Annotated in this window: 53 protein-coding genes (2 of these 53 running past the window's edge); 26 read left to right on the forward strand and 27 right to left on the reverse strand. The window is 72.2% G+C overall.

What is annotated here, in order from left to right; translation table 11 throughout:
* From Acy02nite_RS08215 to Acy02nite_RS08240, 6 genes are all read left to right on the forward strand, one after another.
* A protein-coding gene (locus Acy02nite_RS08215; protein ID WP_203739220.1) for a carbohydrate ABC transporter permease crosses the window boundary here: on the forward strand, positions 1-546 show its 3' portion. 381 nt of this gene lie to the left of the window's left edge; only the last 546 of its 927 coding nucleotides appear in the window; its start codon lies off the left edge, out of view; it ends in the stop codon at positions 544-546.
* The gene (locus tag Acy02nite_RS08220) at positions 543-1,409 is read left to right on the forward strand and encodes a carbohydrate ABC transporter permease (protein ID WP_203739221.1); all 867 of its coding nucleotides are present in this window, start codon (positions 543-545) and stop codon (positions 1,407-1,409) included. Before Acy02nite_RS08215 ends, Acy02nite_RS08220 begins: the two co-directional genes overlap by 4 nt.
* Positions 1,406-2,662, forward strand: coding sequence for a family 4 glycosyl hydrolase (locus Acy02nite_RS08225; RefSeq protein ID WP_203739222.1), 1,257 nt, complete (start codon positions 1,406-1,408; stop codon positions 2,660-2,662). Before Acy02nite_RS08220 ends, Acy02nite_RS08225 begins: the two co-directional genes overlap by 4 nt.
* Complete coding sequence (locus tag Acy02nite_RS08230) at positions 2,659-3,705, forward strand: N-acetylglucosamine kinase (protein WP_203739223.1); 1,047 nt, start codon at positions 2,659-2,661, stop codon at positions 3,703-3,705. Before Acy02nite_RS08225 ends, Acy02nite_RS08230 begins: the two co-directional genes overlap by 4 nt.
* A gap of 290 nt (positions 3,706-3,995) precedes the next feature.
* Positions 3,996-5,438: an ATPase domain-containing protein gene (locus Acy02nite_RS08235; protein ID WP_264653359.1), complete on the forward strand. Its 1,443-nt coding sequence runs from the start codon at positions 3,996-3,998 to the stop codon at positions 5,436-5,438.
* 66 nt (positions 5,439-5,504) lie between these two features.
* Positions 5,505-6,578: a sensor histidine kinase gene (locus Acy02nite_RS08240; RefSeq protein WP_203739225.1), complete on the forward strand. Its 1,074-nt coding sequence runs from the start codon at positions 5,505-5,507 to the stop codon at positions 6,576-6,578.
* A gap of 105 nt (positions 6,579-6,683) precedes the next feature.
* Here Acy02nite_RS08240 and Acy02nite_RS08245 read toward each other — a convergent pair whose 3' ends face one another.
* The 3 genes from Acy02nite_RS08245 to Acy02nite_RS08255 all read right to left on the reverse strand — a co-directional run bounded on the left by Acy02nite_RS08245 (position 6,684) and on the right by Acy02nite_RS08255 (position 10,369).
* Positions 6,684-8,078 (reverse strand): polysaccharide deacetylase family protein, encoded by a 1,395-nt coding sequence (locus Acy02nite_RS08245; RefSeq protein WP_203739226.1) that lies wholly within the window; start codon positions 8,076-8,078, stop codon positions 6,684-6,686.
* A 132-nt stretch (positions 8,079-8,210) separates the two neighbouring features.
* On the reverse strand, positions 8,211-9,407 hold the full coding sequence (locus Acy02nite_RS08250) for a mannosyltransferase family protein (protein WP_203739227.1): 1,197 nt from the start codon (positions 9,405-9,407) through the stop codon (positions 8,211-8,213).
* Positions 9,395-10,369 (reverse strand): glycosyltransferase family 2 protein, encoded by a 975-nt coding sequence (locus tag Acy02nite_RS08255; RefSeq protein ID WP_203739228.1) that lies wholly within the window; start codon positions 10,367-10,369, stop codon positions 9,395-9,397. The genes Acy02nite_RS08250 and Acy02nite_RS08255 overlap by 13 nt, the downstream gene beginning before the upstream one ends.
* A 184-nt stretch (positions 10,370-10,553) precedes the next feature.
* Between Acy02nite_RS08255 and Acy02nite_RS47155 the strand changes: the two genes are divergently transcribed.
* Positions 10,554-10,682: a hypothetical protein gene (locus tag Acy02nite_RS47155; RefSeq protein ID WP_264653352.1), complete on the forward strand. Its 129-nt coding sequence runs from the start codon at positions 10,554-10,556 to the stop codon at positions 10,680-10,682.
* A gap of 21 nt (positions 10,683-10,703) precedes the next feature.
* Here Acy02nite_RS47155 and Acy02nite_RS08260 read toward each other — a convergent pair whose 3' ends face one another.
* Positions 10,704-12,452 (reverse strand): thiamine pyrophosphate-dependent enzyme, encoded by a 1,749-nt coding sequence (locus Acy02nite_RS08260; RefSeq protein ID WP_203739229.1) that lies wholly within the window; start codon positions 12,450-12,452, stop codon positions 10,704-10,706.
* A gap of 63 nt (positions 12,453-12,515) precedes the next feature.
* Complete coding sequence (locus Acy02nite_RS08265) at positions 12,516-12,638, reverse strand: ribosomal protein bL36 (protein WP_203739230.1); 123 nt, start codon at positions 12,636-12,638, stop codon at positions 12,516-12,518.
* Positions 12,639-12,895: 257 nt separating this feature from the next.
* Between Acy02nite_RS08265 and Acy02nite_RS08270 the strand changes: the two genes are divergently transcribed.
* Both Acy02nite_RS08270 and Acy02nite_RS08275 read left to right on the forward strand, forming a co-directional pair.
* Positions 12,896-15,421 (forward strand): helix-turn-helix transcriptional regulator, encoded by a 2,526-nt coding sequence (locus Acy02nite_RS08270; protein ID WP_203739231.1) that lies wholly within the window; start codon positions 12,896-12,898, stop codon positions 15,419-15,421.
* A 4-nt stretch (positions 15,422-15,425) separates the two neighbouring features.
* The gene (locus Acy02nite_RS08275; RefSeq protein ID WP_203739232.1) at positions 15,426-17,993 is read left to right on the forward strand and encodes a helix-turn-helix transcriptional regulator; all 2,568 of its coding nucleotides are present in this window, start codon (positions 15,426-15,428) and stop codon (positions 17,991-17,993) included.
* Between the two features lie 360 nt (positions 17,994-18,353).
* Here Acy02nite_RS08275 and Acy02nite_RS08280 read toward each other — a convergent pair whose 3' ends face one another.
* The 3 genes from Acy02nite_RS08280 to Acy02nite_RS08290 form a co-directional block, all read right to left on the reverse strand.
* Positions 18,354-19,193, reverse strand: coding sequence for an alpha/beta fold hydrolase (locus tag Acy02nite_RS08280; protein ID WP_203739233.1), 840 nt, complete (start codon positions 19,191-19,193; stop codon positions 18,354-18,356).
* A 54-nt stretch (positions 19,194-19,247) separates the two neighbouring features.
* On the reverse strand, positions 19,248-20,069 hold the full coding sequence (locus Acy02nite_RS08285) for an alpha/beta fold hydrolase (protein WP_203739234.1): 822 nt from the start codon (positions 20,067-20,069) through the stop codon (positions 19,248-19,250).
* Between the two features lie 99 nt (positions 20,070-20,168).
* Positions 20,169-20,369 carry a hypothetical protein gene (locus Acy02nite_RS08290; protein ID WP_203739235.1) on the reverse strand — a complete coding sequence of 67 codons (201 nt, stop codon included), beginning with the start codon at positions 20,367-20,369 and terminating at the stop codon, positions 20,169-20,171.
* A gap of 114 nt (positions 20,370-20,483) precedes the next feature.
* On the opposite strand from Acy02nite_RS08290, the gene Acy02nite_RS08295 reads away from it, so the two are divergent.
* Entirely contained in the window at positions 20,484-21,194 is a 711-nt protein-coding gene (locus tag Acy02nite_RS08295; RefSeq protein ID WP_203739236.1) for an alpha/beta fold hydrolase, read from the forward strand.
* A gap of 107 nt (positions 21,195-21,301) precedes the next feature.
* Here the strand turns inward: Acy02nite_RS08295 and Acy02nite_RS08300 are convergent, their stop codons facing one another.
* The 6 genes from Acy02nite_RS08300 to Acy02nite_RS08325 form a co-directional block, all read right to left on the reverse strand.
* The gene (locus Acy02nite_RS08300; protein WP_203739237.1) at positions 21,302-22,090 is read right to left on the reverse strand and encodes a GNAT family N-acetyltransferase; all 789 of its coding nucleotides are present in this window, start codon (positions 22,088-22,090) and stop codon (positions 21,302-21,304) included.
* A gap of 101 nt (positions 22,091-22,191) precedes the next feature.
* Positions 22,192-23,460 (reverse strand): sensor domain-containing phosphodiesterase, encoded by a 1,269-nt coding sequence (locus Acy02nite_RS08305; protein ID WP_203739238.1) that lies wholly within the window; start codon positions 23,458-23,460, stop codon positions 22,192-22,194.
* 180 nt (positions 23,461-23,640) lie between these two features.
* Positions 23,641-24,297: a response regulator gene (locus Acy02nite_RS08310; protein WP_203739239.1), complete on the reverse strand. Its 657-nt coding sequence runs from the start codon at positions 24,295-24,297 to the stop codon at positions 23,641-23,643.
* On the reverse strand, positions 24,294-25,466 hold the full coding sequence (locus tag Acy02nite_RS08315; protein WP_203739240.1) for a sensor histidine kinase: 1,173 nt from the start codon (positions 25,464-25,466) through the stop codon (positions 24,294-24,296). Before Acy02nite_RS08315 ends, Acy02nite_RS08310 begins: the two co-directional genes overlap by 4 nt.
* Positions 25,467-25,491: 25 nt before the next feature.
* On the reverse strand, positions 25,492-26,628 hold the full coding sequence (locus Acy02nite_RS08320) for an alpha/beta hydrolase (RefSeq protein ID WP_203739241.1): 1,137 nt from the start codon (positions 26,626-26,628) through the stop codon (positions 25,492-25,494).
* A 141-nt stretch (positions 26,629-26,769) separates the two neighbouring features.
* Entirely contained in the window at positions 26,770-28,203 is a 1,434-nt protein-coding gene (locus tag Acy02nite_RS08325; protein ID WP_203739242.1) for an MFS transporter, read from the reverse strand.
* Positions 28,204-28,319: 116 nt separating this feature from the next.
* On the opposite strand from Acy02nite_RS08325, the gene Acy02nite_RS08330 reads away from it, so the two are divergent.
* From Acy02nite_RS08330 to Acy02nite_RS08345, 4 genes are all read left to right on the forward strand, one after another.
* Positions 28,320-28,898 (forward strand): RNA polymerase sigma factor, encoded by a 579-nt coding sequence (locus Acy02nite_RS08330; RefSeq protein WP_203739243.1) that lies wholly within the window; start codon positions 28,320-28,322, stop codon positions 28,896-28,898.
* Positions 28,852-29,562 carry an anti-sigma factor gene (locus Acy02nite_RS08335; RefSeq protein ID WP_203739244.1) on the forward strand — a complete coding sequence of 237 codons (711 nt, stop codon included), beginning with the start codon at positions 28,852-28,854 and terminating at the stop codon, positions 29,560-29,562. The genes Acy02nite_RS08330 and Acy02nite_RS08335 overlap by 47 nt, the downstream gene beginning before the upstream one ends.
* Before the next feature lie 86 nt (positions 29,563-29,648).
* The gene (locus tag Acy02nite_RS08340) at positions 29,649-30,302 is read left to right on the forward strand and encodes a fasciclin domain-containing protein (protein WP_203739245.1); all 654 of its coding nucleotides are present in this window, start codon (positions 29,649-29,651) and stop codon (positions 30,300-30,302) included.
* A 92-nt stretch (positions 30,303-30,394) separates the two neighbouring features.
* Positions 30,395-31,375, forward strand: coding sequence for an MsnO8 family LLM class oxidoreductase (locus Acy02nite_RS08345; protein WP_239174446.1), 981 nt, complete (start codon positions 30,395-30,397; stop codon positions 31,373-31,375).
* 28 nt (positions 31,376-31,403) lie between these two features.
* On the opposite strand, the gene Acy02nite_RS08350 is transcribed toward Acy02nite_RS08345, so the two are convergent.
* Together Acy02nite_RS08350 and Acy02nite_RS08355 are read right to left on the reverse strand one after the other, a co-directional pair.
* Positions 31,404-31,988 (reverse strand): hypothetical protein, encoded by a 585-nt coding sequence (locus Acy02nite_RS08350; protein ID WP_203739246.1) that lies wholly within the window; start codon positions 31,986-31,988, stop codon positions 31,404-31,406.
* Between the two features lie 68 nt (positions 31,989-32,056).
* On the reverse strand, positions 32,057-33,121 hold the full coding sequence (locus Acy02nite_RS08355) for a magnesium and cobalt transport protein CorA (protein ID WP_203739247.1): 1,065 nt from the start codon (positions 33,119-33,121) through the stop codon (positions 32,057-32,059).
* Between the two features lie 175 nt (positions 33,122-33,296).
* Here Acy02nite_RS08355 and Acy02nite_RS08360 point away from each other — a divergent pair, with 175 nt between their 5' ends.
* The 4 genes from Acy02nite_RS08360 (at position 33,297) to Acy02nite_RS08375 (ending at position 36,699) form a co-directional block, all read left to right on the forward strand.
* A complete protein-coding gene (locus Acy02nite_RS08360; RefSeq protein WP_203739248.1) occupies positions 33,297-33,926 on the forward strand; it encodes a PilZ domain-containing protein in 630 nt (209 codons plus the stop codon).
* A gap of 401 nt (positions 33,927-34,327) precedes the next feature.
* Complete coding sequence (locus Acy02nite_RS08365; protein ID WP_203739249.1) at positions 34,328-35,122, forward strand: SigB/SigF/SigG family RNA polymerase sigma factor; 795 nt, start codon at positions 34,328-34,330, stop codon at positions 35,120-35,122.
* Between the two features lie 157 nt (positions 35,123-35,279).
* Positions 35,280-35,972, forward strand: a complete 693-nt coding sequence (locus tag Acy02nite_RS08370; protein WP_203739250.1) for a type 1 glutamine amidotransferase domain-containing protein — start codon at positions 35,280-35,282, stop codon at positions 35,970-35,972.
* 133 nt (positions 35,973-36,105) lie between these two features.
* The gene (locus Acy02nite_RS08375) at positions 36,106-36,699 is read left to right on the forward strand and encodes a TetR/AcrR family transcriptional regulator (protein ID WP_203739251.1); all 594 of its coding nucleotides are present in this window, start codon (positions 36,106-36,108) and stop codon (positions 36,697-36,699) included.
* A gap of 48 nt (positions 36,700-36,747) precedes the next feature.
* On the opposite strand, the gene Acy02nite_RS08380 is transcribed toward Acy02nite_RS08375, so the two are convergent.
* The 5 genes from Acy02nite_RS08380 to Acy02nite_RS08400 form a co-directional block, all read right to left on the reverse strand.
* The gene (locus Acy02nite_RS08380) at positions 36,748-37,815 is read right to left on the reverse strand and encodes a hypothetical protein (protein ID WP_203739252.1); all 1,068 of its coding nucleotides are present in this window, start codon (positions 37,813-37,815) and stop codon (positions 36,748-36,750) included.
* Complete coding sequence (locus Acy02nite_RS08385; RefSeq protein WP_203739253.1) at positions 37,808-38,341, reverse strand: SigE family RNA polymerase sigma factor; 534 nt, start codon at positions 38,339-38,341, stop codon at positions 37,808-37,810. Before Acy02nite_RS08385 ends, Acy02nite_RS08380 begins: the two co-directional genes overlap by 8 nt.
* 88 nt (positions 38,342-38,429) lie before the next feature.
* Positions 38,430-39,455 carry an endo alpha-1,4 polygalactosaminidase gene (locus tag Acy02nite_RS08390; RefSeq protein ID WP_203739254.1) on the reverse strand — a complete coding sequence of 342 codons (1,026 nt, stop codon included), beginning with the start codon at positions 39,453-39,455 and terminating at the stop codon, positions 38,430-38,432.
* 186 nt (positions 39,456-39,641) lie between these two features.
* Positions 39,642-41,114 carry an arabinofuranosidase catalytic domain-containing protein gene (locus Acy02nite_RS08395; RefSeq protein ID WP_239174449.1) on the reverse strand — a complete coding sequence of 491 codons (1,473 nt, stop codon included), beginning with the start codon at positions 41,112-41,114 and terminating at the stop codon, positions 39,642-39,644.
* A 256-nt stretch (positions 41,115-41,370) separates the two neighbouring features.
* Positions 41,371-42,060 (reverse strand): SDR family oxidoreductase, encoded by a 690-nt coding sequence (locus Acy02nite_RS08400; protein ID WP_203739255.1) that lies wholly within the window; start codon positions 42,058-42,060, stop codon positions 41,371-41,373.
* 124 nt (positions 42,061-42,184) lie between these two features.
* On the opposite strand from Acy02nite_RS08400, the gene Acy02nite_RS08405 reads away from it, so the two are divergent.
* The gene (locus tag Acy02nite_RS08405) at positions 42,185-42,598 is read left to right on the forward strand and encodes a nitroreductase family deazaflavin-dependent oxidoreductase (RefSeq protein WP_203739256.1); all 414 of its coding nucleotides are present in this window, start codon (positions 42,185-42,187) and stop codon (positions 42,596-42,598) included.
* A 61-nt stretch (positions 42,599-42,659) separates the two neighbouring features.
* Here Acy02nite_RS08405 and Acy02nite_RS08410 read toward each other — a convergent pair whose 3' ends face one another.
* On the reverse strand, positions 42,660-43,280 hold the full coding sequence (locus Acy02nite_RS08410) for a TetR/AcrR family transcriptional regulator (RefSeq protein ID WP_203739257.1): 621 nt from the start codon (positions 43,278-43,280) through the stop codon (positions 42,660-42,662).
* A 153-nt stretch (positions 43,281-43,433) separates the two neighbouring features.
* Between Acy02nite_RS08410 and Acy02nite_RS08415 the strand changes: the two genes are divergently transcribed.
* The 3 genes from Acy02nite_RS08415 to Acy02nite_RS08425 are packed head-to-tail and all read left to right on the forward strand — an operon-like array spanning position 43,434 to position 45,789.
* On the forward strand, positions 43,434-43,994 hold the full coding sequence (locus tag Acy02nite_RS08415; RefSeq protein WP_203739258.1) for a hypothetical protein: 561 nt from the start codon (positions 43,434-43,436) through the stop codon (positions 43,992-43,994).
* A gap of 2 nt (positions 43,995-43,996) precedes the next feature.
* On the forward strand, positions 43,997-45,418 hold the full coding sequence (locus Acy02nite_RS08420) for a dihydrolipoyl dehydrogenase family protein (protein ID WP_203739259.1): 1,422 nt from the start codon (positions 43,997-43,999) through the stop codon (positions 45,416-45,418).
* A 59-nt stretch (positions 45,419-45,477) separates the two neighbouring features.
* Positions 45,478-45,789, forward strand: coding sequence for an EthD domain-containing protein (locus tag Acy02nite_RS08425; RefSeq protein WP_203739260.1), 312 nt, complete (start codon positions 45,478-45,480; stop codon positions 45,787-45,789).
* Positions 45,790-45,938: 149 nt separating this feature from the next.
* On the opposite strand, the gene Acy02nite_RS08430 is transcribed toward Acy02nite_RS08425, so the two are convergent.
* The gene (locus Acy02nite_RS08430) at positions 45,939-48,107 is read right to left on the reverse strand and encodes an MMPL family transporter (protein ID WP_203739261.1); all 2,169 of its coding nucleotides are present in this window, start codon (positions 48,105-48,107) and stop codon (positions 45,939-45,941) included.
* A gap of 163 nt (positions 48,108-48,270) precedes the next feature.
* On the opposite strand from Acy02nite_RS08430, the gene Acy02nite_RS08435 reads away from it, so the two are divergent.
* On the forward strand, positions 48,271-49,482 hold the full coding sequence (locus Acy02nite_RS08435) for a sensor histidine kinase (RefSeq protein ID WP_203739262.1): 1,212 nt from the start codon (positions 48,271-48,273) through the stop codon (positions 49,480-49,482).
* Positions 49,479-50,156 (forward strand): response regulator, encoded by a 678-nt coding sequence (locus Acy02nite_RS08440; RefSeq protein WP_203739263.1) that lies wholly within the window; start codon positions 49,479-49,481, stop codon positions 50,154-50,156. The genes Acy02nite_RS08435 and Acy02nite_RS08440 overlap by 4 nt, the downstream gene beginning before the upstream one ends.
* A gap of 12 nt (positions 50,157-50,168) precedes the next feature.
* On the opposite strand, the gene Acy02nite_RS08445 is transcribed toward Acy02nite_RS08440, so the two are convergent.
* On the reverse strand, positions 50,169-50,525 hold the full coding sequence (locus Acy02nite_RS08445; RefSeq protein ID WP_425548194.1) for an ANTAR domain-containing protein: 357 nt from the start codon (positions 50,523-50,525) through the stop codon (positions 50,169-50,171).
* Between the two features lie 6 nt (positions 50,526-50,531).
* Between Acy02nite_RS08445 and Acy02nite_RS47160 the strand changes: the two genes are divergently transcribed.
* Complete coding sequence (locus tag Acy02nite_RS47160; RefSeq protein WP_425548193.1) at positions 50,532-51,215, forward strand: GAF and ANTAR domain-containing protein; 684 nt, start codon at positions 50,532-50,534, stop codon at positions 51,213-51,215.
* Between the two features lie 17 nt (positions 51,216-51,232).
* On the opposite strand, the gene Acy02nite_RS08455 is transcribed toward Acy02nite_RS47160, so the two are convergent.
* A complete protein-coding gene (locus Acy02nite_RS08455) occupies positions 51,233-52,330 on the reverse strand; it encodes an L-dopachrome tautomerase-related protein (RefSeq protein WP_239174452.1) in 1,098 nt (365 codons plus the stop codon).
* Between the two features lie 121 nt (positions 52,331-52,451).
* Between Acy02nite_RS08455 and Acy02nite_RS08460 the strand changes: the two genes are divergently transcribed.
* Positions 52,452-54,254, forward strand: coding sequence for a thiamine pyrophosphate-requiring protein (locus tag Acy02nite_RS08460; RefSeq protein ID WP_203739267.1), 1,803 nt, complete (start codon positions 52,452-52,454; stop codon positions 54,252-54,254).
* Positions 54,255-54,324: 70 nt separating this feature from the next.
* Here the strand turns inward: Acy02nite_RS08460 and Acy02nite_RS08465 are convergent, their stop codons facing one another.
* On the reverse strand, positions 54,325-54,684 hold the full coding sequence (locus tag Acy02nite_RS08465; protein WP_203739268.1) for a hypothetical protein: 360 nt from the start codon (positions 54,682-54,684) through the stop codon (positions 54,325-54,327).
* Positions 54,685-54,859: 175 nt separating this feature from the next.
* A protein-coding gene (locus Acy02nite_RS08470) for a cation diffusion facilitator family transporter (RefSeq protein ID WP_203739269.1) crosses the window boundary here: on the reverse strand, positions 54,860-55,646 show its 3' portion. 272 nt of this gene lie beyond the right edge of the window; only the last 787 of its 1,059 coding nucleotides appear in the window; its start codon lies off the right edge, out of view — the gene reads right to left on this strand; the stop codon is at positions 54,860-54,862.

Genomic DNA, 55,646 nt, shown 5'->3' on the forward strand with positions numbered 1-55,646 from the left:
AAGCCGGGCACCGGCCCGGTCAACCACCTGCTGGAGAAGATCGGCATCGACGGCCCGCTCTGGTTCAACTCTCCGGTATGGGCGAAGCCGTCGCTGGTCCTGCTCGGTCTCTGGGCCGTCGGCGACCTGATGATCATCTTCCTGGCGGCGGTGCTGGGTGTCCCGGAGAGCCTCTACGAGGCCGCGTCGCTGGACGGCGCGAACGCCTGGCACAAGTTCCGGTCGATCACCCTGCCGTCGATCCGCCCGGTGATCCTGTTCGCGGCGGTCACCGGCGTGATCTACACGCTGCAGTACTTCGACCAGGCGGCGGTGGCCGGCTCGATCGCCAGCGGGCAGGCCACCGTCGGCGCCGGGATCTCCCAGTCCTTCGGCTACCCGGAGGGGTCCACCTTCACCTATCCACTGTGGCTCTACACCGCGGGCTTCCGGTACAACGCGCTCGGCTACGCGAACGCCCTGGCCATCGCGCTCTTCGTGGTCGCGCTCGCGGTCACCGTCATCCTGCTGCGCCGGGCGAAGGCGTTCTCCGGGGAGGAAGCATGACCATGGTCCTGGACCGGCCGCGCGTCGCGACCCGGGAGCGCCGGCAGATCCGGCTCGCCTGGGTCGCCCGGCACAGCATCGCGATCGCGTTGTCGGTCATGTTCATCACCCCGGTCGCCTACCTCGTCCTGCTCTCGCTGATGACCAGTGATCAGGCGCTGACCAGCGACTACTGGCCGAACACCTGGCACCCGGAGAACTACCTGCGGGTCTTCCAGACGACGCCGCTGCCGCACTACCTGCTCAACACGGTGCTCTACGCCGGGACCGCCACGGTGCTCACGATCGCGTCGAGCGTCCCCGCGGCGTACGCGCTGGCGAAGCTCAGATTCCGTGGCCGCAACGTGCTCTTCCTCGTCGTGATCTGCGTGATGATGCTCCCGCCGCAGGTGGTGACCGTCCCGCTGTACCTGATGTGGGCCCGGTACGGCCTGACCGGCTCGCTCTGGCCGCTGATCCTCCCGGCGCTGTTCGGTGACGCGTTCTGCATCTTCCTGCTGCGTCAGTTCCTGCTCACCATCCCCACCGAGTACCTGGACGCGGCCCGCGTCGACGGCTGCGGCGAATGGCGCACGCTGCTGCGGGTCGTGCTGCCGATGGCCCGCCCCGGCATCGCGGCGGCCGGCCTGTTCCAGTTCTTCTTCTGCTGGAACGACTACTACGGGCCTCTGCTCTACACCAGCGAGAACGAGAGCTCGTGGACGCTGACGCTCGGCCTGGCCTCGTTCCGGACCGTCCACCACGTCGACTGGAACCTGGTCACGGCCGCGACGGTGTTGGCCATGGCCCCGCTCATCATCATCTTCTTCTTCGCCCAGCGCGCGTTCGTGCAGGGCATCACGCTGACAGGATTCAAGGGTTGAAAATCGCGGTCATCGGTGGCGGATCCACCTACACCCCGGAGCTCGTGGACGGGTTCGCCCGGCTCGGCTCGATGGTCTCCGAACTGGTCCTGATCGACCCGGCGGCGGAACGACTCGACATCGTGGGCGCCTTCGCGGCGAGGATCCTCACGGCGTACGGGCATCCGGGGAAGATCTCCTGGACGACCGACCTGGACGCCGGGGTCACCGACGCCGACGCCGTGGTGATCCAGCTGCGCGTGGGCGGTCAGCGGGCGCGGATCACCGACGAGACGTTCCCGCTCGAATGCGGATGCGTGGGGCAGGAGACGACCGGCGCCGGGGGACTGGCCAAGGCGCTGCGGACCGTGCCGGTGATCCTCGACGTCGCCGAGCGGGTGCGGAAGCGGGCCAGGCCGGGGGCGTGGATCGTGGACTTCACCAACCCGGTGGGGATCGTGACGCGGGCGCTGCTCGACGCCGGTCACCGGGCGGTCGGGCTGTGCAACGTGGCGATCGGCTTCCAGCGCCGGTTCGCCGGTCACCTCGGCGTCGACCCGTCCTCGGTCGTCCTCGAACACGTCGGGCTGAACCACCTGACGTGGGAGCGGGCGGCCTACGTCGACGGTGTCGATCGATTGCCGGAACTCCTCGGGACACACGTGTCCGAGATCTCCGGCGAGGTGGACATCGCAGAGCCGATCATCTCGATGCTCGGCGCGGTCCCTTCTTACTACTTGTCGTACTTCTACGCACATGATCGGCACGTGCGGGAGTCGCTCGGCGCCCCGACCCGGGGACAGCGCGTGGCCGAGATCGAGGCCACCCTCCTCGACATGTACCGCGACGTCACCCTCGTCGAGAAGCCGGCCCTGCTCGGCGAGCGCGGCGGCGCCTACTACTCGGAGGCCGCGGTCGGCCTGATCGCCTCCCTCGCCGGCCTCGACGACGACGCCGTCCACTCGGTCAACGTCCGCAACAACGGCATCCTGCCGTTCCTCCCCGCGGAGGCGGTCATCGAGGTCTCGGCCCGGGCCGGCCACGACGGCCCAGCTCCGCTGCCGGTCACCCCCCTGCCGCCCGACCTGGCCGGTCTCATCACCCACACCTGGGGGTACGAGGAACTGGCGCTCGACGCCGCGCTGCGTGGCGGCCGTGACCGCGTCTACCGCGCGCTGCTCGCCCACCCGCTGATCGGTCAGCACGAGCTGGCCGGCCCGCTCGCCGACAAGCTCATCGCCGCCGGCCGCGACCACCTCGCGTGGGCTCGATGACCGCCCTGTTCCTGGCGGTCGACGGGGGCAACTCGAAGACCGACGTCGTGCTCGGCGACGCGTCCGGAGCGGTGCTCGCGTTCGTCCGCGGGGGCACCACCTCGCCGCACAACCTCGGGCTGGCCGGCGCCGTCACGGTGCTCGGCGGCCTGGTCGACGCCGCCCGCGCCCAGGCCGGGCTGCCACTGGGCACGCCGGTCGAGGTGATCGCGGCGTACCTGGCCGGGGCGGACCTGCCCGACGAGGTCACCGCCCTGCACGAGGCGATCACGGCGCGCGGCTGGGCCCGCCGCACCCAGGTCGACAACGACTGCTTCGCCCTGCTCCGGACCGGCACGTCGATGCCGGACGCGGTCACCGTCGTCTGCGGCGCCGGCACGAACTGCGTGGGGCGGGCGGCTGACGGCCGTACCGCCAGGTTCGTCGCTCTGGGCCCGGTCTCCGGCGACTGGGGTGGTGGCCACGACCTGGCCGAACACGCCCTGCGCGAGGCCGCCCGGGGCGAGGACGGCCGGGGCCGCCCGACCGCGTTGTCCGCCGCGGTCGCCGCCCACTTCGGACTGCCCACGGTGGAGGCGGTCAGCATCGCCCTGCACCGCCGGGAGCTCCCGATGGACCGCCTCCCCGAACTGACCCCGGTGCTGTTCGCGATCGCCGCCTCGGGCGACGCGGTGGCGACGGCCCTGGTCGACCGCCAGGCCCGGGAGATCCTGGCCCAGCACCGCTCGGCCGCCGGCCGGCTGGACCTGCTGTCCCGCCCGCACGCGCTGGTCCTGGGCGGCGGCGTCCTGCAGGCCCGGCACCCCCAGCTGCACAACCGCATTGTCCAGGGCGTCCAGGACCAGGCCCCCCACGCCGTTGTCACGGTCCTGGACGCCCCTCCCGTCGCCGGCGCCGCCCTCCTGGCGCTGGACACCCTCGCCGCCGTGCCCGGCGCCGAGCCCGTCCTGCGTGCCGCGATCGCCGGGGCCCACCGGGCGGGCCTCGCCGACCTCGACGACGCCGAGGCGGCCGAGCTGGGGCCGACGGCGGCCGCGCGCTGACGCTGACCCACCTGACCTTCGCCGAGCCGCCGGCCGCGCCGATGCCCGCGGAGTACCAGCAGTGGCCGGTCGACAAGCAATGGCCGGTCGTGCTCCTGCTGGTGCTGTTCTCGCCGTTGCGCCAGGTGGTCGACGCGCTGGGCCCGCGCCCCGCAGACGTTCGTGAGTTTGCCGGCCGCCCTTGCCCATGACCGTCGAACTCGACAGCACCAGGGCAAAACACCTCAGAACGGTCCAGTCATGTGCCATGGTGGAAGGGCATCAACGCCTGCCGTGGGGAGTGGCTCGTGGTGGACCGCCGCTTACTGACCGGCATCGGGGGACTCGACGAGGTCCTCCGCGGCGGCTTGCTCGCCCAGCGGGCGTACCTGGTGCGCGGTGGACCGGGCAGTGGCAAGACGACGGTGGGCTTGCACTTTCTCGCGGAGGGTGTCGCCGCCGGTGAGCCGACGCTGTTCATCAACCAGGGTGAACCGGAGGCCGAGGTGCGCGCCAACGCCGCGTCGATCGGTCTCGACCTGGTGGGGATCACTTTCCTCGACCTGACCCCGTCGGCGACGTTGTTCACCGAAGGGCAGACCTACGACGTCTTCCATCCCGCCGAGGTCGAGCTCGAACCGACGACCCAGGCGATCATCGAAGCGGTCAGGCAGATCCGGCCCGCGCGGGTTTTCCTCGATGCGATGACCCAGCTGCGCTATCTGTCGCTCGACAAGGTGCACTTCCGCCGGCAGGCGATCTCACTGCTGCGCTTTCTCGTCTCACAGGGCGCGACGGTTCTGTTCGCCTCGGAGAGTCAGCACGCCGACCAGGACGCGGACATGCAATTCATGTCCGACGGCGTGATCCACATGGACAACAACGCCGGGTTACGTACCGTCATGGTGTCGAAGTTGCGTGGCTCGGCGTTCGCGCCGGGCAGCCACAGCGTGAGCATCGAGGCCGACGGAATGCACGTGTATCCGCGGCTGACACCCCAGGAGCACAGTAAGCCGTTCGTCGCCGAGACCCTGTCCTCCGGCGTTCCGGAGATCGACGAGTTGATGGGCGGGGGCATCGAACGTGGCACCGTCACGATCATGTCGGGGCCCAGCGGGGTGGGAAAGACCACCCTGGGCCTGCAGTTCATGAAGGAAGCAGCGGGACGCGGTGAGCGCTCGGTGGTGTACACCTTCGAGGAGAACGCCGAGGTGCTCGCGTATCGGGCGCAGCGGGTCAACATTCCCGTGGCCAACATGGTGGCCACCGGCACTCTTTCCATGGTGCAGATCGAGCCGTTGCGCTACACCGCCGACCAGTTCGGCTGCATGGTGCGCGATCAGGTGGAAAAGGCCGATGCCCACCTCGTCATGCTCGACAGCATTTCGGGATTCGGGATGTGCATGCGCGAGGACCAGCCCGAGACGTACCTGCACGCGGTCGCCAAGTACCTGCGCAACATGGGCGTCACGACGATCCTCATCAACGAGACCACCAACATCACCGGGGATTTCCGCGCCACCGACAATGCGATCAGTTATCTGGCCGACAACATCGTCTACCTGCGTTACATCGAGATCCACGGCGAACTGCGCAAGGTTCTCGGTGTGCTGAAGAAGCGGATGAGCGACTTCGAGAAGACCATGCGCGAGTTCGAGATCACCCGGTACGGCGTGAAGGTGGGAGCGGCTCTGACGAACATGCGCGGCATCCTTCACGGCACACCGACCCTGGTCGATACACCGCCACGGTGATCCGGTCATCGCTGTGATCGGCTGCCGATCAGGATCGCATCCCGTCGACGGTGGAGGAGGACCGCGGTGAGCCGCATCGGGCTGCTCATGCTGCCCGGGGGTAACCGGCAGCTCATCGAGCGGGTGCTGACCCACAACGACTTCGACGTCGAGGTGGTGGACACCGCCGGGCTGGCGGACTGCCCCGTCGATCTGTTGCTGGCCGACCCTCGCTCGCTGCTGCAGGCGCGTACCGCGGCCGACCGGCCCGTTCCTGACTCGGCGCCCGCTGACACCGGCTCCTGGTCCGGTCCCCCGATCATGCTGCTGACCAGGGCCTCCGATCGCCCCGGCCTGCCGGAGAGCGTCCTGATCGCGGCCGACGAGGTCGTCACGATGCCGGCCTCTCAGCGGGAGTTGCTCGACCGGATCAACCGCTTGACGGCCCGGCGGAGGCAGGCCGCGGAAGAACGCCGCATGACGCGGCTGCACACCGCCCATGTCGTCCACGAGTTGTGTACGCCTTTGCAGGCGGTCCTGGCCTCCGCCGATCTCATGCGCACCGAGCACCTCGATCCCGAGCAGTCTGCACTGCTGGACCACATCACCAGGGGCGGCAAACGCATGCTGGACCTGGTCAACGAATTGCTCGACCGGAGCCGCTCCGAATCAGGGCACCTGCCCGACCGCACCACCGTGATGGATCCGGCGGAGGCGGTCGACGCCGCGGTCTCGGCCGTCCGCCCGCTCGTCGAACGCCGCAACTTGACCGTCACCGTGAACCTTCCTGCCGACGCCGCGCCACAGGTGCGCGCCGACCCGGTTCATGTGCACCGCGTCCTGACCAACCTGCTGTCCAACGCGATCAAGTACAACCGCGAGAACGGCGCCATAGACGTCCGCATGGACGTTCAACCGGGACGCATCGCGGTGGACGTCGCCGACACCGGCCCCGGGATCGCCCCCGACGAGATGGAACGGATCTTCCAGCCGTACGAACGGCTGCCCGGGTCGACCGCCGCCGGGACCGGCCTGGGGCTGCCGTATGCGCGGTTGCTGGCGGAACGCATGGGAGGTGCGATCACTGTCGAGTCCCGGGTCGGTCGGGGGAGCACCTTCACGTTCGTGCTGCCGCGGGTGGACGCGGCCCCTCACCGGTGAGCCCGGTCGTTGTGCCGGGCGGGCATACCGCGCGGTCACGAACGCGAGAACGTCCGCCGCGAAGACCCGGCCGGCGTGTTGCCGACCGGGAGAAGAACGCGGTTCCTAGAGCGCGACGAACTGGAGACCGCGGGCCTTCAGGGCGGGGATCACGACGCTGAGCGCCTGGTACGTCTGTGAACGATCACCGCCGCCGTCGTGGCAGAGCAGGATCTGACCCGGCTTGGCGGCCAGCATCCGGTGCTCGATCGTGGTGGCGCCGGGCGTGGTCCAGTCGCGCGGGTCGTTGCTCCAGTCCAGCGGGAGCAGGCCGGCGTGCGCGACGTCCTTCAGCAACTGGGGGGACCAGTCACCGCCGGGCGAACGGAACAGCTTGGGCACGTACCCCGTCGTCTGGCTGATCTTCGCCTGGGCTTTCTGCAACTCCTTGCGGGCGACCCGGCTCGGCTTGGCCCCCAGTTTCGTGGGGTGGCTCCAGGTGTGGTTGGCCAGTTGGTGGCCGTCGCCGGTGACCATCTTGGCGACGGTCTCGTGGCCGAGCACCTGATTGCCGATCATGCAGAACATCGCCGGGACGTGGTACCTCTCCAGCAGTTGCAGGATCTTCGGCGTCCAGATCGGGTGCGGGCCGTCGTCGATCGTCAGCGCGATCGCGTCGGTGGGGAACGCCTGGCCGCCGGTGGCCTTCGCGTACTCGGCGAGCGTGGAGATCGGCTTGCGCTGCACCGGGATCGGTGACGCGGTCACGGTCGCGCTCTCCGGGGCCCGCGACGTGACGACGGCCGGTTGCGCCGGGGTGGGCTTCGCGGCGTCCTTCCCGGAGTCGTCGTCGCCGGCGTTGACGGCGATGGCGGTCGCGGTCAGCGCCACGCCCGCCGCGCCGGAAAGGCCGAGGATGAGCCGGCGGCGGGTCAAGCGGGAGCCGCCCGGCTGTGCCGGTGCGGGAGCGGGAGCGGGCTGCACGGGAGCGAAGGCCGGTTGCGCCGGGACGCTCCTCGAGGCCATCGCCGCGGGGATGGCGATCGTCGCCTCTTCCTGCGGGGTGACGGCCCGGAAAGGAGTCGTCGCCTCGTCCGCGGCGGAGATCGCGATCGTCGCCTCGTCCGGTGGGGTGCCGACCGGAATCGCCGTCGTCGCCTCGTCGGACGACGTTCCGGCCCGCATCACCGTGGTCGTCTCGTCCGACGTCGAATCGGCCGTCATCGCCTCGGTGGGCTCGTCCGCCCCGACCCCGGCCGGAATCACCGTGGTGGCCTCGTCCGCCGGGTTCTCGTCCCGGACAGCCGCGGTGGGCTCGTCTGCCGGGATCGTCGCGGTGGGTTCGTCGGCGGTGACCACCGCGGTGGGTTCGTCGGCCGGAATCACCGTGGTGGGTTCGTCGGCCGGGATCGCCTCCGTCACCTCGTCCGCGGTGCCGGCGGCCGGGATCGCGACGGTGGCCTCATCCGGTGTCCCGGCGTCTTTTGCCTGCTCGGACGGGCCTTCTCCAGGTTTCGTCACCCTGGACTCGTCGGACATCAGTTGCCTCCCCATCGGCGCCGCGGCGGCCGGTACGTGAACCCGGCTCACCAGCGGGCGACGCTATCACTCCCGGTCAATTTCAACCGAAAGGATGACATTTATCGATCAAACTCAGGCGACGAGAAATCGTCCCGACATGAAAACCACCAGGAACACGGCGTGCAGCGACACCCCGATCACCAGCACCGCCCGGTCGACGGCCGGCCGGGCGCCGATGCGCGCCAGCACCAGCAGGATCGCCACCGCCTCCATCGCATACCGCGCCGCGGACTGCATCGACCGGCCGCCGACCTCGGTCGACATCAGCAGGATCAGGGTCAGGGCACCCTGCACGACCAGGTAGAGCTGGTCGCGCCGGAACTTCCACGGCCCCGCCACGGCGAGCACCAGCAGCACCACCGCGACCAGGGTCGTGCCCGCGTCCACGAGCGCGCCCAGCGTCGACGTCTCCAAGGGCCCGCCCATCTGCTGTACGGCGGTGACCCAGGCCCCGCCCGGGACCGTGTACCGCCGCCCCCACTGGTCCTGCGCGACGCTGAACGCCAGCGGATTGCCGAGCTCGATCGCGCAGTACACGCTGTAGGCCACCACCCCGAGCGGCACCAGCGCCAGGCTCAGCACGTCGGCCCGGATCCGCCGGGGCTGCCAGCCCCGCTGCCGCAGGTACTCGATCGCCAGCGGCGCCACCAGCAGCAGCCCGAAGAGCCGCGTCGCGGACGACAGCGCGCCAAGTGCCCCGGCCACCCACCAGTGCCCGCGCCGGCCGGCGTACAGCGCGCCGACGGCCAGGAGCAGGAACAGCGACTCGTTGTAGCCGATGAACAGGAAGAACCCCATCGGGAACGCGGCCAGGTACCAGGTGGCGCGCTGGGCCACCCGCGGCCCGAACTCGTGCTCGGCGAGCCGATGCAGAACGGCCAGGGCGCCGTACGCGCAGAGGTTGGCGACGACCAGCGCCGCGACCACTCCGTCACCGGGCAGCACCGGATTCACCACGTGCACCAGCAGCGGGAACAGCGGGAAGAACGCCGGGAAGCCCGGACCCAGGTGGTAACCGCTCTCCGCGATGCGCACGTAATGGCCGGCATCCCAGCTGTTCCAGCCCAGCACCATGGTCCACAGCTCCGGCGCCTTCCCTCCGCGCGGCAGCCACGCCAGCGCGCTCACCGCCAGGTGCGTCACGGTGAACACCGCCCACACCGCCAGAGCCGCGCGCAGGGCCGCGTGCCAGGGGCGCCGGGAAGATTCGAGCAGTTCCTCCGGTACGGCGATCCGGGTCGCCGTGGTGTCCTCGATCAGAGCTGGCACAGCACGTCCTCGATCGACTCGTTCTCGGATACGGAATCGAACGCCACGACGTACGCGGGACGGCCCTGCAGCGTGGTGAAGATGCGCGCCACGTACTCGCCGAGCAACCCCAGGCAGAGCAGTTGCAACGCGCCCAGGAACAGCACCGCGACGAGCAGCGACGTCCACCCGGGCACGACGTTGCCGGACAGGTAGGCCGCCCCGCCGGCGAGCGCCAGCACCCCGCAGAGCGCGATGCCGAGCACCCCCAGCCAGGTCGCGACCCGCAGCGGCGCGGCCGAGAAGCCGACGACACTGTCCAGGGCCAGCCGGATCATCTTGGCGAGCGGGTACTTCGAGCGGCCCGCGGCTCGCTCCTCCCGCGTGTAGGTGACCTCGCCGCTGGGCAGACCCAGCCACGGCACCAGCAGGCGGTAGACCGGCAGCTGCTCGGGCAGCTCGGTGAGCGCGTCGACGGCGGTCCGGCTGAGCAGGCGGAAGTCACCCGCGTTGTGCGGGACCGCGGTGCCGGCCACGCGCCGCATCAGCCGGTAGTACAGCCCGGCGGTCCAGCGTTTGAACGGGCTGTCGGTGCTGCGGTCGGCGCGGACGCCATGCACCACGTCCAGGTTCGCGTCCTGCGCCAGCCGCAGCATGTCGCCGATCGCCTCGGGCGGGTCCTGCAGGTCGACGTCGATGCTCACGACGTACGCCCCGCGGGCGCGACGCAGGCCGGCGGTGAGCGCGTTCTGGTGCCCGCTGTTGCGCCGCAACCGGACCACCCGCAGCTCCGGCCACCGGCGGCGCAGCCAGTCGAGCACGATGGGGGTGCTGTCCCGGCTGCCGTCGTCGACGGCGACGACCTCGTACGGCACGAGAAGACCGTCGAGCACGGGACGCACCCGTTCGGCGAAGAGCGGCAGCACCTCCTCCTCGTTGAAAACCGGTACGACAACGCTCAGTCGTGGCGCCTCGCTACCCATCTCCGGGCTCCCCTCGTAGATCGGTTACCGCGGGGATGCTGGCCGAGCCGGAGACCGATTCTGCCGGTGTTCCGACAGGCATGGCACATTCAGGGGAGACACACAGCCGACTCACAGAGTTGTATGTCTCACCCTCGGATCCCGTGCAACCCGGGGCGCGTCGCAGCCGGTCAGGGACAGGCCGGTGCGCCGGAGCGCGTGGTGGCGGCCAGCACGCTCCGGCGCCGCCCTGACGCTGCTCGCCACCCTGGCCGGCCCGTCCTGGTCACGGGCCGGCGAGCAGGACGGCCGGACCGCCCGGGACAACGCCTGATCCGGCGGCTGTGCGTGGTGGTCAGGGGCGCGGGATGGTGCGGAGGTTGGCCTCGGCGATGCTCAGCGCGTCACCGATCCGGCCCGCCAGGACGGTGCGGCCCAGACCCAGGGCGAACCCCCGCGCCTCCGCGAGCGTGACGTGCGAGGGAACCTCCAGGGCGTCCCTGGTGGTGACCACGTCGAGCAGCGCCGGCCCGTCGTGGGCGAACGTCTCGGTGAGGGCGGCGCGCAGGTCGGCAGGGTCGGTGACCCGCCGGGTGTGGAAGCCCATCGGCGCCGCGATCGCCGCGTAGTCGACCGGGTCGTGGTCGGTGCCGAACGGCGGGTCACCGGCGACCAGCATCTCCAGCCGGACCATGCCCAGGCTGGAGTTGTTGAACACCACGACCTTCGTCGGCAGGCCGTGCGTCTTGATGGTCAGCAACTCGCCGAGCAGCATGGCCAGCCCGCCGTCGCCGGAGAGCGAGACCACCTGCCGGCCGGGCTGGGCGATCTGGGCGCCGATCGCCATCGGCAGGGCGTTGGCCATCGAGCCGTGCACGAACGAGCCGAGGATCCGCCGCCGGCCGTTCGGGGTCAGGTAACGGGCGGCCCACGTGCAGCACATGCCGGTGTCCACGGTGAACACCGCGTCCCCGGCGGCCAGCTCGTCGATCAGCCCGGCCAGGAACTCCGGGTGGATCGGGGTCTGCTGGTGCCGGGCGGTGCGGTACGCGTCCAGGTCGTGCCGCGCCCGGGCGGTGCGGCGCAACTGCGCGTCGAGGAAGGTGCGGTCGGTGCGTTCCCGCAGCAGGGGCAGCAACGCGCGCAGGGTCTCGCCCACGTCCCCGGCCAGGCCCTGCACCAGCGGGGTCCGGCGGCCCAGCCGTGCCGGGTCGGCGTCGATCTGCACGGTGTCACGGCCGGGGAGGAAGTCGTCGTACGGGAAATCGGTGCCGAGCAGCAGCACCAGGTCCGCCTCGTGCAGCGCGTGATAGCACGCACCGTATCCGAGCAGTCCGGTCATCCCGACGTCGAACGGATTGTCGTACTGCAGCAGGTCCTTGCCGCGCAGCGTGTGCCCGACCGGCGCCTTCAGCCGATCGGCCAGCTCGAGAACCTCGTCCCGGGCCCCGGCGCAGCCTATCCCGGCGAAGACGGCGACCCGGCCGGCCGCCTCGATGCGCGCCGCGAGCTGCCGCACCTCGCCGGCGCTCGCCACCACCCGCGGACGGCTCGTGACCGTGGCGGACGGACCGGCGTCACCGGAGCTGCGCGCGGCCAGCACGTCACCGGGAAGCACGAGCACCGACGCGCCGCCGCGGCCCACCGCGTTCTGCACCGCCAGACGGGTGCACCGGCCCAGTTGCTCCGGCACCGACACCAGCTCGCAGTAGTGACTGGCCTGCCGGAACAGATCCTCCGGCCGGGTCTCCTGGAAGAAGCCGGAACCGATCTGGCGGGTCGCGATGTGCGACGCCAGTGCCAGCACCGGCGCGCCGGAGCGGTGCGCGTCCATCACGCCCTGCACCAGGTGGGTGTTGCCCGGGCCGCAACTGCCCGCGCAGACGGCCAGCCGCCCGGTCAGCTGGGCCTCGGCGGACGCGGCGAACGCGGCGGCCTCCTCGTTGTGCACGTGCACCCAGTCGATGCCGCCGGCCGCCGCGCCGCCACTGCGCCGGACCGCGTCGGTCAGGGCGTTGAGGCTGTCACCGGCCAGTCCGTAGATCCGGGACACTCCGGCCTGGACCAGCAATCTCACAAGGTCGTCCGCGACGCTTTCTGCCATGGGCCGAGCGTGCGGCACGGCGTGACGGCTGTCATCCGTCAGATGACCTACCTGCCGGGGCGATCAGCCCTGGCGGCCGTTCCATCGCGGGTTCTTCGTGTTGATCACGACCTGGCGGCCCCGGCGCCGGGTGACGATGCTGCCGGGCTTGCTCTTCAGCGAACGCAGGGAATTGCGGACCTTCATGACGTTTACCTCTTTCCGCGCCGGCGTTGGCTTCCGCCGCGCGATCACCTGAACGCCGCAGCCCGCACCGCTATTTCCCGGCGATCCGCGAGCACGGCAGAGGGGCGCTGAGCACGGCGGCCCGGGCTTCCGGCCGGCTCTCACCGTCGCAGGGCGACGGGCGTGAGTTTCCTGACTTCTTCGTGGTGATCGGCAGGCCCTTGGTGATCCACTGATGTCTCGAAGAAGGCGTGGAGCAAGAAGGAAGCACAGAACAGATGCCTGACCGGGATGATGGCCCGCTCATCGGGCGGGATCGCGAACTGGCAGAGCTCGCCGCGATCGTCGAGATGGCCGAGCACGGCCCGGCCTGCGTCCTGATCTGCGGCGACGCCGGCGTCGGCAAGTCCGCGCTGCTGCGGGCCGCCGCGCGGCATGGGCGTCGCGCGGTGCGCCTCACCAGCGACGCGGAGTCGGCGACGGTCCTGGAGCAGCTGACCGGGGACGGCCCGGTGCTGCTGCTCGCCGACGACCTGCGCCCGGAGGCTCTGCTGTCGCTGACCGAGACCGTGTGTCACGCCTCCACCGGACGCGTGGCCCTGCTGGCCGCGGCCCGCGACGAGGCCGTCCCCTCCGGGCTCTCGTCCGCGGTCCAGCGCCTCTACCTGCGGCCGCTGGCCGAGGACGACGCGGCCCGGCTGCTGGACGCGGAGTTCCCGGCGACCGCAGCCCGGGACCGCCGCGACATCCTGCGCCGGGCCGCCGGCAATCCGCTGGCCCTGCGCATCCTCAGCGATCCGGGTGGGCAGGTGCCCGCCGAGTTCACCCAGCGGGTGCGCGCGCTCCCGGCGCCCACCCGCTGGCTGTTGCTGCACGCCGCGCTGGCCGACGACGCCGAGCACGTCGGCACCCTGACCGAAGCCGCCCAGTGCTCGCCCGACCTGCGCGACTGGGAGCCGGCCGAACGCGCCGGCCTGGTCACCATCCACCGGGGACAGGTCCGGTTCCGGCATCCGCTGCTCCGGGCTGCCTGCGCGGCCGGCCGCAGCGTCAGCGACGTCGTCCGGGCCCATCACGGCCTGGCGTCGGCCGTCGGCGATCCGCAGCGGCGGGTCCGGCACCTGACGGAGTCGACCACCGGCACCGACGAGCCGGTCGCCGCGGTGCTGGAGGCGGCGGCCGAGGCGGCGATGTCGCGTACCGACTTCTTCCAGGCCGCCGAGGCGTTCCAGGCCGCGGCCGAGCGCGGCGCCGGGGAGAAGGCGGCCCTGCGCTACGCGCGGGCGACGTTCGCCGCCCACCGCAGCGGTCATCCCGAGTGGGCGATCGAGCTGTACGGCCGGGCCGCGGACGCCGACCCGGATCCCGACGCCGCCGGGGTCGCGGCGTACGGCGCGGCGTTCTCCCTGGTCCACACGGTGCAGCCGTGGCCCGCGTTCGAGCTCGCGGCCCGGGCGATCCGCCGCGGCCCGCGGGACCGCCGGGTGACCCTGATGCTCGCCTTCGTCGCCGCGAACGCCGCGTTCTACTCCGGGGCGGCCGCCCACCGGGAGCACCTGCCGCACCTGCTGGCCAGGGCCGGTGACGACGACTCCCCGCCGCCGGGCCGGGAGCTGATCCCGCCGCTGGACGACACGGTCATCCGCGCCGCCGTCCTGGCGGTCAGCAACCCGGGCCGGCACGGCCAATCCGTCGACTATCCGCGTCCGGCCGGGTCGCGACCCGCCGACCTGTTGCACATGGCGTTCACCGGCACGATGGCGTTCCTGCGCGACGACTCGCCGCGGGCGGCCAACGACCTGCGTGTCGTGTTCGACGCGAGCGCCCGGTCGGACGGGATCGGCTCGGCCGTCTCCTCGTGTCACCTGATGATCCTGGCGATGATCGACAGCGGGCGGTGGGCGGACGCGGCGTCGCGGCTGGACGAGGCGGAACGCCTGGCGGCCGTGCAGAGCGTGCCGGTGCTGCGGGTGTTCGTCCCGGTGTTCCGGACGATCCTGCGGGCGCTGCGCGGCGCCGGCCCGGCCGCCGAGCCGGACCCGTTGCCGCTGCTCACCGGCACTTCCGAGATCGAGACCCTGACGCAGCGCGCGGCCGGCCTGACCGCTCTGGCGGCCGGCGACCACCCCCGGGCGTACTCGCATTTCCGCCGCATGTTCGACGAGGACGGCGAGCCGCAGCACTTCTTCTTCGGGCCGCGCTCCCTGCCGCAGCTGGCGATGACCGCGGCCCGGACCGGTCACCTGGCCGACGGGCAGCGCATCCTCGACCGGTGCCGGGCCGTCGCCGGTCCCGCCCCGACGACGCGGATGACGATGCTGCTCGCCCACGCGGGCGCGCTGCTCGACGAGACCGAGCGGGCCGGCCCGCTGTTCGAGGACGCCATCGAGGACCCGGAGCGGGCCCTGCGCTGGCCGCTCGAGTTCGCCGAGGCGCAACTGAACTACGGCCTGTGGCTGCGGGGACGGCGCCGGACGCACGAGGCCCGGGCGCATCTGCTCGCGGCCCGCGACGTCTTCCTGCGGCTCGGCGCCCACGCGCACGCCGACCAGGCCCGCCGGAGTTTGCCGATCGGGCTGCGACCGGCCGGCGATCCGGCGCCGCGGCCGGACGCGTTCACCGAGCTGACGGCGCAGAAGCAGATGATCGCGCGGATGGCGGCCGCCGGCATGACCAACCGGCAGATCGCCGAGCGGCTGTTCCTGTCGCCGCGCACTGTCGGCTCCCACCTGTACCGCATCTACGCCGAGCTCGGCGTGGGCACCCGCCACCAGTTGCGCACGCTGATCGAGACCGGAGGCTGAGCCGATGCGCACCCTGATCGGACGCGACGCCGAACTCGCCCACCTCCGTGACCTGGTGCGGGGCGCCCCGGCCGCCGCCACGATGCTGGTCGTCACCGGCGACCGCGGCTGCGGCAAGTCCTCGCTGCTGGCCGCGGCCACCCGGATGGCCCGCCAGACCGGCGGCCGGCGCGTGCTCACCCTGCAGGGCAGCCCCGACCGGCGGCGCCCACTGCGTCAGCTGCTCCTGGGCGCCGGCCACGATCCGGCCATCGCCGATCACGATCAAGCCCATCTGCGCGTACGGTCGGTGATCGCCGATCTCGCCACCACCGCCCCGGTCCTGCTCGTCGCGGACGACCTCCACGAGCTCGACGAGCCGACCTCGCACCTCCTCGTGGACCTCGCGTCCGTGCGCGGCGTCACCGTCCTGGGCGCGAGCCGGTCACCGAGTGGCGGCGAGACCCTGGAGCTGCTCCCGCTGGGCCGCGAGGACGCTGTTCGCCTGCTCGCCGAGCAGGCCGGGAACCTGACCCCGGGCACCCGTGCCGAGATCCTGCACCGTGCCGCCGGCAACCCGGCCGCGCTGCTGGAACTGAGCGGCGACGCCCCGCCCGGTGGGCTGCTCGCCGAGTTCCGCGCCGCGCTGGACCCGCTGCCCGGCGCCACCCGCACGCTTCTCCTGCGAGCGGCGTCGATGCTGCCCACGGATCCCGCCCTGATCTTCACCGGGCCCGGTGACGGGTGGGAGCCGGCGTGCGCGGCGGGGCTCGTGACGTTCACCGGCGACGGGGTGGCGTTCACCCACCCGCTCGTGGCCGAGGCGGTCTACCGGGCTGCCCCGGCTCACCTGCGACGGCGTACGCATCAGCAACTCGCCGTGGCCCTGTCGGCCTATCCGGAGCACCAGGCGCTGCAACTGGCCGCGGCCGACCCGGGCCCCGACGAGCGCACGGCGGCCGCGCTGGAGGCCGCCGCGACGATCTTCCGCAGCCGTGGCGACCTGTTCCGGGCGACCGTCGCCATGCAGCAGGCGACGCAACGGTCCGGCTCGCGGCCGAGCGCGGCCCGGCGCCTGACCCGGGCCATCACCGACGCCCGGGACCTGCGGGACACCGCCTGGGTCGCCGAGTTGCTCGCCCGGATCTGGCATCTGACCGACGACCCGGACGTGCTGGCCGAAGCGGTTCGGCCGGCGGCCTCGGCGATGGTGTGGGCCGGGCGGCACCACGAGGCGTACGGCATGATCATCGCTGCCCATCGGGCCGGCCCGATGACCGATCCTCATCAGGCACTCAACCTGGCCGTCAACGCGGCGATGCTGGCGTGGCTGACCGGCGCCGAGGAGCACCGGCTCGCCCTGGTCCCGCTGCTGGAGGCCGCTGATCCGGCCACCGACCAGGTGGCGGCCGCTCTCGTCCGGACGGTCCTCGACCTGAGTCGTCACCCCGGCCGGCAACTCTGTGACAGCGTCAGCATCCCGCCACCGGGGACACCGCTGACCCCGCAGGGGCGGACGCGCCTCGCCCGGCTGGGAATGATCGCCTGGATCGAGGACCGATCGGCGATCGCTGTCCGGGCGCTGCGGCTGGGACTGACCGGCGAGCTGGCCGAGCGGACCCCGTCGCCCAGCTTCGGCCTGCTGCTCGCGCTGGTCCACAGCCTGATAGACGTCGGCGAGTGGGACCTGGCCGCCGAGTATGCCGGCACCGACCTGGTCGACCCGTTGCCCACGCTCAGAACCGGGCTGGCCGCCCTGCGCGCCCTGGTGCACGCGCGGCGCGGGGAGCACGAGCGGGCGCTGACCCTGGCCCGGGAGACGTGGGCACGCTTCGACGCCCGCTCGAACCTGCCGGCCCACATGCGCCTGCTGCACGCCGCCGGGCTCGCGTCGATCGGCGCCGGCGACCACGACACCGGCTACCGCTACCTGCGGTCGATGTTCGACGTGGACGGATGCCCGGCGCACCCCTACCTCTCGCCGCGCGCCATCGCCGACCTGGCCGGCGCCGCCGTCCGCTGCGACCGGGCCGAGGACGCGCGCACGGTGCTCGACGAGGTGCGGCACGCGCAGGGCAGCCGGCCGAGCGCCCGGATGACGATCCTGCTGCACCTGGCCGAGGCGCTGCTCGGCGCCGAGCAGGACGCCGAGCAACACTTCCGGCGCGCGACCGGGGACCCGGCCGGGCCCGAATGGCCGTACGAGCATGCCCTCGCGCACCTGCACCACGGCGTCTGGCTGCGCCGCAACCGCGGCCCGCGCGAGGCCCGGGAGGCCCTGGCCCGCGCCGAGCGGATCTTCACCGAGCTGGGTGCCGTGAACCTCGCCGAGATCGCCGCCCGGGAGAGCACCGTCGGCACCGGCTCCCGGCAGCCGGGCGGGCAGCCACTGCCGGTCGGCGCGCTGACGTCCCAGGAGCAGCAGGTGGCGGCGCTGGCCGTGCAGGGGCTGAGCAACCGGGCGATCGCCGAGCAGCTGTTCATCTCCGCGCGAACGGTCAGCACCCACCTGTCCCGCATCTACCGCAAAGTGGGCATCGCGAGCCGGCACGAACTCACGGCGGCACCGCTCGGCGGCACGGCGAATCGGTGAGGTGGTCGTGCGGCGCGGTGGAGTGGACCGGTGGGTGGTCGTGCGGCGCGGCGAATCCGTGAGATCGCCGGGCGTGGCGGGTGGATCGGTGAGATCGCCGGGGCCACGATCCGAGCCGGCCGGTGCCCCGGGCACGGGCCGCCTCCGCCGCGCTGACCTCGGCGGACGCCTCGCCACGCTCTGGCCTGACTCCCGCTCTCGCCGAGCGCGGAGTGGCTCCTGGGAGCACTTTCCCGAAGACGATGTCCCGCGTACGGCGGAGCCGGGCGGCGTCTCGTCCGACGACGAGTCACCGCCCGGCTCACCTGCGGGAAGGCGCTCAGGAAGCGCAGACCTCCTGGCCCGCCCGGGGGAAGGGGCTCAGGAAGCGCGGGCCGCCCGCACGATGAGGCTGGTGACGGTGGCGGGGTGCGCGACCATCGCGGCGTGCGAGCTGTGGATCTCGACGGTGTGCCCCTTGGCGGCGCGGGCCGCCATGGCCTTCTCGGCGACCGGCGGGATCGTCTGGTCGTCGAGCGACACGAGGTAGTACGACGGGATCGACTTCCAGGCCGGCACCCCGGTCTTGCCCGTGAACGCGAGGGTCGACAGCGGCCGCTGCTGGGTGGCCATCAGCCTCGTCTTGCTCAGCGGGGCGTCCGCGGCGAACAGCTTGGGGAACCACTCCGGGTCGACGGTGCTGTCGAGGTATCCGCCGGAGTTCGGGTAGGGGCGGGTGACCAGGTGCGACACCAGCACCGAGTTGTCACCGCCGGCGAGCGCACCGGCCTGGGCGATCGTCTCACCCTCGTCCGGGGCGTAGGCGGCGATGTAGACGAGCGACTTGACGTTCGGGTTCCCGGTGGCCGCGTCGGTGATCACCGCGCCGCCGTAGGAGTGGCCGACCAGCACGATCGGGCCCTTGATGGTGGACAGGAAGCTCTTCAGGTAGTCGGAGTCCTCGTCGAGGCCGCGCAGCGGGTTGGCCGGCGCGATCACCGGATAGCCCTTGGCCTGCAGCTGGGCGGTCACGTCGCTCCAGCCGGAGGCGTCCGCCCACGCGCCGTGCACCAGCACGACGGTCGGCTTGGCGGCGGCTGTCCGGCCGGTGGCGGCCGTGGCGGTGACGGGGACACCGGCGGAGGCGCCGGCCGGGATCAGGGCGAGCACCGACGCGGCGACGGCGCCGACGAGAGCCACGCGGGAGATGCGGAGGGACATGGAATGGCTCCTACGGTCGTACGGGAAGGAACGGGTGTTGATCGGCACCGGTGGTCAGCTGAGCCAGAACGCGAGCAGGTCCTTGTCGAGCTCCTGCTGGTAGGGGCCGGCGATGCCGTGCGGCGCACCTGGGTAGACCTTGAGCTGACCGTTTTTGACCAGCTTGATCGCCTTCTCGGCGGCGTCCGCGATCGGGACGATCTGGTCGTCGTCGCCCTGCGCGATGAAGACCGGCACGTCGAGCGCCTTCAGGTCCTCGGTGAAGTCGGTCTCCGAGAAGGCCTTCACGCAGTCGTGAACCGCGGCGAAGCCGGCCTGCATGCCGAGCCGCCAGAACTGGTCACGCTGGCCCTGGGAGATCTTCGAGCCGGGCCGGTTCGTGCCGAAGAACTGCGCCGACAGGTCCTTGAAGAACTGCGAGCGGTCGGCCAGCAGCGCATCGCGGATGCTGTCGAACGCCTCGATCGGGGTGCCCTCGGGGTTCGTGTCGGACTGCACCATGACCGGCGGGACCGCGCCGACGGTGGCGACCTTCACCACCCGGCCGACGCCGTGCCGGGCCGCGAACCGGACCGCCTCGCCGCCGCCGGTGGAGTGGCCCACGACGATGAGGTCACGCAGGTCCAGCGCGCGGACCAGGGCGTCCAGGTCGGCGGCGTAGGTGTCCATGTCGTTGCCGTACCAGGTCTGCGACGACCGGCCGTGCCCGCGGCGGTCGTGCGCGATGGCACGGAAGCCGTTGTCCGCGGCCAGCTTCATCTCGACGTCCCACGCGTCGCTGCTGAGCGGCCAGCCGTGACTGAAAATGATCGGCTGGCCGGTGCCCCAGTCCTTGTAGAAGATCTCGGTGCCGTCGTCGGTGGTGATGTAGGGCATGACTGCGCTTCTCCTCCGGTGCGTGCCGTGGGACGGTCCCGCGATCGATCGCTCCGGGTCGAAGGATGCCGCCGTCGGCGAGCGGCGGCATCCGCCGTTCTACTGCCGCGCCGGGTTCGCCGAGGCCGGAAGGCGGCCCACCTCGGTGATCCGGTCGTGCAACGCCAGGGACGTCTTGCTGACGCCCGGGCCGCCGCTGATCGGGATGATCGGTGGCGCGGCGGCCCGGCGCGGCTCGGCGTCCCGGCCGGTGAAGTCCGAGACGAGCCGGGGGAGGAGCAGGCCGCCGGTCCGGATCACCGGTGGCCCACGACTCGCCCGGGGCCCGGACGAGCGGTCGGTTGACGGACGGCACGGACCCGGCGGCGGGCCACGCTTGCCCCGTAACCCGGCCGGCTCATCGAAGGAGCAACAATGTCCGCCACCCCCACCGTCGTCCTCGTGCACGGCGCGTTCGCCGACGCGTCCAGCTTCGCCAAGCTGATCCCGGAGCTGCTGAACAGCGGCATCAAGGTCATCGCGCCGGCGGTGCCGAACCGCAGCCTCACCGGCGACGCCGCCTACATCGCCTCGATCGTCCGCCAGCTCGACGGCCCGGTGCTGCTGGTCGGCCACTCGTACGGCGGCGCGGTCATCACCGTGGCCGGCGCCGAGGAGAACGTGAAGGGCCTGGTCTACCTCTCCGGCTACGCCCTCGCCGAGGGGGAGAGCCTGGGCCAGCTGCAGGGCGGCTTCCCCGACTCCGACCTGGCGCAGGCGCTCGTCTACACCAAGTTCCCGGTGCCGGGCGCCGAGGACGGCACCGACGTCTCCGTCGACATCGAGAAGTTCCCGGCCGTCTTCGCCCACGACGTCGACCCGGAGCTCGCCCGGATCCTCGCCGTCTCGCAGCGCCCGCTCACCGCGCTCGCGTTCGGCGAGCCGGCGCCGGTCGCCGCGTGGAAGACGACGCCGTCCTGGGGCGTCGTGTCCAGCTCCGACCACACCATCAACCCGGACGTGGAGCGCTTCGGCTACCAGCGCGCCGGTGCGAAGGTCACCGAGATCGACTCGTCGCACCTGGTGATGCTGTCGCACCCGAAGGAGGTCGCGGACATCATCCGTGAGGCCCTGGCCGCCATCTGACCACGGTGATCGCCCACTGCCCGCGCGAATCGCGCGGGCAGTGCCGTTCCCGGCTACGGGGCGCGGCGCCGGGCGGCTTCGAGGGGCGCGGCGCCGGGCGGGCTCGGCTAGCGCGGCGGCGTCCAGTGGTAGTGCGTCGACGTGGTGATCTCGTGGAAGCCGGCCCGGCGCAGGATGGGCGCGCTGTCCGGGGATGCGTCCACGTGCAGCAGCCGGAAGCCGCGTGCGACCGCCTCCCGCGCCCGGGCGGCGAGCATCGCGCGGTAGAGGCCGTGCCGCCGCCAGTCCGGCAGCGTGGTGCCACCCAGCAGCGCGACGAAGTCGGTGCCCGGGTGGTACAGCGACCACGCGGTGCAGACGATCCGCTCGCCGGCCTCGGCGACCAGGACGGTGATCTGGCCGGGATCGGCCGCCACCCGGGAGATGAGGTCGCCGGAGACCCAGGAGCCGTCGATGCCCCACACCAGCGACTGGTGGTCGCCGACGCGGCGCAGGTCCTCCTCGCTCGTGACCTGCCGCAGCTCGACACCGCCGGGCAGGACCGGGTCGCCGGCGACCTCCGCGGCGACGCCGATCAGCACCGTGGACGGCCGCTCCGCCACGAAACCGGCCGCGACCAGGCGCTCCGGAAGCTCCGCGGGGAGGTCGTGGGCCCGCAGCTTCCATTCGACGCCCTCACCGCGGGCCTGGAAGTAGTCGCGCTGGCGGGCGATCAGACGGTCCAGGCGGGCGCCGCTGACCCCGACGTCGCGCGGCGCCCGGAGACGCCCCACGTACCCGCCGACGATCCGCAGGAGCGGGCCGTCGTGCTCGTGACGCACGCCGGCCGGGACGGCGCCGGGTGGCATGCGCATCTGCGTGTCGTAGGCGGTCAGCAGGGCCGCGGTGTCCACCATGGTCACATCGTGCCGGATCAGCCTGCCGGGCGGACACCCCGCCCGGGCCGTCAGCCGCCCAGCGCCGTCTGCTGCCCAGAGCCGTCAGCCGCCAAGGGCCGTCATCCGCCCGGCGTGAGGCGTCCGATCATCGCGTGCGCGGCCGACGTGACCAGGGCGCGGTCGTAGGTGACGACGAACTCGAACTGCCGGTCGGCGTCCGGCCCGGTGTCGCCGAGGTCGCGGGCCATGAGCGCGGCGGCGGTGTGCGCGCCGAGGACCACGACGGTCCATTCGGTGGCCAGCGGGTCGTGGACGGCCAGGTTGCCGCCGCGGACCCCGGGCGCCGGCTCGCCCGGCATGTCGACGCCGAACGCGGCGACGAACGGCAGCGTGGCGGCCAGATCGGTGAACCGCCGGACGGTCGACGGACGGAAGAACTGGACGTGCTCGAACGCGGCGAACAGCACGGGCGGCACCGCGGCCTGCTGGGCCATCAGTTCCAGCGTCTTCGACAGCGGCACGAGCAGGTGCTTGGGCGCGTGCCGGATGTGCCGGCCGGCACCGACCGACTCGTACGGGGTGGCCCGCAGGCTCGCGCCGATCGGGCGGGCGGCGAACCGTTCGGGCCGGAACGTGCTGGGCGTGAACTCTCGCTCGCCACGCCCCCACAGCCAGCCCTGACCCAGCGTGGCGCCCAGCACCATGGCCCGGGTCAGGTCCTCCGGGGTCTCGATGCCCTCGGCGACGACCTCGGCGCCGGCCTGCTCGGCGTAGGCGCGCACCGCGCCGGCCACCGTCACGGTCACCGGGTCCTTGACGGTGCGCAGCAGCTTCAGGTCGAGCTTGACCACCTCCGGCCGCAGCAGCGGGATGAAAGCGAGCGACTCGGGGTGCACGCCCACGTCGTCCAGGGCGATGGCGCAGCCGGCCGCCCGCAGCTTCTCCGCGCCGGCCAGGACACCGGCCAGGTCGTCGGCGAGCGCCCGCTCGGTGATCTCGACGACCACCTGCACGTGCCGGGCGCGGTCGGCGACCGCCTCCAGCAGCACGTCGAGGCGCCGGGTCAGCGTGGTCGGCTCGACGTTGACGAACAGGGTCACCGGCCGTCCCTGCGAGAACGCCGCGGCGTCGGCCAGCGACGTTCGCAGCGACGCCCGTTCCAGGTCGGCGAGCCGGCCGAGACGGCTGGCGGCGTGCAGCAACTCCATCGGCGACTGCCAGACGGTGTTCGCCGGCCCGCGCAGCAGCGCCTCGAAGGCCAGCACCGCGCCGCTGTCGACATCGACGAAAGGCTGGTAGACGCAGTGCAGCAGCCCCTCGCTGAGCACCTCGTCCAGGCTGATCTGTGACCCGCCGGCCGGGCCCTGACGCATATCGACGACACCCATGTCAGCCCCTTCGGCACGCGCCGCGCGGACTTGAGCGGCAGCGGCAGGAGCATCCGGGCCGGCGGAACCGGCTCACCGGCGGCGGGGGTGGCGCCGGCGCACCTCGGACCGGCGACGGTCCGGACGGACCTGGTCGAGCGCGTCACCGCGGGCCGCGACGCGCGGCTGACCGGGCGGTTCTCACCTGCGGGGGAGCAGACCGGTGCGATAGGCCCAGACCACCGTCTGTACGCGATCACGGACGCCGATCTTGGTCATCGCACGGCTCAGATGGCTCTTCACGGTGCTGATCTCGACCACCAGTTCGGCGGCGATCTCGGCGTTGGACAGGCCGTCGGCCAGCAGCCGGACGATCTCGGCCTCCCGTGCGGTGAGCGGCACGTCCGAGCTGGTCGCGGTCGGCGGGGCGGCCCGGCGGCGGGCGAACTCGGTGATCACGCGCCGGGTGACCGCGGAGTCGACCATGCCCTCGCCGGCGGCGAGCCGCCGGATCGCGTCGAGGAGACTGTCGACGTCGGTGTCCTTGAGCAGGAAGCCGCTCGCGCCGGCCTCGAGCGCGCCGAAGACGTACTCGTCCAGTTCGTAGGTGGTCAGTACCAGTACCTCGGGCGCCGGGTCCAGGGTGCCGGTGATCTCGGCGGTCGCGGTCAGGCCGTCGCCGCCGGGCATGCGCACGTCCATGCAGACCACGTCGGGCCGGAGCACGCGGGTCATCCGCACCGCCTCGGGGCCGTCGGCGGCCTCACCCACCACCGTGATGTCGTCGGCCATCTCGATGAGGGAGCGGAACCCGGCGCGCAGCATCGGCTGGTCGTCGGCGAGCAGCACGGTGATCACGCGTCGTCACCCGCCCGCGGGACGGTGAGCCGGACGCGCCAGCCGCCGTCACCGGCCGGCCCGGCATCGAGCGCGGCCCCGATCAGCGAGGCACGTTCCCGCATGCCGCGCAGGCCGAAGCCGCGATGCGCGCGGTCACGCTGGACGGGTGGGCGGGCAGCCGGCCCGTTACGGATCTCCATCGTCGTCCCCGCCTCCCGATAGGCCAGCGTGATCGTCACCGGTGCGCCGGGCGCGTGGTCGCGCGCGTTGGTCAGCGCCTCCTGCGCCACCCGGTAGAGCGCCAGCTCCACGGCCGGGTCCTGGGCGCCGGGTTCGCCGTCGACGGTCAGCACGGCCTCGCCGCCGGACACCAGCCGGTGGATCATCGCAAGGCCGCTGCCGTCGGGCAGGTGCGGGTCCTCGCCCTCGCCGTCGCGGAGCGCGCCGACGATCTTCCGCAGGTTGTGCAGGGCGTTGCGGCCCTCCTCGCGGACCGCGGCGGCGTGCCGCCCGGCCGCCGCCGGGTCACGGTCCAGCAGCCGCTCGACCAGCGTCGCCTGCACGATCAGGGAGGTGAGGTGATGTGCGGCGACATCGTGCAGCTCACGGGCGGTCCGGGCGCGTTCGGCGGTCAGCACCGCCTCGGTCCTGGCCCGGTGCGCCTGCGCGTCGGCGTCGGCCCGCGCCGCGACCGCCTCGGTGTAGCGGCGGCGCATGCTCACGTGCGCGCCGAGCAGCGCGGCGCCGACGTAGAGCAGCAGCGACAGCGTGAGGTGCAGCGCGATCCGGGCCAGGTCCAGCGCCGGATCGGGCAGCGGAGGCGGGCTCAGCAGGGCGTACCCGCCGATCTCGACGGCCGCGGTGAGCACCGCGAGGGTGATGGCGGTGCGCGCCCGCAGCAGCGTGCCGCAGGTGTAGACCGCGACGGCGAGTCCGGCGCCGCGCACGCCGGTGCCGTCCGGTGCGGCGGCCGAGATCGCGATCTGCAGCACCAGCATCAGCGTCACGCACCACAGCGGGCTGACCCGGCGCAGGCAGATCAGCAGCGTCTGAGCCGTCATCAGCACCAGGACGGGCGCGCGGTCCACGCCGGGCACGCCGTCCCGGCCGGCGAGCCAGAGGAGCATCGCGGTGAGCGGCACGGCCGCCACGGCCGGCACCCCGTCCCGGATCAGTCTGCTGCGCATCGCGATGCTCCTCGTCCCGGGCCGGTCAGCGGTGTGCGGAAAGCCAGGTGGTGATGTCACGCAGCACCGCCGGGTCCGGGTTGCCGGGCGCCGGCTGGTACTCCGGCGTGACGTTCATCAGATGACTGACGCCGGGGTACGTGATCAGGGTGTGGTCGGGGTTGCCGGCCGCGGCGAGCGCGGCGTCGGCGACGACAGCGCCACGGACCACGGTCTGAATGTCGGTCTGACCGTTCAGCAGGAGCACCGGACCGTCGTACCGGGGAAGGGTCTGGCTCGGGATCTTGAAGCGGGTGAGGTCGGTGATGTACTCGGCGAGGCGCGCGGACGTGCCCGGCAGGTTCGGGAACTGGTCGAAGCCGACAGCGGCGTGCACGACGGGTTCGATCTCCGCGTCGATCGCCAGGACACCGTCGTGGTCGGCGTCGGTGGCCGGATCGGTCAGGATCGCGCGGTACTGCCCGGCCGCCTCGGCGGGCTGGCCGATCAGGCCGTTCGTCACCTCGGCCGGGGTCAGGCGGCCGTCACCGTCGGCGTCGAACTCCTCGTGCAACTGGCCCAGCGTGCGGCCCACCGCCTGGTAGTAGAGGATCTCCCGCGGGGTGCCACCGACCACGCCCATGGCGACGACCCCGGCCGGCTTCGCGATGCCGTACGCGCGCGGGTCGGCGACCAGGTTCCCGGCGACCTGAGTGCCCTCGCTGTGGCCGAGCAGGAAGACCCTCGCCGGGTCGGCGTGCTTCGAGGACGCGGCGAACCGGACGGCCGCGGCCGCGTCGCGTACCGTCTGCTCGTAGGGCTTGTCGAAGTCCAGGAAGACGGGGTTGTCGCTGAGCTTAGGCCCGACGCCGACCACGCCGCGCTTGTTGAAGCGCAGCACCGCGAAGCCGCCGCGGTTCACCGCCTCGGCCACCGACTTCAGCGTCGCCACGCCCGGGGCGAGGGTCTGGTCCATGTCGTTGCGGCCGCTGCCGTGCAGCAGCACCACCACGGGCAGCCGGCCCCTCGCGCCCTTCGGATAGGTGAGCTCGCCCGATGCTTGCCAGCCGCCGTCCATCGGGATCGTCACGGGCTCATGGACGATCCTCGTTCCGCCGCCGGACGGCTGCACGAGCGGCACCAGGCCGATGGCGAGCGCGGCGGCGATCTTCTTCACCAGCATGACGTACCCCTTGATCGGTGTCGTTGTGACACCTGAGAGCCTGCCGCCGGGGCGGGGGCGCGCACATCCGGCGCGGGCAGGAAGTACGGCTTGCGACCTCCGGGGGAGGCGGACCGCCGCGCGGAGGACACCGCCGGCGGATCAGGACGACATGGGGGCCGCCGCGGGCTCGCCGACCGGCTGCTCCTCGCGGGAGACGCCGGGCAGGAACGCGGCCAGCACCACCATCACGGCCGCCACGATCACGATGCCGATGAAGATCCGATGTACGGCAGTGGTCAGCCCCGCCGCCGTCACCGCGCCCGAGCCCAGCACCGCGTTCGCGACCGCGCCGAACACCGCCACGCCGAGGGCGCTGCCCAGCGAGCGCAGGAAGATGTTGTTCGCCGTGACCACGCCGCGTTCCGACCAGCCGACGCTGGACTGTGCCGCGATCAGCGTGGGTGACGCGGTGAGACCCATGCCCAGGCCGATGATCGCGCAGAACCCGGCCACCTCCAGCACGCTCGAGTGCCGCCCGAGCAGGAGCAGCAGCGCGGACCCGGCGAACACCAGCGCGGTGCCGGCCAGCGCGCACACCCGGAAGCCGAATCGCAGGTAGATCCGGCCCGCCTGGCTCGCCGAGACCGGCCAGCCCAGGGTGAGCGCGGCGAGCGCCAGCCCGGCCACGAGCGGCCCGGCGCCGAGAGCCTCCTGCGCGTACGTCGGCACGTACGAGCTGAGCGCCATCAGGATGGCGCCGATGCCGACGGAGAGCTGCCCGCTGATCACCAGCAGGCGCCGGCGGAAGATCCAGAGCGGCAGGACGGGCTGGGCCGCCGTACGCTCGGTGAATCCGAAGGCGATGAGCAGCAGCGCGCCGAGTCCGAGGATCGCCACACTCGCCGGAGAAGCCCAGCTCCAGGCCTGACCGCCCTCGAGGACGCCGAGGACGACCAGCGTCAGCCCGAGCGTGAGCAGGACCGAGCCGCGGTAGTCGATGACCGGGCGGGCGCGGTCCCGGCGCTCGTGGAACTTGCGCATGATCATCCAGGCGGCGAGCAGGCAGAGCGGGATGTTCACGAAGAAGATCCAGCGCCAGCTGACGTACTCGCTGAAGACACCGCCCAGGGTGGGGCCGACGACCGAGGAGACGCCCCAGACGCTGGCGACGTAGCCCTGGACCTTGGCGCGTTCCCGCACCGAGTAGAGGTCGCCGACGATCGTGATGGTGGTGGGCTGGATCGCCCCGGCGCCCAGCCCCTGCACGACGCGGAAGGCGATGAGCATCCAGATGTTCCACGCCGCGCCGCAGAAGATCGAGCCGAGCAGGAAGAGCGCGATGCCGAAGAGGATGACCGGCTTGCGGCCGAACATGTCGTTGAGCTTGCCGTAGACCGGCACCGACACGGCCTGCGCGAGCAGGTAGATCGAGAACAGCCAGGGGAACTCGTGGAAGCCGCCGATGTCGGCCACCACCGACGGCACAGCGGTCGCGATGATCGTCGAGTCGATCGCGATGAGGCCGGTCGCGAGCATCATCGCGCCCAGGACCGCGCCCCGGTCGCCGCGCAATCCGATTCGGTTGTCCGCCATTTCCGTCACCATAATCGCCGGGCGCGGCGGGTGGTCGCGCGGGCGTGGCGCAGGTGCAACCATTCGGGCCACTCGGAGCGAACCATGGGGAGGACCTACGTGCGGGAGGGAGGTCGATGAGCTCCGACGACGAGCTCGCCGGGCGGTTGCGCGCCGGCGATCAGGCAGCTCTGCGGGTGGCGTACGAGCGGCACGGCGCCGCCGTGCTCTACCTGGCTCAGCGGCTGCTGGGCAATCGGGCTGACGCTGAGGACGTCACCCAGGTGACGTTCGTGGCGGCGTGGAACGGCCGGGACAGCTTCGATCCGCAGCGTGGCACCATGCTCGGCTGGCTGCTGGGCATCGCGCGCCGCAAGGCCGTCGACCGCCTGCGATCGGCGGCACGGGACGAGAAGAAGGCCGAGACGGTACGGGCGCAACCCGCGCCCGTGCAGGCCGTGGAGACGCCGGAGCGCATCGTCGACCGGCTCGTGGTCGCCGACGAGCTGGACCGGCTGCCGGCCGAGCAGCGGCGCACACTGGAGCTGGCGTTCTTCGACGATCTCACCCATCCACAGATAGCGGCGGTCACCGGACTGCCGCTCGGTACGGTCAAGAGCCATATCCGGCGCGGAATGGCGAACCTGCGACGTCGTTGGGAGGTGGACGGTGCAGCACTTGGATCCCGATCGGCTGATTCTTCTCGCGCTCTCTGAAGAACTCGAGGAGCTGACCGAATCCGATCACCTGGCGACCTGCCCGGACTGCCGGCACGAGATGCGGGCCCTGCGGGACGTCGCCGGGATCGGCTCCGAGGTGCAGGACCTGCGGGACCTGCCCGCGCCGCCGGAACACGTCTGGCACGCCGTGGTGGAGGGCATCGCCGCCGCACCGGCTCCGGTTGCCGACCTGACGGAACACCGGGCGCGTGTCCGCCGTCCGCGGTCCCGCTGGCTGGTGCCGGTGCTCGCGGCGGCCGCGGCCGCGATCGTCGCGGTGGCCGGCACGGTGGCCGTCGACAGGTTCACCGGCCGCGCGCCGGACGAGCAGGTGACCGCCCGGGCCACGTTGAACCCGCTGGCGACGGTGCCGGCGAGCGCGGGCGGTGACGCGCTGGTCCTCGCCGACGGGCAACTGCGCATCGACGTCCGCAATCTGCCGCTGACCACCGGTTTCCACGAGGTGTGGCTGCTCGACCCGGACCAGCCGGGGAAGATGGTGGCGCTCGGGAACCTGCCGGGCACGCCGGAGGCGGTGCTGCCGCTGCCGCCGGGCACTGACCTGAACCGCTACCGCGTGGTCGATGTCAGCGACGAGCCGCACGACGGCGACGCCGCGCACTCCGGCAACAGCCTGCTGCGCGGAACTCTCACGAGATAGCTGCATCCACGGGCGACCGGCCGGGCGAAGTACGGGGTGGTGGCACCGACGCCACCACCTCCGTACCCCGGAAAGGACGCACGACAATGAGGATCACCCGAGCCGGCCGGCGGGCCGCCGCCGTAGCCACCGCCGCGATCGTCGCCTCCGCCCTCTCCACCGCCCCGGCCGCCGCACACACCAAGACCAAGCCGCTGGGGACGAAGTCGCTGGCCGCGGTGCTGACCGCGGACAAGAGCGGATTCGACCGCAACGGCCACGACTACGACATCCTGGCGGCCGCGGTCCAGGCCGTGCTCAAGGCCAAGCCGGCCAGCCCGGTCAAAGTGCTGACCGACGGCCGGACGGCGCTGACCGCGTTCCTGCCCAACGACCGCGCGTTCCAGTTGCTCGTCGCGGACATCAAGCACAGCAGGCGCCTGCCGGGCGAGAAGGCCGCGTTCACCGCGGTCGCCGGCCTCGGCATCGACACCGTCGAGACGGTGCTGCTGTACCACGTGGTCCCGGGCGCGACCGTCGACCGCAGGGCCGCGCTCAAGTCCGACGGCGCCAAGCTCAAGACCGCCACCGGTGCGTCGGTCAAGGTCGACGTCTACGGCCGCTGGCACAAGCGCGTCGCGCTGATCGACGCGGACCGCAGCGACCGTAACCCGCGCGTCAACCGGTTCGACATCAACAAGGGCAACAAGCAGATCGCGCACGGCATCGACCGGGTGCTGCGCCCGATCGACCTGCCCTGACGCCGAGGGGATGGGACGCGGGCGCGGCAGGCGTCCGCGTCCCGTCCCCGTACCCGGGAACAAGGCCCTTCCCGGAGAACGCTGCACCTTTCGTGATCAATGCTGAGCCCCGGCTCTCCCTGCTGGACCGCTCCCGCACCCGGGTGGGTGAGCCCGATGCGGCGGCGCTGCGCGGCAGCGTCGCACGCGCCGTCGACGCCGAGCGGCTCGGTTACCACCGGTTCTGGGTCGCCGAGCACCACGGCGTGCCCGGGATCGCCGGCGCCGCCCCGGCCGTCCTGCTGGCCGCTGTCGCCGGCGCCACGACGACGGTCCGGCTCGGCTCGGCCGGCGTGATGCTGCCGCACCACCAGCCACTCGTCGTCGCCGAGCAGTTCGCCACCCTCTCCGCGTTCGCGCCGGGCCGGATCGATCTGGGCCTGGGCCGCTCGCCGGGGTTCACCGCGCCGGTCCGCCGGGCCCTGCGGCAGACCGATCGCGACTTCGCCGCCGATCTGGCCGAGCTGCGCGACTTCCTCACCGGTGCCGCCGAGATCAGCCTGCATCCCGAACCGGACCGGAGCATTGCGATGTACGTGCTGGCCACCGGATCCGGGCTGCCGATCGCCGCCGAGCTGGGCCTTCCGGTGATCGTCGGCGGCCCGCTCCTGCGCGAGGGCGGTGAACGGGCGCTGGCCGACTACCGGCGCGCCTTCCGCCCGTCCCCGCAGCAGCCCGAGCCGTGGGTGGCGATCAGTCTCGACGTGCTGGTCGCCGACACCGACGCCGAGGCCGCCGAGCTGCTGCTGCCGGAGGCGTGGGCGATGGCCCGGAGTCGTACCACTGGCGTGTTCCCGCCCCTGGAACCGGTGGCCACGGCCCGGTCGGCGGCCCGGACCGCGCGGGAGCAGTGGTACGTCGAGGAGACCGTGGCGGCCGCGGTCACCGGCTCGCCGGCCCGGGTGCGGAGCCGCCTCACCGAGCTGATCGACCGCACCGGCGCGGCCGAGCTGGTCGCCGCCGGCAGCACCTTCGACCGGGACGCCCTGCGTGCCTCGGACGCGGCGCTGGCCGCGATGTTCGGCGAGGGGTGACCGGACGCTCCGGCGTTCCGGAGAACCGTCAGGGCCCGGGCGGATCGGTGATTCCGGCCCGGCCGTGCCGCAGGCGGGTCTCCTCGCGGAGCAGCTGCTCGAGACGGGCCTCCGCGCGCCGTCGCGCTGGATGGCCCGGCGTCCGGCTCCCGTTCACGGCCCGCAGCCGGGTGGCCTGCCGGGCGAGCCGGCGCAGGCGGTGCTCGGCGAGCCGGTCGGCGTGCAGGGCGATCCACCCGCAGAGCAGCGCGAGCGGGATCTCGATCACCGCGGCGGAGACGACGGCCGTCGTCAGCCCGGCCCGGTTCGACAACGTCACGTCGAACCACGCGTCGACCACCAGCAGGGTGGCGGTCGACGCGGCGAACAGCCCGACCCGCTGCCGGCCGCGCCACGCCGTGTACGCCGTGGCCAGCAGCCCCAGCACCAGCAGCACGTCGAAACCCACCCAGGCGGTCCGGTAGTTGCCGATCTCCATCCGCTGCGGCAGCGTCAGCGACAGGTAGACGGTCCACGGGATGGTGGCCACGCCCAGCAGCGCGAGCACCGGCGCCACCCACGCCGGGGCAGGGCGTCGTGGCAGTCCGGTCACCGGGGTGTCGGTCTTGCTCATGCGTCGAGCATGCCAGGGTCACAGGCCTTCCCGCGTACGCCGTGAGCCCGCCCCCGCCGCGGGCGGGGTCACAGCCAGCCGGCCCGGCGCAGCAGCCAGTAGAGGACGGTGGCGCCGAGCGCGATCAGCAGCATGGCGTCCGCATAACCGTGCCGCCAGGTCAGCTCGGGCATGTCGGCGAAGTTCATGCCGTAGACGGCGCCGATCGTGGTCGGCACCGCGGCGATCGCGGCCCACGAGGCGATCTTGCGCATGTCGTCGTTCTGCTCCAGCGTCAGCTGGGTGAGCCGGGCCTGCAGCAGGGCGTTGACCACGTCGTCGAAGCCGATCACCTGCTCCATGACGGCGGTGTGATGGTCGGCCACGTCCCCGAGGTAACGACGGATCCCCTTGGGCATGTCGGCGACCCGCTTGTCGAGCAGGGCGATCATCGCCCGGTGCAGCGGCACCACTGCCGCCTTGAACTTCATCAGCTGGCGTTTGAGCTGGTAGATCTGCTCCACCGACACCGGTTTCCCGGCCGCGAACACGGCTGCCTCGGTCAGGTCGATGTCGGTCTGCATCGCGGCCGCGGTCTCGACGAAGACGTCGACGAGGTGGTCCAGGATCGTGTAGGCGACCGCCCACGGCCCCTGGGCCGGCAACTCCGGCTCGGCGTCCAGGCGGTCACGCAGCGAGCTGAAGTCCATGACGCTGCCCTGCCGCACCGTGATGACGAAGTGCGGCCCGACGAAGAGGCGGACGAAACCGGTGCTGACGATCTCGCTGGTGGCCATGATCCGCTCGTGCTCGACATACCGAGCGGCGCGGACGACGAGGAACGCCACCTCCTCGTACCGCTCGAACTTCACCCGCTGCTCACGGTGCAGAACGTCCTCGACGGGCAGCGGATGCAGGCCGAACACCTCGGCGACCCGGGCCAGCGCAGCCTCGGTCGGCTCGTGCAGGCCGAGCCAGACGAACCCGCCGTCATGCTCCTGGGCTTTCGCGTGCAGCTCCGCCAGATCGGCGGCCGAGCCGGGGCTCTCCACCGCGAACCCGTCGACGAACAGGTCGCAGCCGACGATCGCCGTGTGGTCGGCGCGTCGCTGGCCGGGTGGCCGCGGCGGTTGCCAGGCACGTCGGGCGTCCAAGATTGCGCACCTCCCGCCGAAGCGTACTTCGGCGGTCCGGCCTGCCCGGAGCGGCCGTTCCGGCGAATCCGGCCCCGGCCTTCATCTCCGCCGCGAGCTGCCGATATTCAGGCGGCATGGACAGCGGACCCCCGGGCGACTCGCGCGGGAGTCACCGAGAAGGGACGGGCACGTCATGAGCGCGACGTTGGAGCAGCCGCAGCCGTGGGCTGTGCCCATGGTCAGTGTGTCCCTCGGCGGCGGTGAGGCGCGCACCTGCCGGGTCACCCGGCAGGCGGACGGCACCCTGCGCCTCGGGCTGACCGGTTTCGCGATGGTCGGCGTCGACGCCACGCTGCTGTGGACGCAGAACAACCGCGGCTGCAGCATCGACGGGACGGTGATCGCCTCGCCGGCCGGCAGCCTGCCAGGGGTGTACCTGCGGGTGGACGGGGCAGCCGGGGGCATTCAGCGGCGGCGCACCGAGCGGATGCAGGTGCACCTGCCGGTCGCGGTGCGGCTCCCGTCCGGGCAGCTGTTCCCGGGCCGGACGGTCGACCTGTCCGCCGGCGGCGCGCACGTGACCGTCGACCTGGACGAGGTGAGCGACGACTCGCTGCTCCGGCTCGTCGAGGACCTGGAACGCGACGCTCAGATCGATGTCCAGGTCGGGCTGCCGGACGGGCCCGCCTGGTTCACCTGCCAGGTGCGGGCCGGCGGCGACGAGCCCGGCGACGTGCGGCTGCTCTTCGTCAACGTGGACCCCGCGGTCCGCGCGCGGGTCGACCGCTTCGTCAAGACCGGTGCGCCGGCCCCCGTCAGCTGACGCCCCGAGACACGGCTCAGCCGTGGCCGCCCGATCGTGGCAGATGTCAAAGGTTGCACACTGCAAGGTCCGCGGGAGAAGGGGCCGCTGTCGCACGGCTTCAGTCGCTGATCGTCGCCGCCTGACCGGATCGGGAGATCCGCGGGTGCAAACATGTCCGCATGCAACCATCTGCTGACCCGGCTCCGGCGCGGCCGTGCAGGCGCTGATGCTGGCCAGCCGGGCGTTCGCGGGCATCACCGCCCGGTCCCTGGCAGCGGTGGAGTGGTGACAGTCGAACGGGTGGTTTCCGGGACCGCCCCTTGTGGGGAAGTAGGGACCCGCGCCGAGCGACAGGCGGCCACCACGGCCGCCGATCACCGCCTCGCCCGGCGCGGTAGCCGACCACAGGGAGTGCCCGTATGACTGTCATCGCTGACACCGCCACCCGCACCGACGCTTCGGCGAGCACCGACCGGGCCAGCGAGCTGATCAACGCCATGGCGGTCCTGCCGGCCGGCCACCCGTCGCGACCGGGCCTGCGGGAGCGGGCCATCGAGGCGTGGCTGCCCCTGGCCCGGCACCTGTCCCAGCGGTACGCCAACCGGGGCGAGCCGCGCGACGATTTGTACCAGGTCGCCGTGATGGGGCTGATCAAGGCCGTCGACCGGTTCGAGACCGACCGGGGCGTCGACTTCAGCGGTTTCGCGATCCCGACGATCGTCGGCGAGCTCAAGCGGCACTTCCGCGACAAGACCTGGTCCGTGCGGGTGCCGCGGCGCCTGCAGGAGCTGCGCCTGGCCATCACCTCCGCCAACAACACGCTGGCACACACCCTGGCCCACGCTCCGACGGTCGCCGACATCGCCGCCTTCCTCGACATCAGCGAGGACGAGGTGATCGAGGGCCTGGAAGGGGCCCGCGCCTACAACTCGACGAGCCTGTCCACGCCGATGAACGAGAGCGGCACCGAGCTCGGCGACACCCTCGGCGGCGAGGACACCGGGTTCGCCGAAGCCGAGCGGCGCATCCTGCTCGCCCCGGCCCTGGCCGGCCTCGACGAGCGCGAGCAGAGGATCGTCAGCCTGCGCTTCTACGGCAATCTGACGCAGCAGCAGATCGCCGAGCAGATCGGGGTCTCCCAGATGCACGTCTCCCGGCTGCTGACCAAGGCTCTCGCCAAGCTCCGCCGGCAGCTGGACGACGCCACCGTCTGATCGGGTCGCCCCAGCCCCAGCCCCAGCCCTAGCCCTCGATCTGATCGGCCGCCCGCGTGACGTGGGTCATCAAGGCTCGGCTTGCCGTCTAGTAGACCAGTCGTCTACTGTTCTGGATGTGGCCGAGCGGACCGCACGGCCGAAAAGGGGTTCCGAGATGAACGTTCTGGTTGTTCTGACCTCGCACGACGAGCTGGGCACGACGGGTCGTAAGACCGGTTTCTGGCTGGAGGAGCTCGCGGCGCCGTATTACCGGCTCAAGCAGGCCGGCGCCACGATCACGCTGGCCTCGCCGAAGGGCGGGCGCCCGCCGCTGGACCCGAAGAGCAACGAGCCGGGATTCCAGACCGACGACACCCGCCGGTTCGAGGCGGACGCGGAGGCGTCGGCCGCGCTGGACTCGACGGTCGTGCTGAGCACGGTCGACCCGGCCGACTACGACGCGGTGTTCTACCCGGGCGGGCACGGCCCGCTGTGGGATCTGGCCGAGGACAGCGACTCGAGGAACATCATCGAGACCACGCTGCGCTCGGGCAAGCCGGTCGCGCTGGTCTGCCACGCGCCGGGGGTGCTGCGGCACGTCACCAACGAGGACGGCTCGCCGCTGGTGCAGGGGCGCCCGGTCACCGGGTTCGCCAACACCGAGGAGGAGGGCGTCGGCCTGACCGAGGTGGTGCCGTTCCTCGTCGAGGACGTGCTCAAGGCCAACGGCGGCGTCTACTCCAAGGGCCCGGACTGGGGCTCCTACGTGGTGCGCGACGGGCTGCTGATCACCGGTCAGAACCCCGCTTCGTCGGCCGAGGCCGCCGATGTGCTGCTCGCGCTGCTCGACGAGCGCGCCACCGCCTGACCGTGTCATCCTTCTGGCCGGGCCGGCCGTGCGGTCGCCCGGCCCGGGACACCTTTACCAATCAGGGTGGACGTCATGCCGGTGCCGCGCCCATGAGTAGCCGACCGGTCTAATCGAAGCGTAGGCTGATGTCATGGCGACCAAGAACCTCAACCGCGACACGCGTACGGACCTGTTGCTGGCCGCTGAGCGGTTCTTCGCGCACAAGGGTTATGCCGCAGTCGGGATCAACGAGGTGCTGTCCAGCGCCGGCGTGCCGAAGGGCTCGTTCTACCACTACTTCAGCTCGAAGGACGCCTTCGGCGAGGCCGTGATCGAGCGTTACTTCGAGCAGTACCTGGCGGAGATGGACGAGATCCTGAGCGCGCCCGATCAGGACTGGGCCACCAAGATCCTGGCCTACTTCGCGTCCTGGCGCGCCTCGCAGAGCTTCGGCGACTGCGAGGGCAAGTGCCTGGCCGTCAAGCTGGGCGCGGAGGTGGCGGACATGTCCGAGCCGATGCGACTGGCCCTGAAAGCCGGAACGACGAAGATCGTCGACCGCCTCGAGCGCGCCATCATCGGGGCCGCCGCCGACGGGTCCTCGCCGTTCACCGGGGATGCCCGGGCGACCGCCGACGCTCTCTACCAGCTCTGGATGGGGGCCAGCGTCATGGCCAAGGTGCAGCGGAGCCTGGCTCCCGTGGACACCGCGGCCGCGGTGACCCGCCAACTGCTCGGCATCTGAGAGCGACCCCCGGAACGCCGGCCCTGTCACGAGGGCCGGCGTCCGCTGTCACTCCGGGTCGGAACGGTTCAGGACGTGCACACCCTCGGCGTACCGGAGCAGATCGGTGTCGCTGACGGTGAGCCCGCCGCCGACGGTGATCTGCAGCGTGGCGTCCCAGTCCGGGACGTCGACGGAGAGGGTCACCTGGCCGGGCCGCCGGGTCAGCACGGCGTCGCGCCCGCCGACCTTCCGGTTGACGCCGGCGAGCTGCTGCCGTTTCCGCAGCACCGTGCTGAACTCGCCGCCGGCCGGCGAGCGGAAGACCATCCGGGACGCGGTCACCGTCGTGGTCGCCAGGCCGCCGGGACTCAGCTCGAGATCGAAGGGCGGCGCCACGGCTACGGCGGCGGCCGTCATCGATTCGGCGAGCGCCACCACCTGATCCGGCGTGTACGTGTCGTCGGTGGCCACCTGGATCCACCGGCCGGACGACTCCTTCCAGTACAGGATCAGCTGCTTCGCGGGTGCCACGTCGACGGTCCGCAGCGTGCCGGCGTGCCCGCGGACCTGTTCCGGGGTCCGCGCCGCGGTGGTGGTGAAGACCGGTTCGCTTGCCGAGACCGTGACCGTGACGTCCGCGTGGTGGCGGGTCTCGGTGGCCTCGAAGAAGGCGACCGGGTCGCCGTCGTCCATCGACGCGACCGGCGCGCTCAGCCCGTCGGTGGCCGGCAGGGTGTACGGGAACACCGGCGCGGTCCACCCCTTGCTCAGCGTCACCGCGCCGGCCGTGGACGAGGTGTGCGCGGAGGGCGGCGCCGACGAGGGCCGGTTCGGGGGCCGGCTGCTCGCCGCGGGCGACGGCGACGCGGCCGGGCCGGAGGGCGTGGCGGTCACGGCCGGGCGCGACGCGGCCGGTGGCAGGTCCGGCCGCGGCCGGGTGGCCAGCATGGTCACGACCGGGATGCCGGCGACGACCACGGCCGCGGCGGCGGACACCGCGGTGACGGTGACCAGCCGGCGCCTGCGGTACCGGCGGGACCGGTCGTGCACGCTGCCCAGCAGGCCGGCCTCGGACGGGGCCGCACCGGCGGCGTCGTGCAGCGTCTCCGCGAGCATGCGGTTCAGGTCATCCATCGCCACCGGCTCCTCTCTGGCTCAGGGTGGTCCGCATCTGGGCGAGCGCGCGGGCGGCCTGTGACCGTACCGTCGACTTGCCGCACCCCAGCAGAGCGGCGATCTCCTCGTCCGGCAGGTCGCAGTAGAACCGCAGGACCAGGACGGCTCGCTGCGACCGGGGCAGGCCGCGCAGCAGTTGCCACATCTGGTCACGGGCCAGGACTCGGTGCTCGGGCGCGTCGGACGGGGCCGGTTCGGGCACCTCGGCGAGGACCGCCTCCCGGTACGCGCGGCGCCGCCGCCACGACAGGAACTGCCGCACGATCGCGGTCCGGACGTACGCCTCGGGGTTGTCCATGGCGGTGATCCGATCCCAGCGGCGGTGCAGCCGGGCCAGCACCTCCTGCACGAGATCCTCGGCCAGGTGCGCGTCGCCGGAGAGCACGTACGCGAACTTCAGCAGCGCGCGGCCACGACCGGTGACGAACTCGTCGAAGTCGTCGGTGCGGCCGGGGGAGGGGGCTGTCGATCTGTCGGTGGTCATCGTGGCCTGTTCGCCTCGACGCCGGAGACCTCCGGACGCCTGGTGGGCGCCGGAGGTCTCGGGGGCGTTGCGGAATCGGGACAGCGGTTCAGCACGCCTCGTGGACGTACGACCCGGATCCCGGGGTGGTGACGTCGACGTCGCGCAGCACGATCGACAGGCGGCTGCCGAAGGAGTTGCACGCCTTGGTGAAGCCGCTGCGCGAGTACTCGATCACGATCACATTGTTCCCGTACGAGGCGGTGTACGCGCCGCACTCGTCGTACTCGGCGCACTCCTCGGCGACGGCGAAGTCGAACCCGATCTTCTTGACGTTGGCGCTGCTCAGGTCGGCGGTGTTCTTCTGCCCGACGGCGAGGCCCTTGGCGTGTGCGCGGGTGGCCAGCGAGGTGGCGTACGCGATCGCCTGGGTCTGGGTCAGAAGGCCCTTGGACCGGGTGTACGAATCCAGGTTGTCCGGCTCGACGGCCTTGTAACCCTTGGCCGCGCACTGGTCCATCCAGCCGCCCACGACGCCGGTCAGGGCGGTGCGCTTGGCCTCGGTGGAGAAGTCGAGCATCGGCTCGTCCCAGTCCTCGTCGATCACGAGGTTGCCCTTGGCGTCGCGCAGCAGCAGGTCGGGGTGGTTGGTCTTCCACCACGACTCGGCGCCGGGCTGGGCCTGGAAGGCGTTGACGTAGCAGATGTTGTAGATTCCGGCGGCCGGAGCGGCCTCGCTGTCACGGCTGACCACGGTGACGCCGGCCGGCGGGGTGTAGGCGCCGCCGATCTGGTAGTCGAACGTCGCGTTGGCCGGTGGCGGCGTCCACGAGCCGGCCTTGGCGGTGGCGGTGGCCGTGGCCGGCGCGGACGCGGCGGGGGAGGCCGGAGCGCTGGTCCCGGCCGGAGCCGGCCGTGCGGAGGTCGCGGCCGGGGAGACCGGGCTCACCGCGGGGGAGGCCTTCGCAGGAGCGGTCTTCGGGGGAACGCTCTTGGTCGGATTGCCCCGGTTCGGGTTGGCGTTGTGCCAGGGGGCGCGCGTGCCGGCGCTCGCCGTGCCGATGCCGGCGCCGAGAGCGGCGAGCACGACGGCCGTCATGGTGAGCCCCACCTTGAGCCTGCGGCTGGCTGCCATTGATGTGACTCCTCGCGTACTGGGGGAAGGGTTCCTCCCTATGAACGCGATGGGCCGGCGTGGTTGCTGCCGTCCTCGCGAACTTTCTTCGCCGAGGCGCGGCGAGCGGTCTGAGTCCTACGCCAGGACCGGGCCGCTCCCGAGCCGGCGGCAGCACCGCCGGCCGTCCGGAGCGGCCCTGCCTGATCAGCGGTAACCGGCGGCGACGATGTTCGCCTGCACGGCGTTCTCGGTGGCGTCCGACGGGTAGCCGGCGACCATGGCGCCCTCGTAGAACGTGCCGGCGCTCTGGTTGGCGCCGCCGTCGGGCTTGCAGCAGTCACCACCGCTGCCGAGCACGATCGCGCCCTGCTTCTTCATCGGGCTGTAGCCGGGCGGCAGCGAACCGTCCCACAGGGTGTAGAGGCTGCCGCTCTGCGCGTTGCTGCCCTTGATCGCGAAGCGGGAGGTCCCGTTGTTCTTCAGCGTCGCGGTCACGAACTTGCTGGTGAACGCACGCTGGTTGGCGTTCCACGAGCTGCTGCCGCCGGGGAACAGGCCCCACTCGAGGTCGGCCTGCACCCACGGCCCGGAGCCCGAGCAGCCGCCGAACCAGCAGCTCGTGCCGAAGTAGATCGCGTCCATGGCGCCGGCGGCGTCGGCCTTGCGGGTGGTCTCGCTGTTGCCGTAGTCGAAGCAGCAGCCGCTGTTGACGTGGGTGCCGCTGGTGACCATGTACATGCCCTCGGGTGCGCTGCCGGTCGGGACCCCGGTCAGGTGCCCGTCGCGCCAGTAGCTGTTGCCCGGGTTGATGTAGAGCGAGTACGCCTTGGCGCCGCCGACGCTCAGCGACTCGGTCGTCGCCACCGCCGGCCTGCTCTGCGGTGAGCCGGGAACGGCCGCCGACCCCTGGTACCAGAGGTCGTTGCCGCGCCCCGACTGGTCGTAGAGGACGGTGACGACACAGGTGGTGCCGGCGCAGAAGGAGTCCTGGCTCGCGGCGTCGGCCGCCCCGCCGCTGAGGGCGCCGATCGCGCGGGTGCTGTTGTCGGAGCTGCGCCGCACCTGGTAGAGGTTGCCGCGGTAGGAGCTGTAGAGCGCCCGCACGGTGCTGTGCGCCGCGACGCACGGGGTGCCGCCGGCGGCGTAGAGGTCACAGGGCCCGCCCGTGGTGCCGCCGCCCGGTGTGACCTGGGCCCACTGCTGGTTCGCCTGACCGTTGCAGGCCCACAGGATCACCCTGGTGCCGTTGGCGGTGCCGGCCGCGTTGGCGTCCAGGCACAGTCCGGACTGCACGCCGGTGATCGTGCCGTTGGCGTTGACGTTCCACTGCTGGTTGGCCTGGCCGTTGCAGTCCCAGATGACGGCGGTGGTGCCGTTGGCGGTGCCCTGCCCGGAGGCGTCCAGGCACTTGCCGCCGTACACGGTCAGTTGTCTGCCGCTGGTCCAGGTCCAGGACTGGCCGGTGGCGCCCGAGCAGTCGTACAGCTGAGCCTGCAGGCCGTTGGTGGTGGCGGAGTTGGGCACGTCGAGGCAGCGGCCCGACTGGCCGCCGACGATCCGGGTGGCGGTGCCGACGGTGGCGGCCACCGCGGCGCTTCCACCGGTGCTGACGATCCCGCCGGTCAGCAGCAGGCTCGACACGGTGGCGAGGACGATGCGAAACGATCGTTGGGTCACGGGGATTGCTCCTGGGGGAGAGCCGGGTAATACGTCGTACGTTAGAAGTGCAATAGGTTTGCGTCAATGTGTTGAGATGCGTTTCCCGACGCTTTCCTTGCACTTCTCCCGTACGGCGACGACTCGCTGTGAGCAGCCCTTATAACACTTCGGAGAGGCGAATACCGGCAATTGACAAATGAGCACGACGAAATGGCGTGACCCGCCATGCGCGGCGTGATGGTGCGGCGGGCGCCTGCTCGGCGCGGCCGTGTTCCTAGCCGAGGGTGTAGAACTTGCTCGGGTCCGCGGCGAGCGACGCCTTGACCGTGGCGCTCCACTCGTCGGCCACGACCTCGATCAGGTTCTGCTCGACACCGTCGAGGGCGGCCCTGACGATGACCGCGGGGTCCGCTTTCGGACCCTGGTAGCCGGCCATCATGTCGGTGTCCGCGGCGCCCAGATGCAGTCCGGTCACCAGGGTCTTCTGCGCGGCCAGCTCGAGGCGTACGCCGTTGGTCAGGTTCCACGCGGCGGCCTTGGCGACGCCGTACGCGCCGGCGCCGTCGATGTTGAACCACGACAGCGCGGACAGCACGTTGAGGATCGCGCCGCCGCCCAGCCGTGGCGCGAACGCGCGGATCATGCCGAGCGTGCCCCAGAAGTGGGTGTCCAGCTCGAGCCGGATCTTGTCGAGGTCGCCGGTGACCAGCTTCGCGTTGGTCGAGACGCCGGCATTGTTGATCAGCAGCGTCACGTCGGTGGCGATCTCGGCGGCCGCGGCGATCGAGGACGGGTCGGTGATGTCCAGGCGCAGCGGCTCTGCGCCCGGGATGTCGATCAGCTCGGGGCGGCGGGCGGTGGCGTACACCTTGGTCGCGCCGCGCTCGAGCAACTGCTGGGTGAAGTGGCGGCCGAGACCGCGATTCGCGCCCGTGACCAGGGCGACTGCTCCGTTGATCTGCATACGTCCACGGTAGGACCTGACGTTGATGTCAGAGGCAACTCGTGCGACGGAGGTCACCTGGGTTCAGCCCCGCGTGGTCCGCGGGGCAGAACCTCGCGGCCGAACCCCTGGGTAGGGTTTCGGCATGAGCGACTTCAATGACTGGAACTCCAAGATCATCGATGAGTTCCGGGCCAAGGGTGGCAAGGGGCTCGCCCAGTTCGGCGACGCGCTTCTGCTCCTGCACCACACCGGCGCCCGCAGCGGGGTGGAGCGGGTCAGTCCGCTGGCCTACTTCGACGACGGTGATCGCCTGGTGATCGTGGCGTCGAAAGGTGGTGCACCGCAGAATCCGGACTGGTTCTACAACCTCAAGGCCCATCCCGACACGAAGATCGAGGTCGGCACCGAGACCAGGGCGGTCCGGGCCGCCGAGATCGCCGGTGACGACTACGAGCAGACCTGGGCGCGGGTGACGGCGGCGATGCCCGGCTTCGCCGACTACCAGACGAAGACCACTCGTCGCATTCCGCTGGTCGCCCTGCACGGCGTGGAGTAATCCGGCCCGCCCGGACGACTTGGTGCGTCCGGGCGGTCTCCGGCCCTCGTGACGGCCGGCCCTACCGAACCGGCTGCGCGGACTCGGCCGCCTGGCGTTCCGTGTTGATCCGCAGGAGCCCCTCGACCCCGCGCAGGAACGTCTCGGCCACCAGCTGCGGGTCGTAGAGGCATCCGGCCGCCATGGCGCCGTCGCGGAGCATCACGAAGTGGCGCGCGGCGGGATCCGCTGTCTCCTCGTGCACCTGCGCCATCAGCGCGGTCAGCGTGTCGAGGAACCATTGCCGGTGGGCGATGATCTCGCGGTGCACGGGATGATCCCTGTCCGGGTACTCCGCGGCGGCGTTGAGGAAGGCGCAGCCCCGGAAACCGGGGGACTGGATGCGCGCGGCGATGGCGGCGGCGATGCCCGTCAGCAGCTCGACCGGCGACCTGCCGGTGGCGGCCAGGGCCGCGTCGACCTGGGCCCGATCCATGCGATGGACCTCGCGAAGATAGGCCAGGATCAGATCCTCCTTGCCCGGGAAGTGCCGGTAGAAGGTTGCCCGGGTCACCTTCGCCTCGGCGATGATCCGGTCGACGCCGACGGAGTGGATCCCCTCCGTGTAGAAGATCCTGGTCGCGGTCGTGAGGAGCCGGGTTCGCGCCTCGGAGGGCCGGGGTTCGGTGTCGCCGCGCGTCATCGCCCCATCGTAGCGACAGAACGTTCACTCTGCCGAGCCGGAGCAGCCCACAGTTAGATAGAACGTTCGGTCTTGACAGGTCGAGCGCGACGGCATCATGCTGGCTCGTGACAGAACGTTCGGTCTCTGTCAGTCTCGATCGAAGGGGTCATCGTGACCACCACCGCTGCTCCGTCCGGCATCGCCCGGACGGCCTCCGCGCTGCGCCGGCTGTACTTCATCCGATTCGCGTTCGCGATCGTGTGGGCCGTCGTGGCGATCACCACCGCGAAGGAGATCAACCCGCTCACGGTGACGCTGTTCGTGCTCTACCCGCTCTTCGACGTCGGCGCCGCCGTCTACGACCTGCGCTCGTCACGGACCACCGGCTCGCCGGCCCTGCTCTACGTCAACATCGCGGTCAGCCTGCTCACCGCCATCGGCCTCGGCGCCGCCGCGGCGTCCGGCATCCCGGCGATGCTGCGGGTCTGGGGCGCCTGGGCGATCGTGGCCGGCCTGGTCCAGCTGATCGTGGCGGTCCCGCGTCGCAAGATGGGTGGTCAGTGGCCGATGATCGTCAGCGGTGGCATCTCGGTGCTCGCCGGCGGCTCGTTCATCGCCGGCGCCTCCGCGGACCACCCGGCGCTGACGAATGCGGCCGGCTACGCCGTCCCCGGCGCCGTCTTCTTCCTCATCGCCGCCATCCGTCTCGGCCGCGCCGCGAAAGGCAACTGATCATGCCCATTTCTGAGTACGACGTCATCGTGATCGGCGCCGGTCCGGTCGGGGAGAACGTGGCCGACCGCGTGGTGCGTGGTGGCCTGACCGCGGCGATCGTGGAGCGGGAACTGGTCGGCGGTGAATGCTCGTACTGGGCGTGCATGCCGACGAAGGCGTTGCTGCGCAGCGCGGCGGCGTTGCGGGCGGCCCGTCAGGTGCCGGGCGCCCGGGAGGCCGCGACCGGGGAGCTCGACGTGGCGGCGGTGCTCGGCCGGCGTGACTCGTTCGCCTCGAACTGGAAGGACGACGGCCAGGTCTCGTGGCTCGAGTCGGCGGGGATCGCGTTGTTCCGCGGTCAGGGCCGGATCAGCGGCGAGCGTGCCGTCGAGGTCACCGGCGCCGACGGGACGACCACCACGCTGACCGCCCGGCACGCGGTCGTCGTCGCGACCGGGAGCAGCGCGCTGGTGCCGGACATCGCGGGTCTGCGGGACGCCCGGCCGTGGACCAGCCGTGAGGCGGCGTCGGCGAAGGCGGTGCCGGGCCGCCTGGTGGTGATCGGCGCCGGGGTGGTCGGGTCGGAGATGGCCACCGCGTTCGCCGCTCTCGGTTCCTCGGTGACGCTGCTGGCCCGTGACGGGGTGCTCCCGCAGGCCGAGCCGTTCGCGGGGGAGAAGGTCAGCGCGTCGCTGACGGCGGCCGGGGTGTCGGTGCGGGCCGGCGCGGAAGCCGTCGCGGTGAGCCGGGACGCCGCCGGCACCGTGCACGTCACCCTCGCCGAGGGCGGCCAGGTCGACGCGGACGAGATTCTGGTCGCGATCGGCCGGACCCCGAACACTCAGGACATCGGCCTGGACAGCATCGGGTTGGAGCCCGGCGGCTGGCTGGCCGTCGACGAGTCGCTGCGCGTTCTCGACGCGGGGGACTGGCTGTATGCCGCCGGCGACGTCAACCGTCGCGTGCTGCTGACCCACCAGGGCAAGTACCAGGCTCGTGCGCTCGGCGACGCGATCGTGGCCCGCGCCGGGGGCGAGCCGGCGGACACCGGCGCCTGGGGCCGCCACGCCGTGACCGCCGACGAGCGGGCGGTGCCGCAGGTGGTGTTCACCGACCCAGAGATCGCCTCCGTCGGGCTGACCGCGGCCGCGGCACAGGCAGCCGGGCTGCGCACCAGGGTCGTCGACTACGACCTGGGCTCGGTGGCCGGGGCCTCGCTGCACGCCGAGGGCTACCAGGGGCAGGCCCGCATGGTCGTCGACGAGGACCGCCGGGTGATCGTCGGGTTCACCCTAGTCGGCCCGGACGTCGCCGAACTGCTGCACGCCGCCACGATCGCGATCGTCGGTGAGGTGCCCCTCGACCGGCTGTGGCACGCGGTCCCGTCGTACCCCACGGTCAGCGAGGTCTGGCTGCGACTGCTGGAGACCTACGGCCGCTGATCGCGAGCCGCGACGGTCGTACGCCAAGTGTTCGATTTCCTCTGAAAGGTTCGATTGTCATGGAGAGCACCGTGCCCACCAAGATCACCATCATCATCGGCAACCCGGCCGACCCGGACGAGTTCGAGAAGGTCTACGAGGGCGTGCGCGCGGCCGCCGCGACGTTCCCGAAGCTGCAGCGCCTCGAGTCGGCCAAGGTGTGGCCCAAGGAGGACGGCACCGCCACCCCCGCGTACCGGACGCTGGACCTGTACTTCGCCAGCTACGAGGACGCCTCGGCCGCGGTCGCCACGCCGGTCGCGGGTGCGGTCTTCGGCGGGCTCGGCGGCGCGCAGGTGGAGATCACCGGCCTCTTCTCCGCCATCGAATAGTCCGGTCGCGCGCCGCCGGGACGCAGGCGGTGTTTCGCAGTGCGGCCACGCCGTGGCCCCGAGCACGCAGCGGCCCCGAGCACGCAGCGGCCCCGAGCACGCAGCGGCCCCGGGCACGCCGCGGCCCCGAGCACGCTGCGAAACACCGCCTACCGGTGTTCCAGGGCGAGGCGGGGCAGCCGGCGGGCCAGCGCGGCCGGGAGCCACCAGGCGCGGGCGCCGAACAGGTGCATGGCGGCCGGCAGCAGCAGGCAGCGGATGACCACGGCGTCGACCAGGACGGCCACCGCCAGGCCGAGCCCGAACTGCTGGAGCATGCGGTCCGGGGAGAGCAGGAAGGCGCCGAACACCACCACCATGATCGCGGCGGCGGCCGTGACGACCCGGCCGGTGGTGGCGAGCCCCTCCCGGACCGCGGCCGCGGCGTTCCCGGTGCGTTCCCAGTGCTCGTGCATGCGGGCCAGCAGGAACACCTCGTAGTCCATGGACAGGCCGAAGACGATCGCGAAGATCATGACCGGGACGTACGCCTCGATCGGGCCGGGCGTCACGCCGGCCGCGCCGTGCTGGAACACCACGGTGATGACGCCCATCGCGACGCCGACGCTGAGCAGGTTGAGGACCGCGGCCTTCACCGGGATCAGCAGGGAGCGGAACAGCAGGAGCAGCAGCAGGGCGGAGAGGCCGACGACGACCGCGACGAACAGCGGCAGCCGGGCGGCGATGGCGGCGGAGACGTCGATGACGGCAGCGGTGGGCCCGCCGATCAGGACCGTGGCGCCGTTGGCGGTGGCCACCGGGGCGAGGACGTCGTCGCGCAGCGTGGTGACTAGCTCGGCCGTGGCCTCGTCCTGCGGGGCCGAGGCCGGGAAGGCGATGACGGTGGCGACGTCACCGCCCGGTGCGGAGATCGGCGGGATGACGCCGGCGACGCCGGGGGTGCCGGCGAGCGCCTGCCGCACGGCTCCGGCGGCGGTGCCGGCCTGCCCTCCGGGCGTGTGCACGACGATGACCAGCGGGCCGTTGACGCCGGGTCCGAATCCTTCGGCGAGCAGGTCGTACGCCCGGGTGCTGGTCTTGGTTCCGGCGTCGTTGCCGGCGTCGGCGAAGCCGAGCCGCATGCCCAGCAGGGGCGCGGCCAGCCAGAGCAGCACGATCAGCGGCAGCAGCAGCGCCGGCCACGGGCGGCGGGCGACCGCGTCGCTCCAGCGGCGCCAGAGGTGTCCCTCCTCGCGCTGGGGCCGGCCGCGGCGGGTGGCTCTCTCCCGGCGGCGGATGATGGAGCGCTCGATGCGGGCGCCGAACAGGCCGAGCAGCGCGGGCAGCAGGGTCAGCGCCGCGAGCATGGTGACCAGGACGGTGACGGCCAGGGCGACGGCGACGCCCTGCAGGGCGCCGAGGCCGAGCAGCACGAGGCCGAGCAGGGCGATCAGCACGGTGGTGCCGGCGAAGAAGACGGTACGGCCGGCGGTGTCCAGCGCGGCGCGGACGGCAGCCGGCCGGTCGGTCCCGGCGATCAGCTCGCCGCGGTAGCGGGAGAAGACCAGCAGCGCGTAGTCGATGCCGACGCCGAGGCCGACGAGGATCAGCAGCGGGGTCGTGAAGTCGGCGACCGTGGCGACGTGGGAGGCGAGGGCGACCAGGCCGATGGCGGTGCCGACGGCGAACACCGCGATGATGATCGGCAGGCTGGCGGCGAGCAGCGACCCGAAGAGGAAGACCAGCACGATCAGCGCGGCGAGCAGGCCGGCGCCTTCGGCCGGGCCGCCCTCGGACTCCTCGGCGGCCCGGGCCGGGTCGCCGCCCACCTCGACGGCCAGCCCGGCGCCGGCGGCGGTGCGGGCGGCGCTGATGATGCGGCGGGTGTCGTCGGCGGGCATCGCCTCGGCGGGAACATCGAGGGCGACGGTCGCGTACGCGATGGTGCGGTCGGCGGAGATGGCGGACGGTGGGGCGTCGCCCGCCGGATAGGGGCTGACGACCTCGGCGACGTGCGGGAGCGCGCGCACCTGGGCGAGCATGGCCTCGACGGCGGTGCGGGTGGCCGGCGCGGTCACGTCGGCCGGGGCGCGCACCACGATGTCGAGGGTGGCGCCGGCCCGGGCCGGGGCGCGCTCGTTCAGCAGGTCCTGGGCCTTCTGCGAGTCGGCGCCGGGCAGGGTGAAGTCGTTGTGGTAGTCGGTGCCGGCCAGGCCCGACCCGGCGGTGACCCCGGCCAGGATCAGCACCCACAGCAACACGGCGGTCCAGCGGTGCCGGTCGGCGAACCCGGCGAGGCGTTCGAACACGCTGCCCCGGGGCGTTTCTGTGATGGTCATCGACTCTCTCCGATGCGACGGTGGTGACGGAAGGTGACGCTACGGACGGGCGGCACTGCGCCGAAACGCTCCGAGGTGGGCTCCGCGCGTACCCCTGAAGGGGGATGCCGGATGCTCCCGCTGAGGGATCCGCGACCCCGGCGGCCGCCCGTAAGGTGGACTGATGCCGGTCAAGATGGGGGCGCGCGGCCGGGTCGCGGCCGACGCCGCGGTGGCGCTCGCCGCCGGGGCCTTCACCATCGCGATGCTGCGCGCGGGAGGTCTGGGCACTCCGGCGACGACGGGGTACCGAGAGCTCGACGCGGCCGGCTTCGCGCTGACGGCCGCGTCGGTGGCGCCGCTGCTGCTCGCCCGCCGGCTGCCCGGCGTGATGTGGGCGGTGACCTCGGTCGTCTCGCTGGTCATGCTGGGGCTGGGCTATGCCCTCGACGTGCCGCCCGGGCCGCTCGCCGCGACGTATCTGCTCGCCGAGGCCGTGGGTGGCGGCCACACCCCGCGGCGCAGGTTGCTGGCCGCGGCGGGGGTCGCCGGTTACGTGCCGGTGGCGATCGCCGTGATGGCCCTCGACGGCCAGTCGGTCCTCGGGATGTCGCCGGGGCTGTTCGCCTGGGTGGCCATGTTCGGGCTGGTGTGGATCGCCGGTGACCGGACCCGGCTGCGCCGCGAACGCATCGTCGAGCTGGAGGACCACGCCCGGCTGCGCGAGCAGGAGATCCAGGTGCAGCGGCGTCTGGTCGCCGCCGAGGAACGCACCAGGATCGCGCGGGAGCTGCACGACTCGGCGGGGCACGCGATCAACGTGATTCTCGTTCAGGCGGGCGCGGCCCGTCTGCTGCACCGGCAGGATCCGGACCGGTCGGTGCAGGCGATCACCACCATCGAGGAGGTGGCGTCCGCGACGATCACCGACATCGACCGCCTCGTCCGCGCGCTGCGGCAGGAGGCCGCCGGGCCGACCGGCCCGGCGCCGGCCGATCCCGCGCCGGCCGACACTGCCGCGCTGGAGCAGCTGGTGGATCGGCACCGGGCCGGCGGGCTGCGGGTGACGGCGACGTTCGACGGGGCGCCGCGGGGGTTGCCGAGCGCCGTGGCGTGGGCCGCCTACCGGATCCTGCAGGAGGGGCTGACGAACGCCGCCCGGCACGGGGCCGGCACCGCTGACGTGCGGATGTCGTACGGGCCGGCCGCGGTGGAGATCGTGGTCAGCAACCCGGTCGGTGAGCGGCAGCGCCGTCGCCGGGGCATGGGGATCGTCGGGATGCGTGAGCGTGCCGCGCTGCTGGACGGCTTGCTGGACGCCGGCCCCGTGGACGGCGGGGTCTTCCGGCTGCGGGCCCGGCTGCCGTACCAGGCGTCGATGGGGATCTCCGCGTGACCGGGCCGGTGCGGGTGCTGATCGTCGACGACGACGATCTGATGCGGGCCGGGCTGCGGGCGGTGTTGTCCAGCGACGCCTCGATCGACGTGGTCGGGGAGGCCGCCGACGGCCGTGTGGCGGTCGCGTCGGCCCGGGCGTTGCGACCGGACGTGGTGCTGATGGACGTGCGCATGCCGCATCAGGACGGCATCGCCGCGACGCGCGAGCTGGCCGGGGTCGCCCCCGCGGCACGCGTGCTGATGCTGACCACGTTCGAGGACGACGACTACGTGTTCGGGGCGCTCAGTGCCGGTGCGTCCGGCTTCCTGCTGAAGCGGACCAGGCCGGAGCAGTTGATCGAGGCGATCCACACGGTGGCCGACGGTGACTCGCTGCTGTCGCCGTCGGTGACGCGGACGGTGATCGACCGGATCGCCACGGCGTCACCACCGGACCCGGTGGTGGCCGGACGGTTGCGGGCGTTGACCGCCCGGGAGCGGGACGTCCTCGAGCTGGTGGCGCGTGGACTGTCGAACGCGGAGATAGCCGGGGAGTTGTTCGTCGAGGAGTCGACGGTGAAGACCCACATGAAGCGGATCCTCGCCAAACTGGGCCTGCGGGACCGGGTGCAGGCGGTCGTGGCGGCGTACGAGACGGGTCTGGTCCGGCCCGGTGCACCCGGCCGGGAATGACCCGGACCGCTGTCAGCCGTTGCCGGCCGCGCGGTCGACCAGTGCCTGGGCGACGTCCCGCAGCTTGCGGTTGGTGCCCTGGGACAGCTTGACCAGGAGCTGGAACGCCTCGTCGGCGCTGCAGTGCCGCTCGCCCATGACGATGCCCTTGGCCTGTTCGATGACGGCGCGGCCGGCCATGGCGGTCTGCATGTGGTGGGCCAGGGCGGCCTGGCTGTCGTAGAGGTGGACGTTGGCCATCGCGACGGCGGCGTACCCGGCGAAGGTCTGTGCCAGCGCGACCGCGTCGTCGTCGAACGCCCGTGGCTCGGTCGCGTAGATGTTGAGCGCGCCCGCGGCGGACTCGTGCACGGGCAAGCCGACCGACATCGAGCAGTGACATCCGGACCGCACCGCGCGAGCGGTGAACTCGGGCCACCGGTCCTCGCCGCCCATGTCGCCGTCCCCGCCGCCGCCGAGGTCTCGGTGACCGTGATCGACCCCCGGAAACGGCCCCGCACCGTCGCCTTCAGCGGAGATCGAGCACCCGTGCTCGACGAGCGGCAGTACGAGACCGGGCGAGGCCCCTGCCTGGACGCCGCCCTCACCGGCGGCATCATCTCCATCCCGGACACCGCCACGGACCGGACCTACGAGGCATTCTCCGCGGCCTGCCACCGGCACGGGGTGCGACGGGTCCTAGCCGTCGGACTGCCCGGCCCGCAGTGGATCATCGGCGCCCTCAACTTCTACGGCACCGGGGACCGGCCCTTCGACGACGAGGTACGCGCCGCGGCCACCCTGTTCGCCACCCGCGCCGCCGTCCTGGTCGCCAACGCCGCCACGTACGAGGACAGCGTCGAACTCACGGCTGACCTGGAACAGGCCATGGCCTCGCGGGCGGTGATCGAGCAGGCGAAGGGAATCGTGATGGCGGACAAGGGCTGCACCCCCGACGAGGCGTTCAGAGTCCTGGCCACCATCTCCAGCCGGTCGAACGTGAAGCTCCGCGAGGTCGCCCAGCGACTGGTCGATCAGGCGCAGCACCGTCGCCGGCGCCTCTCCGCACCACCCTCCTGACAGCACCGCCCGGGTCGCTACCGGCGCAGCCGGACCGGGCCGGCGTCGATCCGGGTCCGGAACAGCGCGTACGGCTTGTGCCGCAGATCCTTGCCGTGCTGGTAGGTGGCCTGCCGATGCAGCTGGTTGGCGGTGACGTACAGGTACCCGTCGGCCGCGACCGACATGGTGTCCGGCCACAGCAGCCGCGGATCGTGCACCAGCGTCTCGTAGGTGCCGTCGGGCCGGCGCAGCAGGACGGCGTTCTGCTCGTACGCGGTCAGGTAGAGGTTGCCGGCGTCGTCGGTCTCCAAGCCGTCCGAGCCGCTGCCCTTGTCACCTTCGTCGATCACGGTGGCGGCGACCGCGGCGTCGTCGAGCGCGCGGTCGCAGAGGGCGTCGACGGAGACGCTGTGGAGCCGCCGGGAGGCCAGCGGGCAGTAGTACAGGCGCTGCCCGTCATGACCGATCGCGATGCCGTCGGAGCCCATCGTCACCGGCTGCGGGTCGCCGTCGGCGGGGCGTTCCAGGAAGTAGCGGCCCTCCACCACGGGCCGGAAGGCGGTCAGCGGCTCGGCCTTGGTCGACGGGTGTTCGTGCAGGCGGCGCCAGGACTCGCCGGTGCCCAGGTCGACGACGATGATCCCGTTCGGCCCCTGGTCGGAGGAGTCGGTGATGAACGCCATGCCCTCGCTGCCACGGCGCAGATCGAAACGCACGTCATTGAGGTACGTCGTGGGCAGTGCCACCTCGGGCGGGAACACGATCGTGCGGACCACGGTGTCGGTGTCCAGGTCGACGCAGACCAGCTTGGGCCCGCCCGGACTGGTCGGCTGGAACATCGGCGAGCCGGTGTCGAGGACCCAGAGCCGGTCGGCGGGGTCGACGACGACACTCTGCACCGAGACGAAGGCCCGCTCGTCGTCGTTGCCGCCGGGGCTGTTCCACCGCTGGTCCGGGAAGGGCACGGGCCGGCCGTCGCGCAGTTCGGTGACGGTGGCGGGCACGTCGTCACCCCATTTCGGGAAGTTGACGAAGATGCGGCCGCTGTGGGAAACCGTGACGCCGGTGGGCATGGGACCGTCGAAGGTCGCGACCGTCTCGAGGGTCCCGGCCGGCTCGTCGCTGAAGGTCATGGGTCGCAGCATCCCCACTTCCCGCCGTCTCAATCGAGGTGTGCTTGCGGTCGTCGTCCGACGTTCAGCTCGCGCCGGCGCGGGTAGCCAGAGCCCATCGGATCGAGGAGGGGACAGGGGCATGGCTGACCGAACGGTGTCGGATCTGGTGGTGGAGCGCTTGTCCGCGTGGGGCGTCGACCGGGTCTTCGGCTATTCCGGCGACGGGATCGACGGTGTCATGGGCGCGTTGCGACGGGCCGGCAAGCCGGCGTTCGTGCAGGCCCGGCACGAGGAGGCGGCGGCGTTCATGGCCGTCGGTCACGCCAAGTACACCGGCGGGCCCGGGGTCTGCGTGTCCACCCAGGGGCCCGGCGCCGTCCATCTGCTCAACGGCCTCTACGACGCGAAACTCGACGGCAAGCCGGTGGTGGCCGTCGTCGGGCAGCAGGCGTCGACGGTGCTGGGCAGCGCCTACCAGCAGGAGATCGACCTGGTGCGGCTCTTCGGCGACGTGTGCGCGCAGTTCGTCCAGGTGGCGCACACGCCGGAGCAACTGCCGATGCTGATCGACCGGGCGTTCCGGACGGCGCTGGCGACGCGGAGCCCGACATGCGTGATCCTTCCGCACGACGTGCAGAACGCCCCGGCCCCGGATCCCGGCACGCATCGGCACGGCGTGATGATGACCAGCCCCGGGCTGCGCCCGGCCCGACTGATCCCGTACGAGGACGATCTGCGCGAGGCGGCCGCGCTGCTCGACGCCGGTGAACGGGTCGCGATCATGGTGGGGCAGGGCGCGTACGGCGCGGCGGACGAGGTCGTCGAGCTGGCCGAACGCCTCGGTGCCGGGATCACCACCTCCCTGCTGGGCAAACCCGTGCTGGACGAGGACCTGCCGTTCCACACCGGGGTGATGGGTCATCTGGGCACCACGGCCAGCGCCGAGCTGATGCGTGACTGCGACACGCTGCTGCTGATCGGCACCAACGACCCGTGGACGGAGTTCTATCCGGCTCCCGGGCAGGCCCGCGCGGTGCAGATCGACGTCGACGGCCGGCAGCTCGGCGTCCGGTATCCGGTCGAGGTGCCCCTGCTCGGCGACGCCGCCGAGACGGTGCGGGCGCTGCTGGGCATGGTCGCGACCCGGCGTGACCGGGCCTGGCGTGACCGGGTCGAGAGCTCGGTCCGGAAGTGGCGGGAGATCGCGCAGGCCCGTGCCGGGGCCGCCGCCGAACCGATGAATCCGCAACACGTGGTCCGGTCGCTGAACGGACACCTGCCGGCGGACGCGCGGGTCGCCGTGGACGTCGGATCGGTCGTCTACTGGTATGCCCGGCACCTGCGCCTGCCCCGAGGGGTGCCGGCGCACCTGTCCAGCACCCTGGCGTCGATGGGCTGCGGCATCCCGTACGGCATCGCCGCGAAGGAGTCCACCCCGCAGCGGCCCGTCGTCGTGCTGACCGGTGACGGCGCCATGCAGATGACCGGCCTGGCGGAACTGGTGACGGTCGCGGCCCGCTGGCGCGACTGGGCCGACCCGCGGTTCGTGGTGTGCGTGCTGAACAACCGGGACCTGGCCGAGGTGAGCTGGGAGCAGCGGGAGACGGAGGGCGAGCCGCGTTTCGGCGCCTCCCAGGAGCTGCCGGAGGTGCCGTACGCCGGATACGCCGACCTGCTCGGGCTGCGCGGGGTGCGGGTCACGTCCGCCGCGGAGATGGCCGGCGCCTGGGAGGCCGCCCTGACCGCGGACCGCCCGGTGGTCATCGACGCGGTCGTCGATCCCGCTGTTCCGCTGCTGCCGCCGGGTCAGCCGTTCGAGAAGGTGAAAGCCATGTACGCCGGGCTGGCCGCCGAGGGCGGCGTGCAGGCCGTCCGCGCCGAGGCGCACCTGCGCCGCGAACGGGCCGACGAGGGTTACGACGATCCGCGCGAAGGGGACTGAGCGGTGGCGCCGCCGGCTCCGCGGAGCCGGCGGCCGGCCCGGGCGAGCGCCCGTCCCGGCCGCTCCGCGATCACCGGCCACCTCGTCGAGGGTCCGGCCGCCGTCCGGTGCGCGCCGGCCCGGACCCGCGGTTGCGGCCCGGCTGCTCAGCCGGGCCGTCGACGGCACCCGGGCTGGAGAAGACCGCCGGTGGTGCGGCCGGGCGGCCCGACACCGGCGGAGGCCACTGCGACGCCACGATCTCCGCCCCGGTGACCGGCACCGCCGGCGAGACGCGGTCCAGCAGGCGCTGCGCCACCGACTCGTCGATCTCCAGGTCAGGACTGATGCGGACATCGGCGTCGGTGGCCAGGTCGACCACGTCGTCGAGAGTGAACTCCTTGGCTCCTAGGCTGCTCAGCCGCCGGGCGAACTCCTGCGCATTGACCATCTTGCAACCACATTCCTCGGTCTGCTGATGACCCAGCGTAACTGCCGCTGTAATCAACTGTCTCGCCGCCCACCGCCGGGGCCCTGCCGGTGAGGTCGCCGGCCCATCGACGGTACCCGTCACCCCGCCGGGCGCGGGCCGGCGGTGCGGGCGCGGGGTCGCGGTGGTCCTCCGATCAGCCGGCGTTGGCGGCGAGCCGGTCACGCCGTTCGTGGGACAGCCCGGTGTGGTGGCCGTCGCCGGGGTGGCTGTCCGGGTCGACGTGCACGGTGGCGCCGGTCAGCCGGGGCACCTGGTGGGTGAGCTGGTGCTCGGCGTCGGCGGCGATCTCGTGCGCGGCGAGCAGGCTGAGCCGGGCGTCGACGACGATGGCAGCCTCGGCGTGCATCCGGTGCCCGATCCAGCGCAGTCGCAGCCCGGAGACGTCGCGGACGCCGGGAACGGCCCGCAACTGGCTCTCGGCCCGGTCGACCAGCTCGGGGTCGACCCGGTCCATCAGCCGGTGGTAGACCTCGCGGGCGGCGTCCTTGAGCACGAGGGCGATGGCCACCGTGATGACCAGGCCGACGACCGGGTCCGCCCAGCCCCAGCCGAGCGCGGCGCCACCGGCGGCGAGCACCACGGCGAGGGAGGTGAACCCGTCGGTGCGGGCGTGCAGGCCGTCGGCGACCAGGGCGGCCGAGCCGATCCGCCGGCCGACCGTGATCCGGTAACGGGCGACCAGCTCGTTGCCGATGAACCCGATCACGCCGGCCGCGAACACCCACGGCAGGTGCGTCATGGTGCGCGGGTTCACCAGCCGGTCGGCCGCGAACCAGGCCGAGGCGATCGCGGAGCCGGCGACGACCATGACGATGGCGATGCCGGCGAGGTCTTCGGCACGGCCGAAACCGTAGGTGTACGCCCTGGTCGCGGCCCGCCGGCCGAGCAGAAAGGCGATTCCCAGGGGTACGGCGGTGAGC

The sequence above is a fragment of the Actinoplanes cyaneus genome (genome assembly GCF_016862095.1).
In the GTDB taxonomy this organism is placed as follows: Bacteria; Actinomycetota; Actinomycetes; order Mycobacteriales; family Micromonosporaceae; genus Actinoplanes; species Actinoplanes cyaneus.

Excerpts from the sequence above, each read along its gene's own strand:
- Acy02nite_RS08220 (WP_203739221.1), top strand. The coding sequence starts at position 543 with ATGACCATGGTCCTGGACCGGCCGCGCGTCGCGACCCGGGAGCGCCGG.
- Acy02nite_RS08230 (WP_203739223.1), top strand. The coding sequence starts at position 2,659 with ATGACCGCCCTGTTCCTGGCGGTCGACGGGGGCAACTCGAAGACCGAC.
- Acy02nite_RS08255 (WP_203739228.1), bottom strand. The coding sequence starts at position 10,369 with ATGGGTAGCGAGGCGCCACGACTGAGCGTTGTCGTACCGGTTTTCAAC.
- Acy02nite_RS08260 (WP_203739229.1), bottom strand. The coding sequence starts at position 12,452 with ATGGCAGAAAGCGTCGCGGACGACCTTGTGAGATTGCTGGTCCAGGCC.
- Acy02nite_RS08265 (WP_203739230.1), bottom strand. The coding sequence starts at position 12,638 with ATGAAGGTCCGCAATTCCCTGCGTTCGCTGAAGAGCAAGCCCGGCAGC.
- Acy02nite_RS08270 (WP_203739231.1), top strand. The coding sequence starts at position 12,896 with ATGCCTGACCGGGATGATGGCCCGCTCATCGGGCGGGATCGCGAACTG.
- Acy02nite_RS08275 (WP_203739232.1), top strand. The coding sequence starts at position 15,426 with ATGCGCACCCTGATCGGACGCGACGCCGAACTCGCCCACCTCCGTGAC.
- Acy02nite_RS08280 (WP_203739233.1), bottom strand. The coding sequence starts at position 19,193 with ATGTCCCTCCGCATCTCCCGCGTGGCTCTCGTCGGCGCCGTCGCCGCG.
- Acy02nite_RS08285 (WP_203739234.1), bottom strand. The coding sequence starts at position 20,069 with ATGCCCTACATCACCACCGACGACGGCACCGAGATCTTCTACAAGGAC.
- Acy02nite_RS08295 (WP_203739236.1), top strand. The coding sequence starts at position 20,484 with ATGTCCGCCACCCCCACCGTCGTCCTCGTGCACGGCGCGTTCGCCGAC.
- Acy02nite_RS08300 (WP_203739237.1), bottom strand. The coding sequence starts at position 22,090 with ATGGTGGACACCGCGGCCCTGCTGACCGCCTACGACACGCAGATGCGC.
- Acy02nite_RS08305 (WP_203739238.1), bottom strand. The coding sequence starts at position 23,460 with ATGGGTGTCGTCGATATGCGTCAGGGCCCGGCCGGCGGGTCACAGATC.
- Acy02nite_RS08315 (WP_203739240.1), bottom strand. The coding sequence starts at position 25,466 with ATGCGCAGCAGACTGATCCGGGACGGGGTGCCGGCCGTGGCGGCCGTG.
- Acy02nite_RS08320 (WP_203739241.1), bottom strand. The coding sequence starts at position 26,628 with ATGCTGGTGAAGAAGATCGCCGCCGCGCTCGCCATCGGCCTGGTGCCG.
- Acy02nite_RS08325 (WP_203739242.1), bottom strand. The coding sequence starts at position 28,203 with ATGGCGGACAACCGAATCGGATTGCGCGGCGACCGGGGCGCGGTCCTG.
- Acy02nite_RS08330 (WP_203739243.1), top strand. The coding sequence starts at position 28,320 with ATGAGCTCCGACGACGAGCTCGCCGGGCGGTTGCGCGCCGGCGATCAG.
- Acy02nite_RS08340 (WP_203739245.1), top strand. The coding sequence starts at position 29,649 with ATGAGGATCACCCGAGCCGGCCGGCGGGCCGCCGCCGTAGCCACCGCC.
- Acy02nite_RS08350 (WP_203739246.1), bottom strand. The coding sequence starts at position 31,988 with ATGAGCAAGACCGACACCCCGGTGACCGGACTGCCACGACGCCCTGCC.
- Acy02nite_RS08360 (WP_203739248.1), top strand. The coding sequence starts at position 33,297 with ATGAGCGCGACGTTGGAGCAGCCGCAGCCGTGGGCTGTGCCCATGGTC.
- Acy02nite_RS08365 (WP_203739249.1), top strand. The coding sequence starts at position 34,328 with ATGACTGTCATCGCTGACACCGCCACCCGCACCGACGCTTCGGCGAGC.
- Acy02nite_RS08370 (WP_203739250.1), top strand. The coding sequence starts at position 35,280 with ATGAACGTTCTGGTTGTTCTGACCTCGCACGACGAGCTGGGCACGACG.
- Acy02nite_RS08375 (WP_203739251.1), top strand. The coding sequence starts at position 36,106 with ATGGCGACCAAGAACCTCAACCGCGACACGCGTACGGACCTGTTGCTG.
- Acy02nite_RS08380 (WP_203739252.1), bottom strand. The coding sequence starts at position 37,815 with ATGGATGACCTGAACCGCATGCTCGCGGAGACGCTGCACGACGCCGCC.
- Acy02nite_RS08385 (WP_203739253.1), bottom strand. The coding sequence starts at position 38,341 with ATGACCACCGACAGATCGACAGCCCCCTCCCCCGGCCGCACCGACGAC.
- Acy02nite_RS08390 (WP_203739254.1), bottom strand. The coding sequence starts at position 39,455 with ATGGCAGCCAGCCGCAGGCTCAAGGTGGGGCTCACCATGACGGCCGTC.
- Acy02nite_RS08400 (WP_203739255.1), bottom strand. The coding sequence starts at position 42,060 with ATGCAGATCAACGGAGCAGTCGCCCTGGTCACGGGCGCGAATCGCGGT.
- Acy02nite_RS08405 (WP_203739256.1), top strand. The coding sequence starts at position 42,185 with ATGAGCGACTTCAATGACTGGAACTCCAAGATCATCGATGAGTTCCGG.
- Acy02nite_RS08410 (WP_203739257.1), bottom strand. The coding sequence starts at position 43,280 with ATGACGCGCGGCGACACCGAACCCCGGCCCTCCGAGGCGCGAACCCGG.
- Acy02nite_RS08420 (WP_203739259.1), top strand. The coding sequence starts at position 43,997 with ATGCCCATTTCTGAGTACGACGTCATCGTGATCGGCGCCGGTCCGGTC.
- Acy02nite_RS08425 (WP_203739260.1), top strand. The coding sequence starts at position 45,478 with ATGGAGAGCACCGTGCCCACCAAGATCACCATCATCATCGGCAACCCG.
- Acy02nite_RS08430 (WP_203739261.1), bottom strand. The coding sequence starts at position 48,107 with ATGACCATCACAGAAACGCCCCGGGGCAGCGTGTTCGAACGCCTCGCC.
- Acy02nite_RS08435 (WP_203739262.1), top strand. The coding sequence starts at position 48,271 with ATGCCGGTCAAGATGGGGGCGCGCGGCCGGGTCGCGGCCGACGCCGCG.
- Acy02nite_RS08445 (WP_425548194.1), bottom strand. The coding sequence starts at position 50,525 with ATGTCGGTCGGCTTGCCCGTGCACGAGTCCGCCGCGGGCGCGCTCAAC.
- Acy02nite_RS08455 (WP_239174452.1), bottom strand. The coding sequence starts at position 52,330 with ATGACCTTCAGCGACGAGCCGGCCGGGACCCTCGAGACGGTCGCGACC.
- Acy02nite_RS08460 (WP_203739267.1), top strand. The coding sequence starts at position 52,452 with ATGGCTGACCGAACGGTGTCGGATCTGGTGGTGGAGCGCTTGTCCGCG.
- Acy02nite_RS08465 (WP_203739268.1), bottom strand. The coding sequence starts at position 54,684 with ATGGTCAATGCGCAGGAGTTCGCCCGGCGGCTGAGCAGCCTAGGAGCC.